This is a genomic window from Paraperlucidibaca baekdonensis (assembly GCF_003387535.1).
Lineage (GTDB): Bacteria > Pseudomonadota > Gammaproteobacteria > Pseudomonadales > Moraxellaceae > Perlucidibaca > Perlucidibaca baekdonensis.
Map to the genome: position 1 here is coordinate 113,832 of NZ_QUNR01000003.1, position 57,671 is coordinate 171,502.

The window sequence follows — 57,671 nt, forward strand, 5'->3', positions numbered from 1 at the left end:
CCGGTCAATGTCGGCATCGTGGGCCTCGGCACCGTCGGTGGTGGCGCCTTGAATTTATTGCGCGCGAATGCCGCTGAGCTGTCACGCCGCACCGGCCGCGATATTGTCGTCTCGCACGTTGGTGTGCGCCGCGAGCACCCCAATCTCAACCTCACCGGCATTACCGTGAGCATGGATATTTTTGCCGTTGTCGACGACCCTGCCGTGGATGTGGTGGTGGAAGTGATCGGCGGCATCACCGCCGCGCGTGAGCTGGTGTTGCGTGCCATTGCCAATGGCAAACACGTAGTCACTGCCAACAAATGGCTGCTCGCTGAGCATGGCAATGAAATCTTCTCGGCCGCTGAAGCCAAGGGCGTTTATGTCGCCTTTGAAGCGGCGGTGGCAGGCGGTGTGCCCATCATCAAGGTGCTGCGCGAAGGCTTGGCTGCCAATAATATTGACTGGCTGGCCGGCATCATCAACGGCACGGGCAACTATATTTTGACCGAAATGCGCGATAAAGGCCGCTCATTTGCCGACGCACTTGATGACGCCACCGCGCTGGGCTATGCCGAACTCGACCCAACCTTCGATGTCGAAGGCATCGATGCCGCGCACAAACTCACCATCATGGCCTCGATTGCCTTTGGCATCCCCTTGCAGTTTTCCAAGGCCTATACCGAGGGCTTATCGAAACTCACGCGCGATGATGTGGTCTATGCCGAAGAGCTGGGCTTTCGCATCAAGCAGCTTGGTGTTGCGCGTCGCACGCGCGAGGGCGTGGAGCTGCGCGTGCACCCCACACTGATTCCCGATGACCGCTTAATTGCCCATGTTAATGGCGTGAAAAATGCCATCTTGGTGCAATCCGATGCCGTGGGTACCACCATGTACTACGGTGCTGGCGCCGGTGCGGGCCCCACCGCCTCGGCCGTGGTGGCAGACATTGTTGACGTGGTGCGTGCGCTCACCGCTGAGTCGGCACCGAATGTGCCGCATTTGGCGTTTATGCCCGGCGCGATCACCAACACGCCTATTTTGCCGATGGAAGACGTGGTGACCTCATACTATTTGCGCTTGCAGGCCTACGATCGCGCGGGCGTGTTGGCCGATGTCACGCGTATTTTGAGCAATCACGACATCAATATCGAAGCCATTTTGCAGAAGCCTATGCAAGAAGGTGGCTCGGTGCCCGTTATTATTTTGACTAAGCCGGTGGTGGAGCGCGAAATGAACCTCGCCATGGCAGAGCTTGAAGCCCTTGACCACATCATCGGCTCGGTGACTCGTATTCGTATGGAGCCTTTGGCATGAACGCAGACAACCGCTACACCGGCTTAATCAATCGCTATCGCAAGCATTTGCCGGTATCGGCCGATACGCGCTTAATTTCCTTGGGCGAGGGCAATACACCGCTGATTCGCCTGAAAAATATCCCCGCGCTGACCGGCAAAAATGTCGATATTTACGTGAAATACGAAGGCCTCAATCCGACCGGCTCATTTAAAGATCGCGGCATGACCATGGCTGTGACAAAAGCCGTAGAAGAGGGCTCGAAGGCCATTATTTGCGCGTCTACTGGCAACACCTCGGCAGCAGCAGCAGCGTACGCCGCGCGCGCTGGCATCAAAGCCTTTGTGCTGATTCCCGAAGGCAAAATTGCCATGGGCAAGCTCGCTCAAGCGATGATGTACGGTGCCATTACCCTGCAGATTCGCGGCAATTTTGACGATGGCATGGAGCTGGTTAAACAAGTGGCTGCACACGCGCCGGTGACCATTGTGAACTCGGTCAATCCATACCGCCTGCAAGGTCAAAAAACCGCGGCCTTTGAAATTGTCGAAGAGCTTGGCCGTGCGCCAGACTATCACTGCTTACCCGTTGGCAATGCCGGTAACATCACCGCGCATTGGATAGGCTATTGCGAATATTCCACGCCGATTGGCGAAAAAGTCACTGACTCGTGCAGCTTCTGCCATGGCGACTGCCAGTTTGCTTGCTCGCCAGTCATTAGCAGCCGTCCGAAAATGGTCGGCTACCAAGCCGCTGGTTCGGCGCCGTTTGTGCGCGGCGGGCCGGTGAAAAATCCCGAAACGGTGGCTACGGCTATTCGCATTGGTAACCCACAAAGCTATGACCAAGCGCAAAAAGTCATGAGCGAGTCGGGCGGTTGGTTTGATGAGCTCAGCGATCAAGAGATTCTCGATACGCAGCGATTGCTGGCCATGAGTGAAGGTATTTTCTGTGAGCCAGCCTCAGCGGCTTCGCTCGGCGGTGCGATTCGGGATGTTAAATCGGGCAAGATTCCGGAAGGCTCGATGATCGTGTGTACGCTCACCGGCAATGGTTTGAAGGACCCCGACACGGCCATTGGTCAGTGTCAAAATGCCGTGCTGAAAACCATCGACGCCACGCTAGATCAGGTCCGCGATAGCATTTTGCACACCATGGGTGAGTAAGCTGCCTGCCGTGCGCTGGCAACGGCGTCCCGTTGGCTCTGCGTCATTGCCATCGGTGCCGCCGCTGCTAGCCAGACTTTATGCCGCGCGCGGCGTATCTACTGAGGCCGAACTGGCAACCACGCTGGCGGCCCTACAGCCAGCGAGTAGCTTGCGCGGACTCGGCGCCGCCATTGAGCTCTTGCAGCACGCCTTAAGCGAGCAATGGCGCATCCTGGTGGTCGGCGATTTTGACGCCGATGGTGCCACCAGTACGGCGCTGTCCCTGCGGGCGTTGCGGGCCATGGGCGCGCAGCATGTCGATTATTTAGTACCCAACCGCTTCACCTACGGCTATGGCCTGACGCCCGGCATCGTCGCCTTGGCGCTGGCCGAGAAGCAGCCGCAGCTGATTATTACCGTCGATAACGGCATCGCCAGCCACGAGGGTGTGGCGGTGGCGCAAGCGGCGGGTGTGCGCGTGCTCATCACCGATCACCATTTGCCCGGCGCCACGCTGCCGGCGGCTGATGCCATCGTCAATCCCAATCAAGCCGACTGCGACTTTCCCAGTAAAGCCTTGGCGGGCGTGGGCGTGGTGTTTTATGTGCTCTCCAGCCTGCGCACACGCTTACGGGCCGATGGCTGGTTTGCCGGGCAAGGTATCGCTGAGCCCAATATGGCGAATTATCTCGACCTCGTGGCACTGGGCACGGTCGCCGATGTGGTTGCCCTCGATGCCAATAATCGTCGCCTCGTACAGCAGGGCTTAGCGCGCATTCGGGCCGGTCGTTGCTGCGCTGGCATCACGGCGCTACTCAAAGTCGCCGAGCGCGATATTGCCAGTCTCGTGGCCAGTGATCTGGGTTTTGTCGTGGCACCACGGCTCAATGCCGCTGGCCGCCTCGATGATATGCGCGAGGGCATTGAATGCTTGCTGTGCGATGATCCTACCGAGGCCAAGCGCATGGCCGAGGAGCTCGACGCGCTCAATCTTGAGCGGCGCGACATCGAAGCCGGCATGCAAAACGAGGCGATGGCGGCGATGCGCGAGCTCACCATCAGCGAGGATAATCTGCCGCCGGGCTTGGTGCTTTATGACCGGCATTGGCATCAGGGCGTCATTGGCCTGCTGGCAGGGCGCATCAAGGAGCGTTTTCATCGGCCCACGGTCGCCTTTGCTCCCGCGCAGGCGCCGGCCTTTGGCGAGCTGCCCGCTGAGCTCAAAGGCTCGGCGCGCTCCATTCCCGGCGTGCATATTCGCGATGTGCTCGATGCCATGGCGACGAAAAACCCCGGGCTCATCACGCGCTTTGGTGGCCATGCCATGGCGGCCGGCTTAAGCCTGCCGAGCACGCAGCTCGCCGCCTTTCGGCTGGCTTTCGAGGAGACCTTGCGCGAATGGGTGCCGCCCGAGGCCTATGACGCCGTGTTACTCACCGATGGCGAGCTCAGCGCCACCGAGCTCAGCGAGCAAACAGCCTACGTCATTCGCGATGCCGGCCCGTGGGGCCAGGCCTTTCCCGAGCCCTTATTTGAGGGCGAGTTTCTCTGTTTAAAGCAGCGCTTATTGAAAGATAAGCACATCAAATTCAGCCTCTGCCATCCGGACACCAATCGCATCATCGACGGCATAGCCTTTGGCGTTGATCGCGCGCGCTGGCCCAATGAGTCGTGCCAGCGTATTCGCATTGCCTATCGGCTCGATATCAATCGCTTTCGCGGCATGGAGTCATTGCAATTGCGTATCGAGGCCATGCAGGCGCTGTAATCGCCCACCACGCAGTGGCAGCATCCGCGCGCATTTTTCGCTACAATGCTGCGCTTTAACACGACGGCATTCTCATGGAAATCAATCCTTACGTCCTTCGCATCAAAGACCTCAGCGAGCGCACCGAGTCGCTCAGGGGGTATCTTTGACTATGACCTCAAGCAAGAACGCTTAGAGGAAGTCACGCGCGAGCTAGAAGATCCCACGCTGTGGGATGACCCCGAAAAGGCGCAGGCCATTGGCAAAGAGCGCAGCACGCTCGAAGGCGTGGTGCTGACCATTGATCAGCTCAGCAGCGGCTTAGAGGATGCCAAAGCGCTGCTCGACTTAGCCGTGGAGGCTGACGACGAAGACACCTTGGTCGACGTGGCTGGCGAGCTCGATGGCCTCACCAAGTTAGTCAGTGATCTGGAGTTTCGCCGCATGTTTGCCGGCGAGATGGATCCCAACAACTGCTTTATCGATATTCAATCCGGCTCCGGCGGCACCGAGGCGCAGGATTGGGCGAGCATGTTGCTGCGTATGTTTTTGCGCTGGGCCGACCGTCATGGCTTTAAAACTGAGGTCATGGAAGTCTCCGATGGCGAGGTCGCCGGCATTAAATCGGCGACCATTCGTGTCGAGGGCGACTATGCCTTTGGCTGGCTGCGCACGGAGACTGGTGTGCATCGTCTGGTGCGCAAATCGCCATTTGACTCCGGCAATCGTCGCCACACGTCATTCTCGGCGGTGTTTATTTCGCCGGAAATCGATGACGACATTGAGATCGACATCAACCCATCTGACGTGCGCACCGATACCTACCGCGCTAGTGGCGCTGGCGGTCAACACATCAACAAAACTGACTCGGCGGTGCGCTTGACCCACGAGCCTACGGGCACGGTGGTGGCTTGCCAAAATGAGCGCTCGCAACACGCCAACCGTGATCGCGCTTGGAAGATGCTGCGAGCGCGCTTGTATGAGCTGGAAGTCATGAAGCGAAATCAGGCCAAGCAGGCGCTCGAAGACACCAAATCTGATATCGGCTGGGGGCATCAGATTCGCTCTTATGTGCTCGATCAATCGCGGGTGAAAGATCTGCGCAGCAATATTGAAAGCTCAAACCCGAACGCCGTACTCGACGGCGATATCGACGAATTCATCGAAGCCTCCTTAAAAATGGGCCTGTAAGCGGACGCCACCATGACAGATCAAGCACACGACAAGCCGGTAGACATCAACAAGCTGATGGCCGAGCGCAAACAAAAACTTGCGGCTTTGCGTGAAGCCGGCCCAGTTTTTCCCAATGATTTCCGCCGCGATGCCATTGCCAGCGATTTGCACGCGCGCTTTGCGGAGGCCACGAAAGAGCAGCTAGAGGCCGACAAGCCGGTGTTTTCGGTGGCGGGTCGCATGATGCTCAAGCGCGTCATGGGCAAGGCCAGCTTCGCCACGCTACAAGACATGGGCGGGCGCATTCAGCTTTATGTGCAGCGCGATAGCATTGGCGCCGATGTCTACGCCGGCTTCAAGCAATCGGATTTGGGCGATATTTTCGGCGCCACCGGCTACTTGTTCAAAACCAATACCGGCGAGCTTTCGCTGCATGTCACCGAGCTGCGCTTGCTGACCAAAGGCCTGCGACCATTGCCCGATAAATTCCACGGCATGGCCGATATGGAAATGAAGTATCGCCAGCGCTATGTCGATTTGATCGTCAGCGAAGACACGCGCCGGACCTTCCGTATTCGCTCGCAAGTGGTCGATGGCATTCGCCGGTTTATGGCCGGCCGCGACTTCATGGAAGTCGAAACACCGATGATGCATGTCATCCCCGGTGGCGCCGCGGCGAAGCCGTTTAACACGCATCACAACGCCCTCGATATGCCGCTGTTTTTGCGTATTGCGCCTGAGCTATACCTCAAGCGTTTGGTGGTCGGTGGTTTTGAGCGTGTCTTTGAAATCAACCGCAACTTTCGCAACGAAGGGGTGTCTACGCGTCACAACCCCGAGTTCACCATGATCGAGTTTTATCAGGCCTACGCCGACTACAACGATCTGATGGATCTTACCGAAGCCATGCTGCGCACCTTGGCCACCGATATTCTCGGCAGCACCGATGTGCCGTATCAGGGCGAAGTCTTTGATTTCGGTGGCAAGTTCGATCGCTTATCAATGGTCGATGCGATCTTGAAATACAACCCGCATTTGACCCGCGAGCAGCTCTGGGACTTCGAGAAAACCGCTGAAGTGGTGCGCTCGCAGCTGAAAATGGACGTGAAGTCGATTTGGGGCATTGGCAAATTACACACGCTGATTTTCGAAGAAACGGTGGAAACGCAGCTGCGTCAGCCCACATTTATTACGGAGTATCCGGCGGAAGTGTCGCCGTTGGCACGCCGCAATAACGACAACGAGTTCATTACCGACCGTTTTGAGTTTTTTATCGGTGGCCGCGAGATTGCCAATGGCTTCTCTGAGCTCAATGACGCCGAAGATCAGGCCGAGCGCTTCTTGCAGCAAGTGCGCGAAAAAGAAGCCGGCGACGACGAAGCCATGCACTACGACGCCGACTTCATTCGTGCGCTCGAATACGGAATGCCGCCAACCGCCGGCGAGGGCATTGGTATCGACCGTTTGGTGATGCTGTTTACCGACTCCCCGAGCATTCGCGATGTGATCTTGTTCCCGCATATGCGGCCTGAGGCTTAACCGCTGCGCATAAAAAAGCCCGCTAAATGCGGGCTTTTTTTATTACTTGCGACTATCCACCAAAGTTACTAGCAAATTCGTCAAAATGCAGTGGCAGGGTTGGTAAAGAAGCCTGTGAACATTTCCGCTAGATCCCCGAAAGCAGCTGCCGGGTCTGTGAACAAGTCCATAAACATCTGCAATGGATCTGCATCGGTATCATCACCGGTGCCACCACCATCATCAGCGGGTATTAATGGGTTGTTCGTCAACAGAGTTGTTAAGCCGGTTGGGTCTTCGAACGGTAGCATGCCACCTGTTTCTTGATTCGTATCAGTATTAGCACTTGCTCGCACCGAGACTGAGTTACAAGTGTCATACACGCGAACCTGTTCGAGTAAATCAACAGAGAGGCCTGCTGTGACCGTTAACTCAATTGTGTCGTAGTCTGCAGTTGAAACTACCCCAACAAGCGCGCGCGGCGTACTACCAATTGGACTCATGCCTAACACATCAATTGCGAAAGCCTCAGCAGGATTTGTAAAGTCCAAGGTTTCACGAGTGTCGGCGTCATTAATCGTATCGCCAAGTTTGGTCACAAACTTGATATTACGAAATAGTGCTAAATCGACAGCCCCACCGGGCACCTCAATGTCCAATGCAGCTACTGAGCCTGCTTTACGAATACTCGGCAGCTTGATACGAACACCAACCTCGCCTGTGAGAAGGTTGCCAGCAAGGCTGTCGGGTAGCACAACGGGGTTGTTGATCGTTGCGAAGCTATCTTTATTGCCATCAGCTGCTGCGGTAGCGTTATTTACACCACATAGGCCTAGTGGATTATTTAGTGCTCCCAATAGTTGGCTGCAAAGCGCTCCTTCAACGATCGGCTCAACCACTGCTACGGTGTAGCTGTCGCATTGCAAGTTACCGATATTAGCGTTTATTGCACATGGGTTCGATGATTGCGTGCCGTCTGGATTCATCGCTGGGTTAGCAATGAATGGGCAGTTATCGGCAGCGGGATCAGCTGGGTCGTCAGGAAAGCCATCACCATCTGTATCGTCTTCGCAAGCATTACCTTTTCCGTCGCCGTCAAGGTCTGCTTGATCATTGTTGGCGACCATTGGGCAGTTATCGTTAGCATCCATTAACATGTCGCCATCGAAATTGTTTGCACAGTCAGTATTGTTATCAGCGTTAGATACCAAGGGGCAATTGTCTTCGGCGTTTTTAAAACCATCGCCATCTATGTCTTCGTCGCAGGCATCGCCTTCACCATCTCTATCAGTATCCTTTTGACCAATATTTTGTTTATCGTCGCAGTTGTCTATGTTGTTATTTACCCCGTCACCATCTGAGTCCAAACAGAAATCTGGGCCGTTGTTAGGGTTTTGAATTGTAGGACATGTATCAGCTTTATTTGGTATGCCATCTCCATCCATGTCTGCATCCGGGGCATCGCTACAAGCGCTGCCAGTAAAGCCAGGTGCTCCATTTCCGCCCTGCGTTGTAGCCTGATCTGGGTTAGGTACTAAAAAGCAGTTGTCTAGTGTATTTCCAAACATATCCACATTTTCGATACCGTCATTGTCGATGTCGTTATCGCACTCATCCCCACCTTTAGATGGATCGAAGCGAGCTGATTTCATCGGATCCCTATTTTCTGGCGCACTCATATCACCGTCTGTATCTACTTGATTTGGGTCATCAATCGTAGGGCAGACATCATCAGCATCTAGAATGCTGTCGTTATCGTTATTATCGCAGGCATCACCTAATCCAGTGGTAAACCCTAAGCTATTGGCACTACCATTTTCGAAGAAGTTATTCTGGTTTGAATTCGGTATAAACCTGCAATTGTCTTCGCTATTGATTACGCCATCGTTATCAAAGTCAGCACCTGGTGCTAAACAGTCCTGTGCATTATTTGTCTCCGATACCGGAGTAAACGGGCAGTTGTCATCTTTGTTTAGTAAGCCGTCACCATCGATATCTCCGTTAGGGTCGTTAATATCTGGTGCGGGTGGGTTAGTAGAGTCTATGCAACCATCTTGATCAGCGTCGTTGGCCAGAGTACTCGCGACGTTTGGACACTTATCGGTTGCGTCAGGTACACCATCTTTATCTGCATCTGGAGTAACTTTGCTGCTTGGGGTCACACCGTTTTTCGCTGAGTCGCCGCCGCAGGCAGATAGCGTCAATGCCATCGCTGCGAGGCCTACTAGCGCCAGTTGTTTGCTTTTGAGCAATATCATGGCTGTCGTCCTTTTTCGTTAGTCTTAGTTTGCTTCTGAAATGCTGAGCAGGAACTCAACACGTCGATTTTTGGCGCGATGCTCTGCGCTGTCGTTTTTGACCAGTGGCATGGTTTCGCCAAGGCCGATGGCTTGGAAGCGTTTCGCATCGAGGCCTTCGGCGATCAAAGCGTTGCGCACCGTGGCGGCACGCGCCATGGACAAGCGTTTGTTATTGTTATCATTACCCACGTCGTCGGTGTGGCCGGCAATGATGGCGCTGAGATTGGTCTGCTTAGCAAAAAATCTCGCGGCTTCGCTAATGCTGGCTTTTGAGGCCTCGGTTAGCGTGGCTTTATTGGTGTCGAACTCAATGTTATTGAGCGTGGCGGCCTGAGCGATGGCACAGCCGGTATTGTCGGTACGCACGCCGGCCAAGGTGTCGGGGCAGAGGTCGCGTGTGTCGGCAATGCCGTCGTTGTCGGCATCGGCCGGTGCAACAATCACTTCTTTAACAACAGGCTCTGCCACTGGCGCTGCCACCTCACGGATCACTTCAACTTCGCGAATGGTTTCCACGCGCTCGACTTTGCCAAGCGGCACTTCAATGCCGGCGCTAACGGTGGTGTCGAAAATATCTTGGCTGTTGAAATCGTCGTAGACGCCTTGGACTTCAAGGCGACCGCGTACGGTTTTGCCAATCAGCTTGGTCAGACCGAGGCCGAGGTGCGCGGTCACGCCATCGTCATCTAAGAAGTTGGTGTCATTGTGCACATAACCGCCGCCCACCAAGACATACGGGGTAAGCTCGTCGCGATCGCCAAATGAATACATCAGCGACCCAGTGAAGGATTGGCGGAAATAGTTGGTGTCTTGCGCACTATTAGTTTTCAGCGTGGCGCTATTGGCGGCCAGCTCAACGTGCCAGTTGCTGCCCCAGCTGGTAATGGGCAAGCCAAAGCTGCCGGTGACCCCGTAGCCGTTGTCAACATTTTGGCGCTCGTTGTCGGTGCCGTTGAAGAGGGCACCTATATAGAAGTGGTAGACGTTGTCGGTTTCAGACTTGGTATCGGCCTGTGCGTTAGCCGAGCATGCGAGCATCAGGCTGGCTGCTAGAAGAGAGAGACGCATGAAGAGAACACTCACTGTTATAATTGTTAGAGTATGAATTTATCACAGCAATGTAAGTAAATAGTGCGGTTCTGAGGCTTTTTCGTAATTTTGTGTAAACGCATTTTTGGCATTTTCTCTGCTTCCCCTCGACAAAAGTCGTAGCGAATAGCTTACAATCCGCCGGTTGCTTCCTGCGGTAATCTGCCGCTTTTACCGAGCCGCCTGCGTTTTCACGTATGATGCGCGGCTCAAACGCAAGATGAGGACGAACCATGCAGATTGGTATCCCCACGGAAACTCAGGCCGGCGAGACGCGTGTCGCCGCAACACCTGAGACCGTAAAGAAATTTGTCGCCATGGGCTGCAAAGTCGTGGTGCAAGCAGGTGCTGGTGTGGCATCTAGCTGCATCGATAGCGCTTATGAAGCCGCCGGTGCCAGCATCGCGGCTACCGCTGCTGATGCACTCGGCAATGCCGATATGGTGCTAAAAGTTGTTGCGCCAACCGCCGATGAAACCGCACTGATCAAACAGGGCGCCACGGTATTGGCCGCTTTTGCGCCGCATCAAAACCCACATTTCGATGCTTACGCCGCGAAAGGGCTGACCTGTGTGGCGATGGAGCTGATTCCGCGCATCACCCGTGCGCAAAGCTCAGACATTCTCTCCTCGCAAGCCAACGTGGCCGGCTATAAAGCTGTGCTAATGGCCGCCAATGAATACGCTGGCTTATTCCCGATGATGATGACCGCCGCAGGTACTATTAAGCCCGCGCGCACCGTGGTCTTGGGCGTTGGTGTGGCTGGCCTGCAAGCCATCGCCACGGCTAAACGTTTAGGTGCGGTGGTGGAAGCATCGGATTTGCGTCCGGCCGCGCGCGAGCAAGTAGAATCGCTCGGTGGCCGTTGGTTAGACGTACCGATGAGCGAAGAAGAGGCCGCCAAAGCCTTGAGCACCGGTGGTTACGCTTGGCAGCCATCGCCTGAATACATTCGTGACCAAGCGGCTGTCGTCGATAAAGCCGTGTCGAACGCCAATATCGTCATCACTACTGCCCAGATTCCTGGTCGCAAAGCGCCAACGTTGGTGAAAGCCGAGACGGTCGCGAAAATGAAGCCCGGTTCGATCATCGTCGATATGGCCGTAAGCACCGGCGGTAACGTTGAAGGCTCGCAGCTCGACCAAACCGTGGTCACCGACAACGGCGTGCGCATTGTTGGTATCGGCAATATTCCCGCGTTGGTGGCGACCGAAGCGTCGGCGTTATATGCCCGCAACATGCTGAATTTCTTGGCCCCCATGCATAACAAAGACACCAGCGAGATTGTTCTCAATCGCGAAGATGACATGGTGAAACCCACGCTGATTGTTGATGCCGGCACGGTCAACTACCAAAAACCGAATTGATCGGGAGCTTCAAGAATGATTGATATGAATCAAGTGAATCAGCTGGCCGATCACGCCACCAGCGTGCCATTTGTCACCACCTTTACTATTTTTGTGCTGGCTATTTATGTCGGCTATTACGTGGTTTGGGGCGTGACGCCAGCATTGCACACGCCGTTGATGGCGGTGACCAATGCCTTGTCCGGCATCATCATTGTCGGTGCCATGCTGCAAACCGTGGCGACCGGCGCTGATGCTGAGTCATTACAAACCATTACCCCGACCAGCCTGTTGGGCGCTTTCGCTGTTTTCTTGGCCAGTATCAACATCTTCGGCGGCTTTGCTGTCACCGAACGCATGTTGGATATGTTCAAGAAAAAGAAGAAGTAAGGAGCGACTCAAATGAGTGATTTTGCACAATACGCAGACTGGTTTTATTTAGTCGGTTCTGTTTTGTTTATCCTGACCCTGCGTGGCTTGTCAGGCCCCAAAACCGCCATCATGGGCAATCGCTACGGCATGATCGGCATGACCTTGGCCATTCTGACCACGTTCTTTGTCGCGCCTAACCCGGTGCTTGGCATGATCATTGCCGCCATGGTCGCTGGTGCTGTGGTGGGCTTGGCGCGTGCGCGCACCGTGCCAATGACGCAGATGCCTGAAACCGTCGCCATGATGCACTCCTTAGTGGGCTTGTCGGCTGTTTGTATCGCCATTGCCGCAGTCTTGCACGAAGGTGTTCACCACGATGCATTGCACCGTTTTGAGCTCTTTGTGGGTTGCTTTATTGGTGCTATCACCTTCACGGCGTCGGTGTTTGCCTACGGCAAATTAGCCGCGAAAAAATGGGCAAAATCGGTCAGCGGCGTGTGGGTGAAGCCACTGCAGGCGATTTTGTTCTTGGGTATGATCGGTTTCGGTATCGTGTATTTCCGCACTGAAGATCTCAACGCCTTCTACGCAATGACTGCATTGGCATTAGCCTTCGGCTTCATCTGGATTGCTCCTATCGGCGGTGGTGATATGCCGGTGGTGGTGTCCTTGCTGAACTCGTTCTCGGGTTGGGCGGCAGCGGGTATCGGCTTCACGCTCAATAACCCTATGCTCATCATTGCCGGTTCGCTGGTTGGCTCTTCGGGTGCGATTTTGTCGTATGTGATGTGCAACGCCATGAACCGTTCATTGCTCAATGTCTTGTTTGGCGGCTTCGGCACAGCAACTGCCGCAGCTGGCGGCGGCGATGGCGCTGAGAAAACTCACAAGGCCGGTTCGGCTGAAGATGCCTCCTTCATGATGGCCAATGCCGACTCGGTGGTGATTGTGCCCGGTTATGGTTTGGCGCAAGCACGTGCGCAAAATGCCGTGAAAGAGCTGGCCACCGTGCTCAAAGAGCAAGGCGTGAAAGTACGCTATGCCATTCACCCGGTCGCGGGTCGTATGCCTGGTCACATGAACGTGTTGCTTGCTGAGGCCGATGTGCCGTACGAAGACGTTTGTGAAATGGAAGAGATCAACAGCGACTTTGCCTCCACCGACGTGGTGCTGGTGATTGGCGCCAATGACGTGGTCAACCCGGCCGCTAAAGATGATCCAGCCTCGCCCATCTACGGCATGCCGATTTTGGAAGCCAGCCGTGCGCGTACGGTCATGGTGATTAAGCGCTCGATGGCTACCGGCTACGCCGGCCTCGACAACGACCTGTTTTATCTAGACAAAACCATGATGGTCTTTGGCGATGCCAAAAAAGTCTTGGAAGATATGGTCAAAGGCGTCACCGGCGGCGGCCACTAATTCAACTGAATTAGCCCTCTGCTAAAAAAAGCCATGGTAGCGATACCATGGCTTTTTTTATGGCCGCTCGATTGGCTTGCATCACACCCCCCTAAACAGGGGGTTGTTGCGTATCGGTTGCAAACCTATGTTGGCGTTGAGCTAAACACAGGTATAACAACATGAAAAAACTACTGTTGGCGGCATCAGTCGCCGTTTGCTTTTATGCGCCCGTAGCGGTGGCCGGTTGGGGTGATCTGCTTAATGCTGCTGCGAATATTGCCAACCAAAGTGCTGGTAACGCCGCTAGTAGTGATCAAACAGCCGCGGTTATTGCCGCGGCCAATGCACAAGGCCAAGCCGCCGCGCTCACGGTACAGCAACAGCAGCTCTTGATTCAGCAGGGCATGACGCCCGAGCAAGTTGCCGCGTATGCTCAGCTGCAAGGCATCAGCCCTCAGCAGGTGCAAGCCTTGGCGCAGGCACAAATTAACGCGTTAACACCTGCGCAACGCCAGCAGTACCAAGCTGCTCAGGCGCAGGCTTTAGCGCAAGCACAGCAGCAAATTCAGGCGCAGCAAGTGGCGGCTGGCCCATGTCAGCCCGCCGCTGCGTCAAAAACCGGTGGCTTGGGCGGCATGTTCGGCAAAATGGCCGGCGGCATGTTGAAGTCAGGCTTGGTGCCCGGCATGTCGGCTGAGGCCGCCGCCACGGCCGCATCGGTGGCTGAGAGCGCTGGTGCGATGGCCGATTGCGTGCCGCAGTAGTCGGGTTATGTGCAGCTGTTACGCTCTTTACGGCGCAACAGCTGTGCTAAAGCCGTGCTGACCGCGAGCAGACCCATGCTAGCAGTCACGGTCACTAGCGAGCCGTAGCCGCTGCAGTTGAGCGAAGCGCTGCCACATAATTCGGGCGGCACGGTAATGGGTTCGTCAGAATAAATGCAGCTAATGCCAAAGGCTTTGCCGATCTCGACCGGATAGCCATGATGCTTACGCAGGCGTTTGCGTAGGCGCGCCAGTAATGGGTCTTGCTCGGTTAGCGCCAAGTCGGCCATGTGCAGGCGGGTGGGGTCGAGCTTGCCGCCGGCTGCGCCGCAGACCACCAACACATTGCGATGGCGGCGAGCATGCAGCGCCAGCGTGAGCTTGGCTTTGGCATCATCGCAGCAGTCCAAAATAATGTCGGGCTGTGGTGCCAGGATGTCATTGGCATTGTCGCGCGTGAGGAAATCATCGATTACGCGCACGCGGCAACGCGGATTGATATCACGCACACGCTCCGCCAGTACGTCGGCTTTGCCGCGGCCAAAAGTGGAACTCAGAGCCGGTAGCTGGCGGTTCACATTGGAGGCCACGAGTACGTCTAGGTCTATCAGCGTGAGCGCGCCTACGCCATTGCGCGCGAGGGCTTCGACTGCCCATGAGCCAACGCCGCCAAGGCCAACAACCACGGCATGGCTGCGTTGAAAGCGCGCCAAGGCGGCATCGCCATAGACGCGCGCAACGCCGGCAAAGCGACGGCTGTGATCATCATCTGTGTCACTGAGAGGGGGTGTTTGCGGTGTGGTCATTGGGCTGGGCGGGAGTCCATCGCGTTGGGTTCACTTATCAGGCTGGCCGGGAGTGGGCAGCTGAGCAAATATGGGTCGAATAATTGCCCGGCATAGAGCCGACCATTGAAGGTTTGTACGCTGCTAATAGCGCTGATGTGTTCACCGCTGTCGCTAAAAATGATGCGGCTTTGCGCCGATACCGGGTTGATGGCATAGACCGTGGTTGGCGACTGTGATGCCGGGCGCTGCCAATGCAGGCCTAAGCCAATGAGCGAGGGGTAAGCGCTGCTCAGCAAGTCACCATTGCTGGCGACACTGAGGCCGTCGAGCAATGACAGACTGGTCATCTGGGTGCGTTCGCTGAGTTGGCCGCTTGGGCCGCGCCGAAAGCGCACCATGCCCTCGCCAATGGTCTGTGTGACCCACAAATGTTCACCGAGCACGGCGACGCCATTGGCAATGGCAAATTGGCCGGCGGCCACGCGCCAGCCAGAATCAGGCCGATACACCACGACCGTGGCTTTGCGCTGCAAAAACAGCCACTCCACAATGCTCGCGCCATCGGCTCGTTCATTGGTGACATAGACGCTGCCATCGGGACTAATGGCAACGTCGTTAGGCGCGCTCAGCAATGGCGATAGCAACTGCTCGCGAAAACGCAGCTGATCATCAAGGACTTCATAGACCATGAGGCTGTGCTGATCGCTGACCAGGTCGCGGTCATGGCTGATGACATAGAGCAACCAGCGCTCATCGCGCTGCGTCAGCGCCATGCCGTGTGGGCGAAAGCGAAACCCTTCAGGCTCGCCTACACGCGGCAAAATGACCATAGCCTTCGTGCTAGGTGTGTAGGCGTAAATATCGCCGGTCCGCGAAAAGTGGCGGCGATCGTGACTGGAGATTAATAAACGTGGCGTTGGCGTTGCCTGCACGATGACTTTATCGGGCCCCGGGCCGGTGCCGATCAATTCGCATTGCGCGATGGTCATCTCCGCCGGAGTCGTGGGCTCGGCATGACTGAGCGGCGTGAAAAACAAACTGACCCACATTAGAGTATGGGTCAGTTTGCACAGAGGGTAGGGCATAGCAGGACCTTGTTGTGCTGACACGGGTGCTTTACTGAAGCCCCAACTTACTCAGCGCTAGGTTTTTCTGCTAGCTCTTGCAGACGAGCGGTTTTTAGATCAATGAGCTGTTGCGCATCATCGGCCTGCTGCTCAAGATCGGCAATCCGCGAGGCGAGCTCGTCATTCTCACTTTTCAAGGCATCAACAGATTCTTGTGTCAGCGCCAGCGCTTCAGAATCAGTCGCTTGCTCAGGAATAGCCAGGGTATCCACGGCTGGCTCGGGTGCATCAGTCGTTTGGCTGGCTTGCCACCAACGAAAACCAGCAAACGCCACCAAAATTACTAATGCAACACTAATCAGCCGTTTCATAGGTCATTACCAAGCAAGGGCACCACCGGTTTGATACTCGGTGACACGGGTTTCGAAGAAGTTCTTTTCCTTGCGTAAGTCCATGATTTCAGACATCCATGGGAAGGGATTTTTTACGCCCGGGAACTGTTCGGGTAAGCCTAGCTGCACAAGGCGGCGGTTGGCAATATAGTGCAGATACTCTTCCATCATGGCGGCGTTCATGCCGAGCACGCCGCGTGGCATGGTGTCTCGGGCGTATTCGACTTCGAGCTGCGTGCCTTCCAAGATCATTTGCGTGGCTTCTTGTTGGAACGCCTTTGTCCACAGCTGTGGATTTTCGTTTTTGATCTGGTTGATGACATCGATGCCGAAATTCACGTGCATGGATTCATCGCGCAGGATGTATTGGAACTGTTCGGCAACGCCGGTCATTTTATTGCGGCGACCCATCGACAAAATTTGCGTGAAGCCACAATAGAAGAAGGTGCCTTCGAGCACGCAATAAAAGGCGATGAGGTTGCGCAGCAGGCGCTGATCGTTTTCAACGGTGCCGGTTTTAAATGTCGGGTCGCTCAACGATTGCGTGTACTTCAGGCCCCAGGCGGCTTTACGCGCCACGCTCGGCACTTCGCGGTACATATTGAAGACTTCGCCCTCATCGATGCCCAGCGACTGAATGCAGTACTGATAGGCATGGGTGTGGATGGCTTCTTCAAAGGCTTGGCGCAGCAAGTACTGGCGGCACTCGGGGTTGGTGATGTGGCGATAGAGAGCCAGCACCAAGTTGTTCGCCACCAGTGAATCGGCAGTGGAGAAAAAGCCCAATGAACGCATGACGATCAGGCGTTCGTCTTCGGTGAGCTGGCCATCACCTGATTTCCACATGGAGACGTCTTTCGACATATTCACTTCTTGTGGCATCCAGTGGTTGGCGCAGCCATCGAGGTACTTCTGCCAAGCCCATTCGTATTTGAACGGCACGAGCTGGTTAAGATCGGCGCGGCAGTTGATCATGCGCTTGTCATCCACGCGGATGCGCTCAGCGCCCATCTCCAAGTCTTCTAAGCCGGGTGCCGGGTCGAGTTCAGCCAATGCTTGCGCGGCGCGCTCGTGCGCCGAGCCTTCTACGGCATCACGGGCGCCATGATTTACGCGCGCGATGGCCTCAGTGACGATGGCAGCAGGGGCCTCAAGTCCACGAGGGGCAGATCCGGCTGCAGGTGGCGCAGCAGAAACCACTGCTGCTGGCGCCTCAGTTGCTGTGTCCTGAGCTGGCGGCGCAGTTCTTGTCGGCGTAACCGGTGCTTGCGCAGTGGGCTTCTCGTCTGCATTAAAATCATCCCAACTAATCATATGCGTATCTCCTAGAGCTTAGACCTTATTGGCAGGCTTCGCAGTCTGGGTTATCGATAGAGCAGGCCAGTGGCACAGGTGCTGCTACTACCATGTCTTCAATTTGGGCTTTCACCGCATTTAGCGCGCCGTCTGAAACAGTAGACTTCTCAGCGGCCGTGGCGCCAATGGCACGGAGGTAGTACGTGGTTTTTAAACCGCGATACCAAGCCATGCGATAGGTGATATCGAGCTTCTTGCCCGAGGCTTCTGCCAAGTACAAGTTCAGCGATTGCGCCTGATCAATCCATTTCTGACGACGTGAGCCAGCATCGACTAACCAGCGTGGCTCAATCTCAAACGCGGTGGCGTAAATGGCTTTCATATCGGCCGGGATGCGCTCGAGTTTTTGCACCGAACCCTCGTAATACTTTAGGTCATTGACCATGACCGGATCCCACAGACCGCGGGCTTTTAGCTCATGCACGAGGTAGGGATTGACCACCGTGAACTCACCGGAGAGGTTGGATTTCACGTAGAGGTTTTGGTAGGTCGGCTCAATCGACTGCGAGACACCGCAGATATTTGAGATGGTCGCGGTTGGCGCAATCGCCATGACGTTGGAGTTGCGCATGCCGACGGTTTTGACTTGCTCGCGCAGGGTTGCCCAATCTAGCGTTTGGCTGAAATCGACTTCCACGTATTCGGCGCCACGATGCTCCGCAAGCGCCCATAGCGAGTCGATGGGCAGCACACCGCGGCTCCACAGTGAGCCATCGAATGTCGAGTAGCGGCCACGCTCACCGGCTAACTCGCTTGAGGCCTCAATGGCGTAATAGCTAATCGCTTCCATGGAGCGATCGGCAAAGGTTACGGCGTCATCGCTAGCATAGGCGAGCTTTTGCTTATAGAGCGCATCTTGGAAGCCCATGATGCCCATGCCTACCGGGCGATGGCGCATATTGGAGGTACGAGCCGCTTCCACCGCGTAATAGTTAATGTCGATAACGTTATCGAGCATACGCACCGCGGTACGCACGGTGCGACGCAGCTTGGCTTGATCCAGACCTGTCTCGGAGACGTGATTGACCAGGTTCACCGAGCCCAAGTTACACACTGCGATTTCATCTTTGCTGGTGTTCAGGGTGATCTCGGTACACAGGTTCGATGAGTGCACCACGCCAACGTGCTGCTGCGGCGAGCGTAGGTTGCAAACGTCTTTGAAGGTGATCCATGGATGGCCTGTTTCAAACAGCATGGAGAGCATTTTGCGCCACAAGTCTTTTGCTTGAATACGCTTAAATAAACGCATTTGGCCGTTGTCGCATTGGCGCTCGTATTCGGTGTAACGCTGCTCGAAGGCTTTGCCGTAGAGGTCATGCAGATCGGGTACATCGGAGGGTGAGAACAATGTCCATTCGCCGCCATCGAAGACGCGCTTCATGAATAAGTCAGGCACCCAATTGGCGGTATTCATGTCGTGCGTGCGGCGACGGTCATCGCCGGTGTTTTTGCGCAGCTCAACAAATTCTTCGATGTCTAAGTGCCAAGTTTCCAAGTAGGCGCAGACCGCACCTTTGCGCTTGCCGCCTTGGTTGACGGCAACAGCGGTGTCATTGGCGACTTTTAGGAAGGGCACGACGCCTTGCGATTTACCGTTAGTGCCTTTGATGTAGGCGCCGAGGGCACGCACGGGAGTCCAGTCATTGCCGAGGCCGCCGGCCCATTTCGACAGCATGGCGTTGTCTTGGATAGAGCCATAAATGCCGTGTAGGTCATCGGGGATGGTGGTCAGGTAGCAGCTGGAGAGCTGCGGCCGCAGCGTGCCGGCGTTAAATAGCGTGGGCGTGGAGGCCATGTAGTCGAAGCTCGACATCAGGTCATAGAACTCGATGACGCGCGCTTCGCGATCGCCGGTTTCCTGCATGGCCAAACCCATGGCGACGCGCATGAAGAAAATTTGTGGCAACTCGAAACGGATGTCATTGCTGTGTAAGAAATAACGATCATAGAGCGTTTGCAAGCCGAGGTAGGTGAACTGGAAGTCACGCTCGGGCTTTAAGGCCGCGCCGAGGCGTGCCATGTCATAGCTGGCCAGCGCAGGATCGAGCAGCTCTAATTCGATGCCACGGGTGATGTAGACCGGCAATGCTTGCGGGTAGTACTGGCTCATCTCGGCTTGCGAGGCGAGCTCCGCAATACCCATAAACGACAAGCCTTCACTGCGCAGATGGTCGAGCAGTAAGCGTGCAGTTACGTAGGTGTAATTGGGCTCTTGCTCAATCATCACGCGGGCGCACATGACCAAGACATTGTTGATGTCGGCCTCTGCGGCGCCATCATAAAGGTTGCGCAGAGTGTCTTCGACAATGGCTTGTGGTTCAACGCCGCTCAAGCCTTCGCAGGCGTTGCTGACTAAGGCCTCTAGGCGACCAAGGTCGAGCAGGTGGCGGCTGCCATCGGCTTTTAGCACGTGCAGAGTGGGGTGATGCTTGGTGGCGCTGGGCATGTCGACATCGCGGGCGCGGGCACGCTCATCGCGGTAAAGCACGTAGGCGCGAGCAATTTTCTGTTCGCCAGAGCGCATCAAGGCCAGTTCAACTTGGTCTTGAATCTCTTCAATGTGCACCATGCCGCCACTGGGCATGCGGCGCTTAAAGGTCGCCGACACCAACGTGGTGAGCTGCGCCACGGTCTCATGGATACGGCTGGAATTGGCCGCTGCCGAGCCTTCAATGGCTAAAAAGGCCTTGCTGATGGCTAGCGCAATTTTGTTGTCGTCATAGCCGACCACGGTGCCATTGCGCTTGATGACGCGCAGTTGGCCGGGCGCGGCGGGGGCGCTGGGTTGGGTTGTTGCTGGGGGGGCTTCCGCGAAAATGTCTGTTTGCATAAGTTCCTCGACGCCAGGGCACAGGGGGTGCGGCCTGAAAATGACAGTAAACGCACTGTCGATCACTAGATCTTGTGGTTATGTGGTGTAGCTATTGGCTAGTCAGCGTGTTCGCTGAAGATCACATGGCCGCAAGCAACTGGTGTGTATAAGAACGCTTGAGGGCGGTGTCTGTCCAGTGTTTTTACAAAAAATACGCTATATATTGTGTTTTGAAATGCATTTGGCACACTAGATGGTGTGTTTTGCTTGGCTTGACGCGCAACAAATCTGTGGATAAGTTGTGTATAGCTTGCGGGTATCCCTAGGGATAACTGAAGTTTTGTTGAAATATGAGTGACTTAGGCCAAAACACTAGATATTGTGTTTTTGATGTCAGGTGCCGTGGCTCGGATGCTTGTTCATTCGTCGCCCAAATGCCACGTTTGTCAGTATGTGATTGTTTACAAAACGGTATAAACTCCACCCACAATACGTTTGATCGTACTAAGGTAATTGCACTGCGCGTGCTTTAGTTAACACAAAATAAAAAGGGGAGCACAGGCATGGCATCTCACGAAGCGCCGCCGAAAATTTTGATTGTAGAAGACGATCAGCGCTTAGCCGAATTGACCCAGGAATACCTGATTCGTAACGGTTTAGAGGTGAGCATTGAGGGTGATGGCCAGCGTGCTATTCGCCGCATTATTGATGAGCAACCCGACTTAGTTGTACTCGACGTGATGCTGCCCGGCGCTGATGGCCTAACGGTGTGCCGCGAAGTGCGGGGCCAGTTCAATAAGCCGATTATCATGCTGACCGCCCGTACAGATGATATGGATCAAGTCTTAGGCCTTGAAATGGGCGCCGATGACTACGTGCCCAAACCTGTACAGCCACGCGTATTGCTGGCTCGTATTCGCGCGCAACTGCGGCGTGGTGAGAGCTCGGAGTCCACCGCTCAGCGCATCAGTTTTGGTGAGCTGGTGATCGACAACGGCGCACGCTCCGTAACCTTGGCGGGTGATTTGGTCGACTTTACCAGTGCCGAATACGACTTGCTGTGGCTGCTGGCCTCAAGCGCTGGCAAAACACTCTCGCGTGAAGATATTTTCTCGAAATTGCGTGGCATTGAATACGACGGTCAAGACCGCTCTATTGATGTGCGTATTTCCCGTATTCGCCCCAAAATTGGCGATGATCCTGATAGTCCGCGCATTATTAAAACGGTGCGCAGCAAAGGCTATTTATTTGTTAAGGATGGCGGCACCGCTTAATGCTGCGTGTCTTTCGCCCGAAAAGTATCTTTGTCGGGATTTATGGCGGCATTCTTGTCGTTGTGGTGGCCGTTAGCCTTATTGCTTATCTTACGATGCACTGGGCTAACAAACAGCGCGCGCAAGAATACACGGAGCAAATGTCCACGGCCGTGTTTCACATCACGGCGATTGCTGTTGCCAGACAGCAGGTAGACCAGCGTGCTTTATGGCTGCAGGACGCATCTTTACTGCTTGATGCGCCCATGCGCTTGCTCTCGGCTTTACCTATCGAGCTCAGTAATCACGAGCAAACTCGTCTCGCGCAGGGCTACACCGTGGTGCGCTCTAGCGGTAAAGGCAGCGATGTCTATATCCGTGTGCCCTTGCCCGGTAAACCATCGTACTTGGCGACGCGCATCGCCGGCATTGGCGAGCAGCAGGCGCGCGCGGCGGCAAATTTTTATCTCGAAGATTTAGCGAACTACCCAGATCAAGAAGCGTTGCGGCTTAAAACCCTTGCGCCATTTGTCGGTTTTCCCATGGCATTGGTGCCGCTTAAGCAAGTGCGCCTTGACCGTGACCAGCGCTTGCGCCTCGAGCAAGATGAAATTGTTGTGAGTTTTGGCGAGCTCTCTTCGAGCGGTGAGCGCTCGGCAATGAGCGTCTTTGCACCGAGTCAAAGTAGCCCAGGGCAAGTGCTTGTGCTCGGCCCATTCTCGCTATTTGATCCACTACCGTTTCAAGGTCTAGTGCTGGCGATTGTCTTGGCGCTGCTATTTATTACCCTCGGTTCGTATTGGGTAATTCATAACTTTGAGGTGAAGTTGTTGGCGCTGAGCAGTACCGTGCAGCGCTTGCGCGAGGGCGATCTCATGGCACGTGCCACCGTCGACAGTGTCGACGAGATTGGTCGGCTAGCCGAAACGCTTAATCACATGACCTCACACATCAAGCGCCTGCTGGATTCTCAGCGCGAGTTAACACAAGCCGTCTCGCATGAGCTGCGCACCCCATTGGCTCGGCTGCGCTTTGGCATGGAAATGATGGCGGGTTCGCCAGATGAAGAAGATCGTTTTCGACAACTCGATTTGCTCGATGAAGATATTGATCAGCTCAATCAGTTAATTGATGAGATTCTGACTTACGCCAATCTTCAGCAAAGTCGGCCACAGCTTGATTTCGAAGCGCTTGATATGAACGCGCTGCTTGAGCGTATTGCGCGTGAAACGCAAGCCTTAGGCAAGCCAGCCAAGCTCACCGTAGTGATCGATGACGGCTTGGTGATCCAGAGTGTTGAGCGCTACGCTCATCGCGTGATTCAAAACTTGGTCGGCAATGCGCTGCGCTATGCAGATCATGATGTGCGCGTGACGCTTCGGCGTGATGGCGACAGTGTTGAGCTATGGGTTGAGGATGATGGCCCGGGTATTCCAGAAGCACAGCGTGAGCGAGTTTTTGAGCCATTTACGCGTTTAGATGACAGCCGCACGCGCAGCACGGGTGGCTATGGACTTGGCCTATCGATTGTCAGCCGCATTGTGCACTGGTTTGAAGGTACGATACGTGTTGAAGCTAGCAGGCAGCTGGGCGGCGCACGTTTTGTCATGCGTTGGCCGGTGAAGCCGAGCGGTCGTCATAATGCATTAACATAACGCTACAAAAACCAACACATCTCGTCTCGTAGGCGACAGTTTTTTGACTGATTATACTGTCAACCGCAACGATGACTTGGCGTTTAATCTCACAGGATGACGACAACGGTGTGCTGTAACAATGATCGTTTTTTCAGGGCTCACATGATGTGAGCCTTTTTTTTGTAAGCATTAGCCTACTTGGCGTGTAGTTTATTTCACTTTATTTGCTTATTATTTCTCAGTGTTACGCGCCCGTTTTTTTATGTTATTGAATGTTAAGTCTATTTTTTATATCCACCATAGGTTGGATTACCTGACCTATTGTGTCAGTTATTTAAGTCACTAATATCCAAGCTTGTCAGGACGCCACCTGATGGATTAGGTGAGCACACGGAGTGTGCATAGGAAGAATGCAGGATGTAATTTTCCAAGGAATTAAACACGGACGCGGTCGAACATGGATGATGCGACCATAAAAAAGGAGCCTTAAGGCTCCTTTTTTGTTTCTTCTCTACAGCGGTTTAGCGCTCAAGCAAAGCCAGCTTGTTGGGCTTGCCATCCCACTCTTTGCCATCGGCTGGGCGCTCACCAATTTCGGTGATGTTAGGCCAGACTTGTGCCAAATCCGCATTGATCTTAATGAACTCTTTTTGATCGGCCGGTAACTCATCTTCCGAGAAGATGGCGTTGGCGGGGCACTCAGGCTCACATAGCGCGCAATCGATGCATTCGTCCGGGTGAATTACTAAAAAGTTCGGGCCTTCATAAAAGCAATCCACTGGGCAAACTTCCACGCAGTCTTGGTATTTGCACTTGATGCAGTTTTCGGTAACGACAAATGTCATGGCTAAGCAGTCCCAGAGGCTAATCAATCAGCGCGTAGTTTACTGATGCCGCTTGTGTGTGGCAATTGAGTCGAGCTGAGCAATTGAATCAACAACGCTGATACATCGCGCATCTAGAGCTGCTTTTTCAGCGCGTAGACGAGCGCTAGCGCCTCACGCGGGCTAAGGTTGTCGGGATCGATATCGCGCAATGACAGCTCCACCGCGCTCGGTTGATTGGTGGCAAACAAATCCGGCTGCGGCGAGCGACTGCGGTGGGGTTGCACCGGCACGGCATTTGGCGAAGCGCTCGCTGGGGCCTCGATGGGGCTGGCGGCGCTCTGGCGAAGGCTCACGCTCTGTGATTCCAGTACGCTCAAGCGTTCACGCGCCCGGCTGATGACCTCAGCCGGCACACCGGCGAGTTGCGCGACTTGCAGGCCATAGCTTTGGCTGGCCGGGCCGGGTTTCACGGCATGTAAAAACACCACATGGCCATCGTGCTCAGCAGCGGCCAAATGCACATTGGCAACGCCGTCAAGCAAGTCGGGCAGAGCGGTGAGCTCGAAATAGTGCGTGGCAAATAAGCTCAATGAGCGACACTGCATGGCCAGATACTCAGCGGCGGCCCAGGCCAGCGACAGACCATCGAAGGTGCTGGTGCCCCGACCAATTTCATCCATGATGACTAAGCTGTTGGGCGTGGCGTTATGCAAAATCGTGGCGGCTTCGGTCATCTCGACCATAAAGGTGGAGCGACCAGAGGCGAGATCATCCGATGAGCCAATACGCGTGAAGATGCGGTCGACCGGGCCGATGTGTGCGGCGCTGGCGGGCACATAGCTGCCCATGTGTGCGAGCAGGACAATCAGCGCGGTTTGCCGCATATAGGTGGATTTACCGCCCATGTTGGGGCCAGTGACCACCAGCATGCGCTGATCGTCGTCTAGGCGCAGGTCATTGGCTGTGAAGGGTTCGCTGAGCAGGCGCTCGACCACGGGGTGGCGGCCCGCTTCAATCATCAGGCCAGGGGTTTCTAACAGCGTTGGGCATACCCAGTTGAGGGTGTCGGCGCGCTCGGCCAAGCACACCAGCGCATCAAGCTCCGCCAAGGCCTCGCAGAGGGCTTGCAGCGGCGTGAGCTTGGCCGTGATGGCATCGAGCAGGTCTTCGAACAGCTGCTTTTCGCGCGCCAAGGCGCGTGCCGAGGCCGACAATGCCTTATCTTCAAACGCCTTGAGCTCCGACGTGATGTAGCGCTCGACATTTTTCAGTGTTTGTCGGCGAATAAAATGCGCCGGCGCTTGCTCGGCTTGTAAGCGCGAAAGCTCAAAGTAGTAGCCACTGACTCGGTTATAGCCAATTTTCAGCGTTGCAATGCCTGAGTTTTCGCGCTCTTTGGCCTCCAGCGCGAGTAAGTAATCGCCGGCGTTGCTGCTCAAGCCGCGGAGCTCATCGAGATCGGCATCGAAGCCATCGGCAATGACACCGCCATCACGCAAGACCGCCGGCGGCGCCTCAACCACGGCACGTTGCAAAAGCTCGGCGAGCGCCGGTTGCGGGGCAATATGCGTGGCTAAGGTTTGAAGGCGCGTGGCGTGGCGCATGCTGAGCCAGGCCGAAAACTCGGGGATGAGTGCGAGTAAGTCGCGCAGGCGGGCCAGATCGCGCGGGCGTGCACTGCGCAATGCCACGCGCGAGAGCACGCGTTCGCCATCGCCCATATCGGCTAAAGGCTGGGTAAGTGCATCCCAGGCATGGTCACTGATGAGCTCATCGATGGCCTGCTGACGCCAGAGCAGCACCTCGCGCCGGCGAATGGGCTGGTGCAACCAACGCCGCAACAGGCGGCTGCCCATGGCCGAGCGCGTTTGATCGAGAATGCCAGCCAAGGTGCTGCGCGTGTCGCCGGCGAGGGTGTGGGTGAGTTCGAGATTGCGGCGTGTGGCGGCATCGAGCGCGAGCATATCGTGGGCGTTATCGACTTGGATGCCACGTAAATGCGGCAGCGCATTGCGCTGGGTCTCGCGGGCGTAAACCAGCAGCGCGCCAGCGGCGGCAATAGCGCTGGGCATCGTCTCGCAGCCAAAGCCTTGTAAATCATGCACAGCAAATTGCTGGCAGAGCTGGCGATGGCCGCTGTCGCGATCAAAGTGCCAGGGCAGGCGAGCGCGCAGACCGCGTTGGCCTTCAAGCTGATCGCGCCACGCCACATCTTCAGGGTAGAGCAGTTCAGCGGGCTGGATGCGCGCAAGCTCACCGAGCACGGCCTCTAGGTCGGCGAGCTCCTGCACATTAAAGCGACCGCTGGCCATGTCCAAATAAGCCAAGCCCCAGCGTGAATTGAGACACACTAGCGCCGCTAGTAGTGTGTCGCGGCGCTCATCGAGAAAGGCGTCATCGCTGACGGTGCCGGGCGTGACCACGCGCGCGACTTGGCGCTCCATTGGGCCTTTTTGCGCGCCGGGTTCGCCGACCTGCTCGCAGACCACCACTGACTCCCCGTGGCGGATGAGGCGAGCAATATAGTTCTCCGCGGCATGATACGGAATGCCGGCCATGGCAATCGGCGCGCCCGCGGACTTGCCGCGCGCGGTCAGCGTGATGTCGAGCAGGCGCGCAGCTTTTTTGGCGTCATCGAAAAACAGCTCGTAAAAATCGCCCATGCGATAGAACACCAGCTCATTGGGGTGCTCGGCTTTGATGCGAAGGTACTGCTGCATCATGGGGGTGTGTTGGGCGTTGTCGCTGCTCATGAATGCGTTAGGCCTGCGGATTGCGGGCCGACGCTATGGGCGAGCGGCCAATGACAAAGATGTGCAGGATAGCAAACCCCGGCAGCGGCGACTAACGTAAACGTTGGCGGTGCTCAGTGCGGAAATTGCGTCGCGTAACAGACCGGCGAGTTTGCGTCCTGCTGCTTATCGAGCGCCTCTTCGAGGAAGTCTGCGAGCACGCGCGCGTGTGATGTGGCTGGGTTGCGGGCGGCAAAAATTAGCGTGATGGGGCCATCTTGCGCGAAACCGAGGATGGGCATCCAATGCCCCGGCTCGGCATTGAGCTCTTGGCGATAGCGCTGGCTAAACGCCTCAAAGCGTTCTTCGCGATGGCCATACCAGGTGCGCAGCGCGGGGCTGGGTGCGGCATCTTTGCACCAGTCATCGAAGATTAGGTCGTGTTTGCTCACGCCGCGCGGCCATAGGCGGTCGACAAAAATGCGGCGGCCATCGGAGGGGCTGGCGGGCTCGTATACGCGCTTGATGTTCACCATGGCCGCCTCCTTATTGCGATGAGTCTGCGTTAGCGCTCGTTCATGCCGCCGAGACATAAATACTGCGTCTCTAAATACTCATCGAGGCCGTATTTCGAGCCTTCGCGGCCCAACCCGGACTCTTTGACGCCGCCAAAGGGCGCCATTTCGTTAGAAATAATGCCCTCGTTGATGCCGACCATGCCGTATTCGAGGCGCTCAGCCACCGACCAGATTTGTTTTAAATCGCGGCCATACAGGTAGGCGGCGAGGCCGGCTTGCGTGGCGTTGGCCAGTGCCACGGCGTGGTCCGCATCGCGCACGCGAATAAGCGGGGCGACCGGGCCGAAGCTCTCTTGCTGAGCGATCGGCATAGCGTTATCGACCTCGAGGAGCACCGTGGGTTGGTAGAAATTGCCGCCACGCGCATGACGCGCACCGCCCATGGCCAGTGTGGCGCCGGCGGCAATGCTGTCATTGACCAGACGCTCAACTTTGTCGACCGCCGCGGCATTAATTAATGGGCCAATGGTCGTGTGCTCGTCGGTGCCGTCGCCGACGACAAATTTGGCCACGGCGGCCTGCAGCTTTGCGGCAAAGGCATCGTAGATGCTGTCATGCACTAAAAAGCGGTTGGCGCAGACGCAGGTTTGCCCGGCGTTGCGGTATTTTGAGGCCAATGCGCCTTGCACGGCGGCATCAAGATCGGCGTCTTCGAGGACAATAAACGGCGCATTGCCGCCAAGTTCCAGCGACACGCGTTTGACGGTGTCGGCACAGGCAGCCATGAGCTTTTTGCCGACTGCCGTGGAGCCGGTAAACGATAATTTGCGCACCACCGGGCTTTGCGTGAGCACATCGCCGACGCTGGCGGCATGCGCGGTGGTGATGACATTGAACACGCCATCGGGCAGGCCGGCTTGTTGGGCCAGATAAGCCAAGGCCAGCGCGCACAGCGGCGTGGCTTCGGCCGGTTTGACCACCGAGGTACAGCCGACCGCCAAGGCGGGCGCGACTTTGCGCGTAATCATGGCGATGGGAAAGTTCCACGGCGTGATGGCGGCGGTCACGCCAATCGGCTGCTTGAGCGCGATTAAGCGGCGATCGGGCGTGGGACCGGGAATCACATCGCCATAGGCACGCTTACCCTCTTCGGCAAACCATTCGATAAATGACGCGCCGTAGGCGACTTCGCCGCGCGACTCGGCCAAGGGCTTGCCTTGCTCGGCGGTCATCAGCTGGGCGAGATCTTCTTGATGGCTGATGATCAGATCGAACCAGCGCTTGAGAATCTGACTGCGCGATTTCGCCGGCAGCGCCCGCCATGCTGGCAGCGCGCGTTCGGCCGCCGCGATGGCCTGCGCGGTCTCGCTGGCGCCCATATCGGGTACCTGCGCGATGATCTCGCCGGTGGCCGGGTTGTCGATGGCGTGCGTGGCGCCGGAGTCAGCAGACAGCCATTGGCCGTTGATAAAGGCCTGTTGGCGCAGCAAAGGGTTGGTAAATGCCATGGGAATCTCCGGGATTTTAAGATGGCCGCTAAACCGAGCTCAGCTCACCAGCAGCGGCAGCAGCGCCGCGCGCGTGGCCTCAGGAATAGCCACTGACTGGCTGCTGGCGCGGTCGACATAGACATGGACGAAATGCCCCACGGCGGCCGGCGTGTCGGCGTCATTGCGAAATAAACCGATTTCATAGCGCACACTGCGGGTGCCCAAATGCGCCACGCGCACGCCGGCGGTGATGCTGTCGGGGAAGGCAATCGGCGCTAAATAATTGCACTGCGTCTCCACCACAAAAGCGATTTCGCGACCGTGATGAATGTCGAGCACGCCGGCATCGATGAGGTAGCGATTTACTGCGGTGTCGAAAAAGCTGTAGTAGTTGACGTTGTTGACGTGGCCATAAATATCGTTGTCCATCCAACGCGTGGGCATGGTCAGCAGATGCTTGTAGCTGGCGCGGGTGTTGGGATTGCTCATGCGTACACCGACTCATAGATTGCCAGGGCATCGGCGAGCGTGACCTCGCGCGGGTTATTGATGAGCAAGCGCTGCACGGCCATGGCATCTTGCGCTAACAGCGGCAGATCGGCTTCGCGCACGCCATTGCCGCTTAAGGTGTGTGAAAACGGCATCTCGGCGACCAAGGCGCACATGCGCTCAATAAACGCAATGGAGGCTGGCTCGTCATCGCGGCTGGCGCTGGGGTCGAGTGCGCGCTCGAGCTCGGCATAATGGCGCGCGGCGGCGGGCCGATTAAAGCGCAGCACCGGGCTCAGCACGAGGGCATTGGTGAGGCCATGCGGCAAGTGGTAGCGGCCACCGAGCGGATAGGCGAGGGCATGAACGGCGGCCACCGGCGCATTGGCAAAGGCCATGCCAGCAAACAGCGAGCCCATCAGCATGGCTTCGCGGGCATCGGCATTGGTGGGTTCGGCGAGCACCGTGCGGATGTTATCGTGCAGGGCTTTTAAGGCCTGCAGCGCGAGGGCATCGGAGAGTGGATTTTTCTTGTGACGGCTGGTGTAGGCCTCAATGGCGTGGACCATGGCATCGATGCCGGTCGCGGCGGTAATGGCGGCGGGTAGGCCGAGCGTCAGCGTGCTGTCGAGCACGGCGATATCCGGGTAGAGGCAGCTGGAGACTACGCCCTTTTTCTCGTCGGTGGGCGTGGTGAGAATGCTGATGGGCGTGACTTCAGAGCCGGTGCCGGCGGTGGTTGGCACTTGAATGAGTGGCAGGCGTGGGCCGCGCGCCACATCCACGCCATAAATGCTGGGAATGTCTTGCGGCGTGCGCACGAGCAATGCCACGAGCTTAGCGGTGTCCATGGCGCTGCCGCCACCAAAACCAATGACGGCATCAGCGCCACTGCCGGCGGCGTGGGCCACCGCGGCTTGCACGCTGGCCTCGGGCGGATCGGCGAGCACGTCGGTATATAAGGTGTATTTGAGGCCCGCCTCATTGAGGCCTTTTAGCAAGCCGCTGGTTAAGCCGCTGCTGTGCAAAAACGCATCGGTGACAATAAACACATGCGTGGCGTTGAGGCCTTGAGCGAGCGCACCGATGCGGCCTGCACTGCCTTGCTCGCAGACGATGCGCGGGCTGGTCTCGAAGTTAAAGCTGGCCATTAAAGCGCGGCCTCTAGGACCTGGCGGCTGACTTCGGGCGTGATGGTTTGGCGCTCGCCGAGTTTGACCATGCCGTGGGCTTGCAATTGCTCAATGAGCGCGTCGATGTGTTGTACGCCTAGGTCGTAGGCACTCAAGGTGGTGGCGACACCGAGGCGCTCGAAGAATTCGCGGGTGCGCTCAATGGCGGCGCTGATGCGTTCATCGGGTGTACCAACATTGATGCCCCAAACGCGCTCGGCGTATTGCAGCAGTTTCGCCTGCTTCGCCTCGCGCTGCGTGTGCAGCATGGCTGGCAGCACCACGGCGAGGGTTTGCGCGTGGTCGAGGCCGTGCAGCGCGGTGAGCTCGTGGCCAATCATGTGTGTGGACCAATCTTGCGGCACGCCGGCACCAATGAGGCCATTGAGCGCTTGGCTGGCGGCCCACATCAGGTTGGCGCGGACATCGACATTGTCGGGTTCGCTAAAAGCGCGCGGGCCATCCTCAATGAGCGTCAGCAAAATGCCCTCGGCGAAACGGTCTTGAATTTTGCCATCGACCGGATAGGTCAGGTATTGCTCGACCACGTGTACGAAGGCATCGACCACGCCATTGCCTACTTGGCGCTTGGGCAGAGTCAGGGTTTTGGCTGGGTCCATCACAGCAAATTGCGGATAGAGTAGCGGGTTGCTGAAGGCCATTTTGCTGTGTGTGGCGCGAATGGTCACGACCGCGCCGCTATTGGTCTCGGAGCCGGTGGCCGCGAGCGTGACCACCACGCCTAGGGGTAGTGCCTGTGTGACGGCGCGTCCACGGGTTTTGAGGATGTCCATGGGCTCGCCATCGTGATGAATGGCGGCGGCGATGAATTTGCTGCCGTCCATCACTGAGCCGCCACCAACGGCGACAATATAGTCGGCGTTTTCGCGGCGACCGAGCTTGACGGCCTGCATGAGTGTCTCGAAGCTGGGGTTGGGCTCGATGCCGCCAAATTCAATAATATGACGCTCGCCGAGCGCGGCTTTGACTTCATCGAGCGTGCCGGTGGTTTTCACGCTGCCGCCGCCGTAGGTCACCAGCACGCGTGCGTTGGCGGGCACTTCCTTGCTCATTTGCGCGATCATGCCGGCGCCAAACAGTACTTTAACAGGGTTGCGGTAGCTGAAATTAAGCATATAAAAAACCTCGGTTGGGCGTCGCGATGAGCCGTTTTGGCGTCTACACTGATGCGGTGTGATGAGAAAAACTTGGTCTTGAGCATACTGTTTTGGAGCGTAAATGTCTTATCTGCTCAGCCCATGCGCGGCAATAGATGCAGGCGATAACACCTTAATCATTGCCGCTGCGCGCGTCTTGGGGTCAACGCTATTGGCGCATGGCTTGCGCGTGAGTGCGGCGGAATCGTGCACGGGTGGTGGCATTGCGCAGGCCATCACCGAGGTGGCGGGTAGCTCGGCGTGGTTTGATATGAGTTGGGTGACCTATAGCAATGCCGCGAAAACGCAGCTCGTCGGAGTGCCGGCGGTGGTCATTGCCGAGCATGGTGCGGTCAGTGAGGCGGTGGTGCGCGCCATGGCCGAGGGCGCGCGCGTTGCCTCGGGTGCTGATTGGGCGGTAGCGGTCAGTGGCGTGGCAGGGCCCAGTGGCGGCACGCCGGAAAAGCCAGTGGGCTTGGTGTGGATGGCGTGGGCTGGCCCGCAGGGAACAGTTGTGGAGTCGAATTACTGGCCAGGCGAGCGTGTCATGGTGCGTTGTCAAACCGTTTATCGGGCCCTGAGTCAATTAAATACCTTGGTGTTATCTAGCGCCGCCCATACCCGTGTGCCATAATACTGTACGAAAGGACAGCATTGGCGTATCGTCAGTGCTTCACTCATTTTGCAATGCGCTCTGAGCGCGAGGATTAAGCCTTATGAACGACAATAAACAAAAAGCCTTGAGTGCCGCGCTCGCGCAAATTGAAAAGCAATTTGGTAAAGGTTCCGTCATGCGTTTGGGCGACCAGCCAGCTACCGGCGCTATTCCAGCGATTTCCACCGGCTCATTAGGGCTTGATGTCGCGTTGGGTATTGGTGGTTTGCCGAAAGGGCGTATTGTCGAAATCTATGGCCCAGAGTCCTCTGGTAAAACCACGCTAACCTTGCAAGTGATTGCCGCATGCCAGCGCGCCGGTGGTACCGCCGCGTTTGTTGATGCTGAGCACGCCCTCGATCCGCAATACGCGGGCAAGCTCGGTGTAGATGTGGAGAATTTGCTGGTATCGCAGCCCGATACAGGTGAGCAAGCGCTTGAGATTGCCGATATGTTGGTGCGCTCCAACTCAGTGGATATCATTGTGGTCGACTCGGTGGCTGCACTCACGCCGCGTGCCGAAATTGAAGGCGAAATGGGCGACACCCACGTTGGTTTGCAAGCCCGCCTGATGTCGCAAGCGCTGCGTAAAATCACTGGCAACATTAAGCGCTCAAACTGTTTGGTGATTTTCATTAACCAAATTCGTATGAAGATTGGTGTCATGTTTGGCAGCCCTGAGACCACCACCGGTGGTAATGCGCTGAAGTTCTACGCCTCGGTGCGTATGGATATTCGTCGTATTGGTGCGGTCAAAGAGGGTGAAGAAATCGTGGGTTCTGAGACCCGTGTAAAAGTGGTGAAAAACAAAGTCGCCCCACCCTTTAAGCAGGCAGAGTTCCAGATTTTGTATGGCCAAGGCATTAACCGTCAGGGTGAGATTGTCGACTTAGGTGTGAAGCTCGGCCTGGTTGATAAAGCCGGTGCTTGGTATGCCTATCAAGGCAATAAAATTGGTCAGGGTAAAAGTAACGCCTGTAACTTTTTGAATGAAAATCCGGCCATCGCGAAAGAGATCGAAGATCAGATTCGCGATCAATTGATTGGACCAATCAGCGCATTGCCTGAAGATGCGGATGAGATTGATTCTGTAGAGGCAGCGGGTCTTTAAGCCTTTATGGCGGGTTTCGGTTTTAAGCGTGGCGGCGCGTCAGACGAGCCGCTCACGCCTGAACAGGTGTGGAATAAACTGCTGACCTGGCAAACTCGTCGTGAACATACGCAACATGAGTTGCGCGCAAAGCTTGCGATGTATGCGGTAGACGAGTCGTTGATTGCTCAGTCTTTAGCAAAGCTATGCAACTACGGTTTGCAGGATGATCAACGTTGCGCTGCTGGCATTGTCCGAAGCCAGTTATTACGTGGGCGGGGACAGCGTGCTATTTCGCAGCGTTTGCAGCAAAAAGGTTTGGCTGCTGATCATCCGGCCCTCGCAGAGCAAACAGAGCATGTCGACTGGGTTGCTGAGGCGACGGCACTCCTGCATCGACGCTTTGGTAGTGCACCGGCAGATGGTCCTAAAGCGCAGGCAAAGCGCGTGCGCTTTTTACAATATCGAGGCTTTAGCTTGTCGCAGGCGATTGAAGCGATGAAAGCGCCTGTAAGCGATTAAGTTGGTGCTTGCGAGCGCTTCAAACGTCGGATTTACTGCGAAAATCAGTCAACTAACGCTATAATCACCGGCTATTTACAGTCGCCAGTATGCCGATCGCGCATGCATGGCAGGTCTAATTGGTTCGGAGCGGTAGATGAAAAGCGCTGATATTCGCGAAGCTTTTTTGCAGTTTTTTGAGCAGAAAGGTCACACCCGTGTGGCATCAAGCTCACTGGTGCCAACCGACGATCCCACGTTGCTGTTTACTAACGCCGGCATGAATCAGTTCAAGGAGTGTTTTCTTGGCCTCGATAAGCGCAGCTATACACGTGCGGTGTCATCGCAAAAGTGCGTGCGAGCTGGCGGCAAACATAACGACTTAGAAAATGTTGGCTATACCGCGCGGCATCACACGTTTTTTGAAATGCTCGGTAACTTCAGTTTTGGCGATTATTTCAAGCAAGACGCCATTGACTTTGCTTGGGAGTTTTTAACCAGCGCCGAGTGGCTCAATATTCCCAAAGATAAGCTAACCGTGACGGTGTATGCCAGCGACGACGAAGCCTACGATATTTGGCAAACGCGTATTGGCGTTCCGGCTGAGCGCATTATCCGCATTGGTGATAACAAAGGTGGCGCATACGCCTCTGACAACTTCTGGGCGATGGGCGATACCGGCCCTTGTGGACCCTGCAGTGAAATTTTCTATGATCACGGCGCCGATATACCCGGTGGCCCGCCAGGCTCACCCGATGAAGATGGCGACCGCTTCATTGAAATTTGGAATAACGTCTTCATGCAGTTTAATCGCACCGCCGATGGCGTGATGCACCCGCTACCGGCTCCGAGTGTGGATACCGGCATGGGCTTGGAGCGGATTTCAGCAGTCATGCAGCATGTGCATGCAAATTATGAAATCGATCTGTTTCAGTCGTTATTGGCTGCCTCAGCGCAAGCCATTGGCTGTGAAAACAACAGCCAAGCATCACTGAAGGTGGTTGCTGACCACATACGTTCATGCGCCTTTTTGATTGCCGATGGTGTTCTTCCTTCAAATGAAGGGCGTGGCTATGTCTTGCGTCGCATTATTCGCCGAGCCTGCCGACACGGCAATAAATTGGGTGCAAACGGCCCATTCTTCTCTCGCATTATTGATGCACTAGCCGCTGAAATGGGTGATGCCTATCCGCAGTTACGTGAGCAAGCTGCCGACATTGCGCAGGCGCTATTGGCCGAAGAAGAGCAGTTTGCTCGCACGCTAACGCAAGGCCTGCGGATTTTAGATGCCGACTTGGCTGAATTGGTAGGGACGATTATTCCGGGGCCCACAGTTTTCCGTCTTTATGACACCTACGGTTTTCCAGTGGATTTAACCGCAGATATTGCCCGCGAGCGTGACTTAAGCCTCGACATGGCGGGTTTTGAGGCAGAAATGCACGCTCAGCGCGAGCGTGCACGGGCCAGCTCACGCTTTGACATTGACTACAATGCCTTGATCACACTCGACGGCGATACCGTGTTTGTTGGTCATGAACACACCGCAAGCATGGCCACTGTGCGGGCGATATACCGTGATGGTCAGCGAGTGGGTGAGGCTAACGTCGGCGAAAATGTAGCGATTGTCTTAGATAAAACGGCATTTTACGCCGAATCGGGCGGTCAAATCGGTGATGCCGGAGTGATCAGTGCGCAAGGCTTGCGTGTTGATGTCCGCGATACCAAAAAAAGTGGTCTGCACCATGTTCATCATGCGCTCGTCACTGAGGGTGTGTTGCGCGAGGGCTCAGCCGTTGAGGCGGAAGTGGATAATGCCACTCGTCGTGCGACAGCACGAAATCATTCGGCCACGCACTTATTGCACGCGGCATTGCGTGAGATTCTCGGCAAGCATGTTCAGCAAAAAGGCTCACTGGTGACCTCCGACTACTTGCGCTTCGACTTTTCTCATCCTGAAGCGATAGCGCCGGAGCAACTACGCGCTGTGGAAGCCCGCGTTAATGAGCACATATTGGGTAATACCGCAGTACAAACCGAGTTGACTGATATCGAGACAGCCCGTACGCGCGGCGCCATGGCGCTGTTTGGCGAGAAATACGGCGATGTGGTGCGTGTGTTGAGTATGGGTGAGGCGAATTTTTCGGTGGAATTATGCGGCGGCACACATGTGGCGCGCACTGGCGATATTGGCCTGCTGCGCATCACCAGTGAGTCTGGCGTTGCCGCCGGCGTTCGGCGTATTGAGGCGCGCAGCGGTTTAGCAGCAATGGCTTGGCTGAACCAAGGTGAGCAAACCTTAGCTGAGGTCGCCGCCTTGGTGAAAACCAATCGTGACAGCGTTACCGGCAAGGTGCAGCAGTTGCTTGAGCGTCAGCGAGAATTAGAGAAGTCCGTTGATCAACTCAAAGCGAAAGCCGCGGCGACAGCTGGTGCAAACTTGACCGCTCAAACTGTTACGGTTGCTGGTGTGCCAGTTTTAGCTGCCCGTCTTGATGGCGTAGATGCTAAAGTACTCCGCGAAAATGCCGACCAATTACGCAATCAGCTGGGCGATGCGGTGGTGCTATTGGCCAGTGTCATTGATGCCAAAGTCAGTCTTGTTGCCATGGTGAGCAAGGCGCTGACGGCTACGATTAAAGCCGGAGATTTAGTTAGCTTTGTTGCGCAGCAAGTCGGCGGTAAAGGCGGTGGTCGCCCTGATATGGCCATGGCGGGTGGCACGGAGCCAGAAAATCTAGAGCAGGCACTGGCTTCGGTTGAGGCTTATGTCGCATCGAAAATGGCAGCACCAGAGCGCTAGGCTTTGGCATACATGACAAGCGCAGCCACGCTGACGCTGTGCAGTGAATTGTTGAGAGAAATGATATGGCGTTGATTGTACAGAAATACGGTGGCACATCGGTGGGTACCCCCGAGCGCATTCAAGCCGTGGCTGAGCGTGTGAAGCGCTGGCATGACCAAGGCGACCAGATTGTTGTGGTGGTATCGGCCATGAGTGGCGAGACCAACCGCTTGATAGGCCTCGCGAAAGCTATTAGTGAAGAGCCTGCGGCGCGCGAGATGGACGTGATGCTGTCGACCGGTGAGCAAGTTACTATTGCGCTGCTGTCGATGGCGCTCATGGAACTTGGTGTTGATGCGCGCTCGTATACCGGCCCGCAGGTGGCTATCCGCACCGATAGCTCACACATGAAGGCGCGCATTGAGTCGATTGATGATGCGCGCATTCGTGCCGACCTCGACGCCAATCGCGTGGTCGTGGTGGCTGGTTTCCAAGGCGCAGATGCGCTTGGCAACATTACCACTTTGGGCCGCGGCGGCTCAGACACCACCGGCGTGGCGCTAGCTGCCGCTTTGGGCGCTGCCGAGTGTCAAATTTATACCGATGTCGACGGTGTCTACACCACTGACCCGCGCGTGGTGCCGCAAGCGCGTCGCCTCACAACCATCACCTTTGAGGAAATGTTGGAGATGGCCTCGCAAGGCTCGAAAGTCTTGCAAATTCGTTCGGTAGAGTTTGCCGGCAAATACAATGTGCCTCTTCGTGTGTTGTCGAGCTTTGGCGAAGGCGAGGGTACTTTAATCACTGTTGATCATGCAGAGGACGATATGGAAAAGCCCGTTATTTCCGGGATTGCCTTTAACCGCGATGAGGCCAAACTGACCGTGCGCGGCGTGCCCGATACTCCAGGCATTGCTTCGCGCATCCTAAGCCCCATTGGTGAGGCCAATATTGAAGTCGATATGATTGTTCAAAACGTCTCGGCGGATAGCACGACTGACTTTACCTTCACCGTGGCGCGTGGCGACATGAAAAAGGCCATTGGCGTGCTAGAAAAAGTCGCCAAAGACGTGTCGGCACGTGAAATTGTCGCCGACAGCGACATTGCCAAAGTGTCGATGGTGGGCGTCGGCATGCGCTCACATGCCGGTGTGGCGAGCAAAATGTTTGAGGTGTTGGCGAAAGAAAACATCAATATTCAAATGATTTCGACGTCAGAAATTAAAATTGCGGTAGTTATTGCTGAAAAATATTTAGAGCTGGCTGTCCGGTCGTTGCATTCGGCCTTTGATTTAGACGCGCCGGCATCATAAGCTGCGTTTCTGAAAATCGGTATGCGAGTTGTGTCACTGGGCGAAGGAGTGTCCCCAAGGTGTCATTATTGAGGCGTTACTCCTCGCGACCAAATACTAATGATCTTTGCCTTTGCGTCAGGTCAACATTTTGGAGTGGTGAACATGTTAATTTTAACCAGACGGGTGGGTGAAACCCTCATGGTCGGTGACGAGGTCACCGTAACCGTGCTCGGTGTTAAGGGCAATCAAGTTCGTATCGGTGTCAATGCGCCGAAGCATATTGCCGTGCATCGCGAAGAGATTTATCAACGCATTCAGCAAGAAAGACCAGCCGATGATGCCGAGAGCAGCACCGACTAGGTCGTTAAGCGAGTTATCGGCGGGATGCGTTGCTGAGTATCTCGCTAATTTTTTGGTCTTTTTCGGACCAAAGCGCCGCAATCCATTGGTGATAGCGGCTTCTGAAGGCTGAGTCCGACTCATAATCCCCCGCGAAAAACTCGCTGGGGATAGTGATTTCACGCACATCAACGACGACGCGCCGCACATCCCCGCAAAGAAACTCCCAAAATCCCACCGAGCCATCGGGATAAACAATCGTAATATCGAGCAGGGCATTGAGTCGCTCGCCAAATGCGGTTGTGGCAAAGGCGAAGCCACCCGACTTAGGTTTGAGCAGGTGCTGATACGGCGAGTTTTGGCTGGCTTGTTTCTCAGGCGTTAGGCGTGTGCCTTCCAAAAAGTTCAATACCATTACTGGTAAGTCTTTGAACTTCTCGCAGGCTTTACGTGTGGTCTCCATGTCTTTGCCTTTGAGCGATGGGTTCTTCAACACTTGAGCTCGTGTAAAGCGCTTCATAAATGGGTAGTCCAAGCCCCACCACGCCAGGCCCAGCAGCGGCACCCAAATTAACTCCTGCTTCAAAAAGAACTTAAAAAATGGCGCTTTGTAGCCAAATGCGCGCATCAGGACAAAAATATCATTCCATGATTGATGGTTCGCGCAGGCTAAGTACTGGCCGCGCCGGTTGAGATTGGCCGGCAAGCGAATATCCCAGTCAATACGCATTAGGTGGTTGGCATAAAAGCTATTGCATGCCGCCCACGATTGCGCCAATAAAGACATCAGGTCTGACAGCGCATGACGCACGGGCTTAATGGGTAGCAGGAGCTTGAGAATGACCAACGCATACAGCGGTAATACCCAAAAAATCGTATTTGCAAGCAACAAAATGGCCATCAATAGACCGTGGAGCGGCCGCGGTAAGAAAGAAATCATAAACGTACTCAGTCCATATTGAGCGTAAAGTGTGACAGCCTCTGGGCGCTTGGCAAGTATTATGCGTTGACAGCTGCGTCTCGATACATGTTTACCCTGCCGTTGCGACTAAAGTCATGCTAGTTTGCGTATCGGCAAAATGAGCCCGCGCGCTCACGTCTGCTCCAATCAAGTATTCGCTATTAAAGAGAGTCGTTCATGACCCAGTCATTTTCGCAGGCGCTGATGCGCAATTTCCTTGGTCATTCACCGCTATGGTTTAAATGGACAATTTTGGCATTCCTCGCCATAAACCCCGTGCTGATGTGGCTGCTGGGTAGCTACATCACTGGCTGGATCATTGTCGGTGAGTTTATTTTTACCTTGGCCATGGCCTTGAAATGCTATCCCTTGCAGCCGGGTGGGTTGTTGGCCATCGAGTCGGTACTGATTGGCATGACCAGCCCCGAGACGGTCTACACCGAGGTCTCGCATAACCTACCGGTATTACTGCTGCTGATGTTTATGGTGGCCGGTATTTATTTTATGCGTGATGTCTTGTTGGTGATGTTTACGCGCTTACTAGTGACCGTGCGCTCGAAAGTGCTGCTATCGCTGCTATTTAGTTTGGTGGCGGCGATTTTGTCGGCGTTTTTAGACGCGCTCACGGTAACGGCGGTCATCATCAGTGTGGCGGTGGGCTTTTACGGTGTCTATCACCGTGTGGCATCGGGCAAAACGGTGCATCACGACAATGAGCACCATGACGCTAGCGATGATGGCAATGTTGAGCTGCATCGCAGCGATTTAGAGCGCTTTCGCGGCTTTCTACGCAGCTTGTTAATGCATGCCGCCGTGGGCACCGCGCTCGGTGGTGTCTGCACCTTAGTCGGTGAGCCGCAAAACCTTCTGATTGCAAAAGTGGTGGGTTGGGACTTTGTGGGCTTCTTTATGGCGATGGCACCGATCAGCTTGCCGGTGCTTGTTGCTGGCCTGATGACCTGTGTGCTGCTGGAGAAAACACGTTGGTTTGGTTATGGCGAAAGGCTGCCAAGCGCCGTGCGTATTGTGCTGACTGACTTTGCCCAACGCGAGCAAGAACGACGCACCATGCAGCAGCAGGCAGCGCTCATTGTGCAATCAGTTGCGGCGATTATTTTGGTTCTGGGCCTGGCATTTCACGTTGCTGAGGTGGGTCTGATTGGACTGCTGATTATTATTCTGACGACCTCGCTCAATGGTGTCACCGAAGAGCATCAAATCGGTAAGGCCTTTGAAGAAGCGCTGCCATTTACGTCATTGCTGGTGGTGTTTTTTGCCATTGTTGGGGTGATCCATGATCAGCATTTATTTACGCCGATCATCAATGCGGTGCTGGCCATGCCGTTGGATATTCAGCCCACCATGTTTTTCATCGCCAATGGTGTGCTTTCGGCAATCAGCGACAACGTCTTTGTGGCCACGGTCTATATCAGCGAGGTGAAAGCAGCGTTTGATAGCGGCAGTATCTCGCGTGAGCATTTTGAGCACTTAGCCATTGCCATTAATACCGGTACCAACTTGCCCAGCGTGGCCACACCCAATGGTCAAGCAGCATTTTTGTTTTTGTTGACCTCGGCGATCGCGCCCTTGGTGCGTTTGTCTTACGGCCGCATGGTGATTATGGCGCTGCCATATACCATCGTCATGAGTGCTGTTGGGTTGCTGGCCATGATGGCGTTTACCGGTAGCGTATAAAGCATGGCGGTGCGCAGCAGTTTAGCCAGCATCAACGAAGTCACGGCCGACGAATGGGATGCGCTGTTTGCGGAGAGCCAGCCATTTTTAACGCATGCGTTTTTAAGCAGTCTCGAAGATAGCGGCTCAGTGAGCGCTGCCACTGGCTGGCAGCCGGCGCATCAGGTGTTGCGCGCTGATGATGGCGGTTTGCTGGCCGCTGCGCCGAGCTATATCAAAAGTCATTCGTGTGGTGAGTACGTCTTTGATTCGGGATGGGCCGATGCGTGCTACCGCGCGGGCATTGCCTATTATCCGAAATTGCTCACCGGCATCCCCTTTTCGCCGGTGACCGGCGCGCGCTTTGGCGGGGCTGTGGCTGATCAGCAAGCCTTGCAGGTCGCCGTGAGTGAGTGGTTAGGTGCCGAGCCATTATCGAGCTGGCACATCAACTTCACATCGACAGAGCAGTCACCTTGGTTGGCGCAAGCGCCGACGTTATTAGCGCGCGAGGGCGTGCAGTTTCATTGGCACAATCCGGGCTGGCGTGATCTGCAAGACTACCTTGATGCCTTGCGCGCATCGAAGCGTAAGAAGTTCCGCCGCGAAATGGAGGTGGTGCAGCGCGCGGGCATTGGCTATGACTGCTTAGCGGGCCATGAGCTCAGCGAGGCGCAATGGGATTTTGTCTACACCTGCTACAGCAATACTTATCATGAGCGCGGCCAGCTGCCGTACTTAACGCGGGCATTTTTCAGTCTGCTGGCTGAGCGCTTGCCTCATGCTATTCGCGTGTTGATTGCCTCGCGCGGCCATACGCCGGTAGCCATGGCATTTTACTTGGTTGACGCCGAGCGTCTCTTTGGGCGGTATTGGGGTGCGGTTGAGCGCATCGACTCGTTGCATTTCGACGCCTGCTTTTATCAAGGCATGCAGCTTGCGATGCGTGAGGGCGTGATGCATTTCGATGCCGGTGCGCAGGGTGAGCACAAGCTCTTGCGAGGCTTTCGGCCAGTCATCACGCATTCCTGGCATCAGCTCAAGCACCCAGGGCTGCGCCAAGCTGTGGCTGATTTTGTGGGCAATGAAGCGCACCAGGTTCGCGCCTATGCACACGATGCCGAGGCGCATTTACCCTATCGCCAAGATAGCGAGGCTTAGCGCAGCAGTAGCAGCGGGCTTTGGCAGTGGCGAAGCAGCGCGGTGGTGGTGCTGCCAACAAAAAACTGCCGCAGCCGCGAATGACCATAGGCACCCATCACCACCGCGTCGAGGCCATGATCCGCTTGATAGGCCAAGATGCCGCGGCTGACATCCCCTGGGCGAATCGCCACGCTGGTATCGATGCCTGCTTTCAATAGCTGGGTTTGTGCCCATTGCAGCTGAGCCTGCGCGTCTAGGGTGTCGGCGCCGATCATCAGCAAATGCACGGGGAGGCCGGCAAACAGTGGGTTATGCATGAGAAATTGCACGGCTTGGCGACTGCTGGCACTGCCGTCGTAGGCGAGTAACACGCCAGTTTTTGGCGGCGCGAAGTCATCGGGAGCAATGAGAATGGGGCGATGCAGCGCGCGAATGACATTTTCCACATGGCTGCCAATGTGGCGATGCTGATGCGCGCTAAGGTCGCCATGACGGCCCATAATCAGCAGCGACATGGTCTCGCTGAGCTCGAGTATGCATTCGAGGAGGTCGCCGTGGCGCTGGCGCGCGGTGGCATTGATGCCGCGCGCTTGTAGCCGCGTTTTGGCATCGGCGAGCAATGCTTCACCTTGCTCAAGCGCGAGCTTGCTGCGCTGTTCATCGAGTTCGGCTAGCGCCACCAGCAAGTGCTCGCGGCTCCCAAGACCAATGCTGCCGCTGAAATCGCTGACCACCGGGTAGTGCGTATGATCAAGCACGTGCAGCAGCGTCACGGCCGGCTCTGGCTGACTTGCCACTGCCCAGGCGGCGGCATCACAGACCGCGGCGGTGGCCGGCGAGCCATCAATACAGGCAATAAACTCGGGCATCATACACTCCTGCGCGATTGAATTTCGGCTCGCAATCGCGGCCATTAATGCGCCTTAAATGGGTCAGCCGCCTCCGGTTTATCGTGCAAACCAAAGCGGTCGACAATAGTGGCGCTGGCCTCATTAAGGCCTAAAACATCCACCGTAGTCCCATCGCGGCGTAGCTTCAAGACCACTTTGTCGAGTGCGGCCACTGACGTGACATCCCAAAAATGCGCGCGCGTGAGGTCGATCACCACGTGACTGATGGCTTCTTTAAAGTCGAAGGCGGCAATAAAGCGATCGGCTGAAGGAAAAAATACTTGGCCGGTGACGCGATACGTGCGGGTTTTGCCATCGTCGCTGAGAAGCGACTCGATATACAAAAACTGTGCGATTTTATGCGCAAAAAATAGCGCCGCCAGTAGTACCCCGACCAACACGCCATAGGCAAGGTTGTGGGTGGCAACCACTACCGCCACGGTGCTGACCATGACGATATTGGTCGACAGTGGGTTTTTCTTCATGCTGCGCAATGAGTCCCAGCTGAACGTACCAATCGAGACCATAATCATCACCGCGACCAAGGCGGCCATGGGGATGCGCGAGACCCATTCGCTAAGAAACACCACCATTAACAGCAGCACAAAGCCGGCAGTGAACGTCGATAGGCGCGTGCGGCCACCCGATTTCACATTGATGACGGACTGGCCAATCATGGCGCAGCCGGCCATGCCGCCAAACATGCCGGCGGCTAAATTCGCCACGCCCTGGCCTTTGCATTCGCGATTTTTATCACTCGGGGTGTCGGTGAGGTCATCCACAATGGTCGCGGTCATCATCGATTCGAGTAGGCCAACCACGGCCAGAGCCGCCGAGTAGGGCAGGATGATCCAGAAGGTCTCGAGGTTTAGCGGAACCTCGGGCCAGAGGAAAATCGGCAGGGTATCGGGCAGCTCACCCATGTCACCCACGGTGCGGATATCGATGCCCAGCGCCAGTGCCACGCCGGTGAGCGTGAGAATGCAGACCAGCGGTGAGGGAATCACGCGGCCAATTTTTGGCACATAGGGAAATAGGTAAATAATGCCCAAGCCCGCGGCAGTCATGGCATAGACCGGCCAACGCACATCGGTGAGTTCTGGCAGCTGCGCCATGAAAATCAAAATCGCTAGCGCATTCACAAAGCCGGTAACCACCGAGCGCGAAACAAAGCGCATCAGGCTGCCGAGTTGCAGATAGCCCGCAATAATTTGCAGCACGCCGCAGAGCAGCGTGGCGGCGAGCAAGTATTGCAAGCCATGCGTTTTAACCAGCGTCACCATGAGTAGGGCCATGGCGCCGGTGGCGGCGCTGATCATGCCTGGGCGACCGCCAACAAAGGAGATGACCACGGCAATACAAAATGAGGCGTAAAGCCCAACTTTCGGGTCCACGCCGGCGATCAAGGAAAAGGCAATGGCTTCGGGAATCAAGGCGAGTGCGACCACGAGGCCAGCGAGAAAATCAGCGCGCGGGTTAGACAGCCATTGCTGCTTGAGGGTTTGGGTCATGGAGCATCCTACACAGGGGCGTCGGTTCAGCGGGGCGCGTAGGATACCGGATTCTGAATCGGTTGACATTTTACGGTGAATTTAAGCAAATAAGAATTGATCGCATTAGCATTTCGTGTAAGATTCTCGCCATCTACTGAGGAGTGCTTTGTATGTTTCTGAAATCACCGTTGGCTCAAGCAGTTGCCCTAGCGCTGTCGGCCTCACCCGTATTGGCCGCTGAAGCCCCCAAAACTTTGCCTGCGGTATCAATTACTGCCGCCGCCGAGCTACCCACCGATGGCTATCAAGGCGTAGGCAGCAGCTCCTCGCTGAAAACCAATACGGCGCTGAAAGACACGCCGCAGTCGATTAGCGTGATTAGCCGCACTCAGCTTGATGACCAGTCGGCGCAAAGCCTGGCCGATGCCGTGAAATACACACCGGGCGTAAGTTTTGCGCAAGGTGAAGGTAATCGTGATGCGGCAATTATTCGTGGCAACACCACGACTGGCGACTTTTATGTCGATGGCCTGCGCGATGACGTGCAATACTACCGCGACCTCTACAATATTGATCGCGTTGAAGTTTTGCGCGGCGCTAACGGCTTGGCATTTGGTCGCGGTGGCAATGGCGGTGTCATTAATCGGGTGCAAAAAGAAGCAGGCTGGTCGCCGGTGCGAGAACTGACTCTCTCAGGTGGCAGCTTTGGTCATGCGCGCGGTGCATTAGATATTGGTGGCGGCTTGAGCGAGCGCGTTGCGGGCCGTGTCAATGTGGTCACGGAGCAGTCCGACAGCTTCCGCGATGGTGTCGATTTACGCCGCAATGGCCTCAGCCCAACGTTGACCATCCAAGCCACGGATGCCACAAAAATCGTGCTCGGCGCTGAGTATTTCAACGATAAGCGTGTTACCGATCGCGGCATTCCCTCGCAAAATGGCAAGCCATTTGCCACCGATGAGTCCACGTTTTTCGGTAATGCCGCGCAAAGCCCGACTGAGACTACGGTGACGGCTTTAAATGCCAGCATTGAACACCGTTTTGATAACGGCGTGGTGGTGAGCAACAAGACCCGATTTGCCGATTACGATAAGTATTATCAGAATGTTTACGCCAATAGTGCTGTGACTGCTGGCAACTTAAATCTGGCCGCTTACCGTGAAGATACGCAGCGCCAAAACCTGTTTAACCAAACCGATGCGATTTTTAATTTCACGACTGGAAAGGTTAAGCATCAGCTAGTCACTGGCATAGAGTTAGCGCGTCAGGACTCTGAAAACTTCCGCATCAATGGTGTATTTCCAGCTAACGCCAATACCACAAGCATCTCGGTATCGGCAGCAAATCCTATTGCCACAGCCGATTTCTCAGGTCCCCGTGCTCGCGATCGCGACACCGTCGTCAGCACCGTCTCGATTTATGCGCAAGATCAAATCGCGATCAATGAGCAGTGGGACGTGATTGTGGGTGTACGTCGTGACCGCTTTAAAACTGACTTCGATGACGTGCGCAACAACTTCCAAGCCACGGTCACCGACACCGAGTTATCGCCTCGCGCGGCGCTGATTTATAAACCACGCCAAGACGTGTCGCTCTATGCCAGTTACAGCCAAGCATTTCAGCCACAAGCAGGTGATCAGCTCACCGGCCTCGATGCGCGAACCAGCAATTTCGTGCCCGAAGAAAGTGTCAACCACGAGCTCGGCGCTAAATGGGACGTTAATGAGCGCTTGAGTGTTAATGCAGCGCTGTATCGCACCGTGCGTGACAATATCGCGGCCACTGATCCTTTGGATAACCAACGTAGAATCCTCATCGATAACACGGTGGTCAAGGGCGTGGAGCTTGGCGTACAAGGGCGCATCACGTCGAAGTGGCAAGTGGTCGGTGGCTACGCTTACGCCGACAGTGCTATTAAAGAGGGGCAGCGCGGCATTGCCGCGGGTAATGAAACATCACAAACGCCACGTCACAGTTTTTCGCTGTGGAATCGCTATGACCTCAATGAGACATATGGTGCCGCTTTAGGCGTGGTGAGTCGCAGCGAGATGTTTGCTCTCGACAACAACAGTGTGGTGCTGCCGGGCTACGCGCGTGTCGATGCGGCATTTTATATGCAGGCAAGCAAAGACTTGCGATTGCAACTCAATGTGGAAAACCTCTTGAATAGCGACTATGTGTTGAGTGCTCACAACAACAACAACATCAGCCCAGGCTCGCCCACCAATGCGCGCGTAACGGCGGTGTATTCGTTCTAAGCGTTGCAAACTAAAAAAGCCCTGATTCGTCAGGGCTTTTTTATGAGAAAACCTCTCCGACTTAAGTCTAGTGCTGAATATTTCTGGTCGTGACTGATCAGTCGTATTATCGTGCCGCCTGAGTTTTTACGGAGACGCGCGATGAAGTATTCGAAAATTGCCGGCACTGGCAGTTATTTGCCTGAGCGCATTGTCACCAATAGCGAGCTGCAAACTACCATTGAGACCAGTGACGAATGGATTGTCTCGCGCACCGGCATTGAGGCGCGCCACATTGCTGCCGAGGGTGAAAAAACCACCGACTTGGCTGAGCATGCCGCGCGCGCCGCTATGCAGTCGGCGGGCGTGTGTGCTGATGATATCGATTTGATCGTGGTGGCCACGACCACGCCCGACAAGGTGTTTCCGAGCACGGCGTGCTTGCTGCAGGCGCGTTTGGGCGTGAAACAGGGCGCGGCCTTTGATGTGCAGGCGGTATGCACCGGCTTTGTTTACGCGCTATCGGTAGCCGATAAATTCATCGCCTCCGGTCAGCACCGCTGCGCCTTGGTGGTCGGCGCGGAGATATTTTCGCGCTTACTCGACTGGAATGATCGGCGTACTTGTGTGCTTTTCGGCGATGGCGCCGGCGCGGTGGTACTAAAAGCCTCAGAAACACCCGGCATTTTATCGAGCCATTTACACGCTGATGGTAGCCAAGGCCATATTTTACAGGTCGATGGCGGTGTATCAGCTGGCCGTTTGGCCGACAACCCCTATTTGCAAATGGATGGCAGCGCGGTGTTTCGTCTGGCCACGCGCGTGCTGCATGAGTGCGCCACCGAGGCGTTAGCGCACAACGGCTATGGTGTGGCCGACTTGGATTGGCTGGTGCCGCATCAGGCCAATATGCGCATCATCAATAGCACCACCGATAAGCTCGGCTTAGCCCGTGAGCGGGTCATTACCACCGTGGCTAAGCATGGCAATACCTCAGCGGCCTCGGTGCCTCTGGCGCTCGATACCGCTGTGCGCGATGGTCGCATTCAGCCTGGGCAGTTGGTGCTTGTTGAGGGTGTGGGTGGTGGCATGACCTGGGGCTCGGTGTTGTTTCGGTTTTAAAAAGCACGACCTCTGTCCTCAGCTTTTCGGCAGCGTCAGCATCACGGACAAGCCATGCGGCTTGATGTTATCCGCCGTGAGTGAGCCACCGTGGGCCTTTACAGCGTGTTGCGCGATGGCCAAGCCAAGCCCGTAGCCACTGCGCTGACGAGACTTATCGGTGCTCTCGCCGCGATAAAATGGCTCAAATATGCGCGACAGATCGGCCTCGGCAAGGCCAGGCCCGCCATCGCGAACACTGAGCTGTATGGCATCAGCATTTTCGCTGAGATAAACGCTGATCATGCTGCCATCTGCGCCGAACTTGACGGCATTGCGAATGATATTCTCAATGGCGCGGCCGATCAGTGTTTCATCAAGCATGATCGTGAGCGCTGACGGGCCGGCGAAGGTTATGCGCGTGCCGGTCGTACCCAGCTCATAGCGTGCATCATCGACAATACTGGCGACTAGCTCGCTGAGATCGGTCGATTGGCGATGGAGTACCGCCGCCGGATTCTCTAGTCGAGACAGTGTCAGCAGCTCGCCAATCAGCGTGTCGAGGCGCTCCGATTCGGTTCCAATGCGCCTGAGGCTGGCTTGTAGTGCCTCAGGCGATTGCTGAGCAATGCCAATGGCCATTTGCAAGCGCGCAAGCGGCGAGCGCAACTCATGCGAGACATCGTGCAATAGGCGTTTTTGCGCCTGAATTTGCTGCTGCAACTGCGTTGCCATTTGGTCAAATGCTACGCCTAAGTCGGCGAGTTCATCGCGGCGGCCATCCATCTCGGCAGCCACGCGAGTGTCGAGATCGCCGTGCGCAATTTGATGTAAGGCGTGGCGTAAATGGCGGATGGGTTTTGCCAAATACCAAGCAATCACCGCGCTAAACGCCAGACTGGCGAGCAGCCCGATGAGACCGAGCCAGTAAGGTTGGCGACCAGGTGGCTGGGGTGGTTTAAGGCCGGCTTGCAAGCGCAGTTCGCGCCGCATCTGCCGCCATTGCCGGCGCTCATCAGGGCTAATGACGCCGTCGTTAAACAGCTCAGGATTGGCCGCCAGCAAGGCTTGTGTGGCCTCGGCGCGCGCGCGGTCGCGTTCATGATTAACCGCCACCCCGACAATGACACTCGCGCTGATCAAGGCCAGCCAAAAGCCCAGCAAGAGCTTCCAAAATAAACGGCCCATCAGTCGGCTCGCAGTTGGTAGCCTTGGCCACGCACAGTCACGATTAACCCGCCGGGCTCGCCAAGGGCGCTGAGTTTTTGGCGAATGCTGCTGATGTGCACGTCAATGCTGCGGTCATAGCGCATGAGCTTGCGGCCTAGAGCTAGCTCAGAGAGTTGGGCTTTGCTGACGATGCGCCCGGCGTGGCTGATCAGTGCTTCGAGCAGGCTAAATTCGGTGCTGGTGAGCTCGAGCGAGTGGTCATGCCAATGCGCGCGGCGTTGCATTGGTGCTAGCGTTAAGCCGCCGCTGCTCAGTGGTGTATCGGGGTTGCTGTTGTCGCCGCGGCGCAAAATGGCACGAATGCGCGCGAGAATTTCCCGCGGTGAGCAAGGCTTCGGCACGTAATCATCGGCGCCCAGTTCAAGGCCAATAATACGATCGATGTCGTCGCCTTTCGCGGTCAGCATGAGCACCGCAATCGCGCTGTGTTGGCGGATTTTCCGCAAGGTCTCGATGCCGCTGATGCCGGGCATCATGACGTCGAGAATGACCATCTGAAAGCGCCCGCTAAGCGCTAAGGCCGCGCCCGACTCACCATCATGCGCGGTTTCAGTACTGATGCCCTCGGCAGATAAATACGTCGCGAGCAGTTCGGTGAGTTCGCGATCATCATCGACAAGTAAAATCGGTTGCATAGCGAGACTCGGCGCGTGTGTGTGGGCTAATGATACGGCCTTGGTGCCGGCGTATCGGCACCTTTACTTAGCTTTACAGTGCCCTTAACGCAAGTTTACGCGGCGCGTTGGCACACTGCGGTCACGGATCACCACTGATCTTATTAACTCTGAGGATATAACGATGTTGAAGAAAACACTGACTGCGCTCATGGCGGTATCGGCACTATCGATGGCTCTGCCCGCAACGGCACAAGCTGGATGGTTTAGCTCAGATAAGGCGGCGCATGATCGTCATCACGAGAAAGGCCCGCGCGAGGGCATGCGCGAGCTGAAATTAACCGATGCACAAAAACAGCAAATGCGCGACATACATCGCGAGCAACGCCAAGCGTTTCGGGAAAAAATGCACACTATTTTAACACCAGAGCAGCGCGAGATTGCCGCGAAGCATGAGGCGAAGCGCAAAGCGCATCGTGACGAAAAAGCTAGAGATTGAGTCCGGCGGTGCCCTGAGTGGTACCCCGCAGACTGTAGAAAGACAAAAGGGTTAACTGTTTCCAGTTAACCCTTTGTTTTATATGGTGCGCCCAGAGAGATTCGAACTCCCGACCCCCAAGTTCGTAGCCTGGTGCTCTATCCAGCTGAGCTATGGGCGCATCGTTGTGGCCGCGCATTATGCGTATCGGCCTATTCATCGTCAAGCGTATTTGGTTGAAAAAACAACGGTCAAACACACGATGAAAAATGGCGGAGAGTAAGGGATTCGAACCCTTGAGGGGCTTTTGACCCCTACTCCCTTAGCAGGGGAGCACCTTCGGCCTCTCGGTCAACTCTCCGTCAAGGTGGGCGATGATACAGAGGCCGGCACGGATTGAAAAGCCTTAGCGGACAATTTGCTGCGTGAAAACTGGTCAATGCCATCGCAGCCGAAATGATTGCTTAAATTAACGGCTAATTTTGTGCAACTAGGTCGTGGCGCAAGCGCGTCAACTTGAGACTGACTGAGACGTCCGTATAATGGACGTTTTCGTTATAAGGGATTTTTATGCTGGATTTATCGCAGAAATGGTTAGGTAACACCCTCGAAGAGTGGGCGTATGCACTCGCGCTGGCACTCAGCATCAACGTGATTTTAGGCTTAATCAAATGGGTCATTATTACTCGTGGCGCCAAGCTCGCCGCGCGCACTAGCAGCAATGTCGACGATGCACTGATTGAAATCGCCAAGCGTACCAAGCAGTTTTTGATCCTTGGTGTGACTTTGATGATCGGTACGCGCTACCTAGAGCTCTCCGATCAAATCGACAAAACACTGATTACCGTGGCCACCGTGTCTGGCTTCTTGCAGCTTGGCCTTTGGCTCAATGGCGGTCTGAGCTTCTGGATCGAGACCTATCGCAGCAAAAATAGCGAAGGGGCGGCGGCCACGAGCTTGGGCGCTGTCTACTTCATCGGTAAAATTTTGCTGTGGGCGATTGTCTCCATGCTCATGCTCGACAACCTCGGCGTTGATGTGACCGCCTTGGTCGCCGGTCTCGGTGTCGGTGGTATCGCGGTGGCTTTGGCGCTGCAAAACATCCTTGGTGACTTGTTCGCCAGTTTGTCGATTGTCATCGATAAACCGTTTGTCATTGGCGATACCATCTTGGTCGATACCTACTTTGGCACAGTCGAGCATGTGGGCTTGAAAACCACCCGCCTGCGCAGTGTTACTGGTGAGCAAATCATTGTTTCTAATAGCGATTTGCTGAAAACGCGGATTCGTAACTATAAGCGTATGGAAGAGCGTCGCATGCTGTTTACATTTGGCGTGACGTATCAAACGCCAGCGGAGCAGCTGCGTAAGATTCCAGCGATGGTGCAAGAGATGGTTGAGTCGGTGCCCAGTGCGCGCTTTAACCGTGCGCATTTCCGCGGCTTTGGCGACTCCTCGCTAGACTTCGAGGTGGTGTACTGGATGACCGAGCCTGACTACGCTGTGGGCCTGGGTGTGCAGCAGGACATCAACTTGGCGCTGTTTACGCGCTTTGAAGAAGAGGGCATTGAGTTTGCATACCCCACACAAACGCTGTTTGTGCAGCCGCAAAGCAGCGAGCCATTGCACGTGAAAATGGCCGCCGCAAAAGGTGATGCCGCGTAATTGATGTGGATATAAAAAACGGGCCATTTGGCCCGTTTTTTTATGTGTGGAGGTTTAGCGTTGTTATGGTGCGACGGTGGGGTTGGCGCCAGTGACTAAGCTAAGTCCAGTGTATTGTTCTTGCGTGCCTTGAACAGATGGAAGTACAGGGAGCGACGTCAAAAAGGTTGCTGCGCTAGTGGTTGCATTTAAGGTGCTATCAACTGCATAAACCGATGGTGTAGACGCAATGGTAAAGACAGCAACGCCCTGCTCATTGGAAGGGTTAATGTCATAGCCATTCACTCTGGTAACACCCGAGACACCCAATGCACGCACTGTGGTGACGGTGCCTGCATTTGCGTTGAGTGCATAGGTATTGCGAGTATCCATGCCGAATAAGCGCGTTGGCGGCGTCATAGAGCGTTCATCCGTGTATGCAGCGCCAGTTAAGACGAGAGGCTCTGTGCAGCCCGTAGCAGCCGGGGTGCCACAGTTTAAGCTATCGTCTTGCAAAGTAGCTGCAATGGTTGGTGTTGCTGCTGTTACTGAGCTGTTGGCATCGATGGTGACACGCAGGTTTGTACCGTCACTGCCTAAAATGCGCAGTTTATCGACTGCTGGGTTGAAGTCGATGGTGTAGTTTGTGTTTGGATTCAGCACGATATTTTGATCGGTTGTTGGCGGCATCGCGCTTGCGTCGCCAACAATCACGAGTCTGCCACGGCGAAAAACTGTGCCATTAATGGGATCAATTAGGATAATTCGACCCTCGCTGCCGACACGCGTTAGGCCGTACAGCAAGCCTTCAGCGTTACGATAGTCAATATCGAGGATCTCTTCGCCAACATCGAGTGCGTTGACACTACTCGTTGTACTCGTGTTTTGTGCAATCGCCGCTACCGTGCGCGCAAACTCGGTGTCATCTAAATCCACGCCAATGATGCGGTTGTTGCTGGTCAGCAAATAGGCATTGGCGGGGCTGACTTGGATGCGTGGGCCATCATTATTTGACCCGCCGCCACAGGCGCCGAGCAGGCCAGCACCGGCCATGAGAGCGAGGCCGTAGGCCAGTGGTTTGACTGGAAATTGCATAGGTAATCCTGTGGTTAGCGCAGCAGTTGCGCGTGATGGTGTAGGTGGTCAGCAATAAAGCTGCTGATAAAATAATAGCCGTGATCATACCCGCTCTGACGGCGCAGCGTTAGCGGCTGGCCAGCGGCCAAACACGCCGCTTCAAAGCGGGCCGGGTGTAGCTGATTGATGAGAAACTGATCATCTAAGCCCTGATCAACGAGCAGTGCGGTGGTGCGTTGACCATCTTCGACTAAGGCGGTGGCGTCATAGGCGCGCCAGCTGCTGCGGTCATCGCCCAAATAGTGGCTGAAGGCTTTTTCGCCCCAGGGGCAGTCGCTGGGCGCTGCAATTGGTGCAAAGGCCGACACCGACTGAAACAGCGCCGGGTTTTTTAGGCCAATGGTCAGCGCGCCGTGGCCGCCCATGGAGTGACCCATGATGCCCACGTGCTCAGCCTGTGCGGAAAAGTGCTTGAGAACTAGCTCGCGCAGCTCCAGCACATAGCTGCCCATGCGGTAGTGTTTAGCCCAGGGTTGCTCAGTGGCATCGAGGTAAAAGCCGGCACCGACGCCGAAATCCCAGTAATCACGATCGCCGGGCAGTTCGATATCGCGCGGACTGGTGTCACAGGCCACCAGCATCAAACCGAGCTCAGCGGCGATTCGCTGCGCACCGGCTTTGACCATAAAGGTCTCATCCGTGCAAGTCAGGCCGGCCAGAAAAAACACCACCGGCACGGAGCCATGAGCGGCTTGCGGTGGTTGATAGACCGAGAAGCGCATGGGCAGGCCAATGGCGCTGGAGTCATGCATGTAAAAGCCTTGCACGCCACCAAAACAGGCATGTTGGCTGCGCGTTGTGAACGCTTCGCTGGTGCTTAAAAAAGCCACATTAAAACTCCACGACCGAGCGGATCGACTCGCCGGCCTTCATCAGCTCAAAGCCTTTATTGATGTCGTCGAGCTTGAGTTTATGCGTGATCAGCGAGTCGATATTGATTTTGCCTTCCATATACCAGTCGACGATTTTCGGCACATCGGTGCGGCCGCGCGCGCCACCGAAGGCCGAGCCTTCCCATTTGCGCCCGGTCACTAGCTGAAATGGCCGTGTGCTGATTTCCGCGCCAGCTTCAGCCACGCCAATGATGATGCTGCGGCCCCAGCCTTTGTGTGTGCATTCGAGGGCATCGCGCATGACTTTGGTGTTGCCGATGCATTCGAAGCTGTAGTCGGCACCGCCATCGGTCAGTTGCACAATGGCGTCGACCACGTTTTCCACATCGTTCGGGTTAATAAAATGCGTCATGCCAAACTCGCGCGCCATTTTTTCGCGCTCGGGGTTTAAATCGACACCGATGATTTTGCCCGCGCCGACCATTTTCGCGCCCTGAATGACATTGAGGCCGATACCGCCGAGACCGAACACCACCACGTTGGCGCCGGCTTCCACGTTTGCCGTAAACAACACTGCGCCAATACCCGTGGTGACGCCGCAGCCGATGTAGCAGACCTTATCGAAGGGCGCGTCTTCGCGGATTTTTGCCAAGGCGATCTCCGGCACCACGATGTAATTTGAGAAAGTCGACGTGCCCATGTAGTGAAATAAATCTTGGCCATTGAGCGAAAAACGTGAGGTGGCGTCGGGCATAAGACCGCGACCTTGCGTGCTGCGGATGGCTTGGCAGAGATTGGTCTTTTGCGATAGGCAAAATTTACATTCGCGGCACTCAGGGGTGTAGAGCGGAATCACGTGATCGCCCTTGCGCAATGACTTCACGCCAGGGCCCACATCAACCACTACGCCGGCGCCTTCGTGGCCCAAAATCGACGGGAAAATGCCCTCAGGATCGGCACCGCTGAGCGTGTAGTAGTCGGTATGGCAAATGCCCGTGGCTTTAATTTCCACCAACACTTCACCGGCTTTCGGGCCCGCTAAATCGACGGTTTCAATGGTCAGGGGTTGGCCGGCTTTCCAGGCCACAGCAGCGCGCGTTTTCATAAAAGTACTCATTTTGAAGATGGCCTAAACCATAGCAAGTGCAGGCGTAAGCGTCACCCATGCAAGCGCTTAAAGACTGAGCGATTGCCGTGGGCAAAAAAAAGCGAGAGCAACGGTTAAGCTACTCTCGCTGAAGTCAGCAGGCGCTGGCGCCTGCGACAGATCACCGTTTACGGCAAGGTGGGTGCAGCAGGCACGCCTAAGTCAGGCAGACCAGTGGGTAGGCCCGCGCCACCACCGGAGAGCAGCGCTTGGATGTTGCTAGCCAAGGTTTGCAGGTCGGCGGCGCTCGGCAGCGTGGGCGGAATGCTCAGGCTGGGCGGCGTGCCGGCCACGGGGTAGTCGAGCGCGATCAGGCTATTGCCGTTGGCGCGTTCTTCACCGAGCAGATATTCGCCGGCGGGCACATCGTAGTAGAACGTGGCAGGTGCCGACTTCAACAGCGAGGCAGCGCTTGGCGCATCGGCTGGTAAGCCAGGCAAGCCGGGCACTTGGTCCAGACCGGGAATGTTCTCCGCGCCAGGAATGGCCGATGTCAGGCTGCCGAGCTGTGCACCGAGCAGTTTGCCGCCCACGTCATCGATGGCGCGGCCCAGTGTTTCGGTGCCGAGGTTATGCCAACGTACAGCCATGATGTTGATGGTGCCGGTTTTCACGGTATTGACCGCGTAGCCAGCCGTCATGCCCAGTCGTGAGTCGAGCTGCAATAAGCTGCCGAAGTCTTGGCCATTGAGCGAGCCGGCGGCTTGGAAGGGCAGTGGCAAAGGCAGCGGATTGCCGTTGTTACCCACCACAGGCTCCACGCGACGGATATTCAGCGGGCCAATAGGCAGTGCATTGAGCACGGGCGCTAAGAGCTGGCTGGCCGCTGAGTCTACTGCGCCACCCCGGGTGACTTGCACGCCGTAGGAGTTTACCGCAGGGGCTTGTGTGGAAAGGTCAGCTAAACCGGTGTCGAGCGGTAAGGGCAATTGACCGGTCAAACCGGATAGGCCAGGAATGCTCGCCAAGGGGCTAGCCGCCGTGGCTTCGCGGGGCTTCTGGTCGTTTAAGTTGCCGAGTGCGTCATAGGCGACTTGGAAAATATCCATGGCCGTGGCGCGGGTCGGGAACTGGCCGGCATTGAGCGGATAGGCAAAGGTGTAGCTGGCGTTGGTGGCCAGCGTTTTGCCTTGCACATTCTCCGTGGTGGTCACGAGATTTACATTGGTGCAACGACCAAAGAATGTCGATAAGCAGGTGCCGGTGATTTTCACTTCAATCGACAACGGTGCCTGAATGACGATGGTGTCATTCACCGTGTGCTGATCGAGTGCCGTGGCGATCACCGCATCGACATCAGTGGTGTTGGTGATGGTGAACGATTGCCCGCGACTGACACCGGCGGTGATGAACGGAATAATCACCGTGCCTTCGGTGACGGTGTTGTTGGTGGTTTTCACGTAGTTATTCAGGCTGCGGACATTGTGCGGCAGGATCCAAGGGCCGAGATCGGGCACGGCATAGGTGGCCACCAAATAACCTACGGTGGTGGCTAGACCATAGGCATTGAAGAGGTCATCAAGCGAGGGTTGACCACCGCTGGCAAAGGGAATGCCGCCGCCGGGCAGACTGCCAGCACCGGGTAGGCTATCGAGGCCAGGGATGCCATCTAAGCCGGGAATACCATTGGGTAAGCCATTTGGCAGGCTGGGTGCGGCACCGGCGCTGGTCAGTGAGCCCATCAGGAAGCTGATGAGGTCTTGCGACATGTCTGCCATTTCGGGGCTTTGTTCACCGCCGGGGGTGAGCGTGCCGAAATCGCTTAAAAACTTGGTCAGCTCCAATGACAGTGGCGCGGGCAAGTCACGCCCCATGGTCAGTGCAGTAAGTGCCGCCGCGGCCTGAGTGGGGTCAAGTAACGAGCCGCCAGCTAAGGGGTTGTTATCGCCTAATGCCGCCAATGGGCTATCGGCAGGTGCCGCAGGCAGGTTCTCGCTGATGGGGGTGGTAATCGCTCCCAAGGGGCTTTGTGCGAGCGCGCCTTGTAGCGAGCTGAGTGCGCTATCGAGCGGGCTGGTGAGCTGCGCCGGTAATGGAATCGGTAATGACGACAGGCTGAAAGCAGCCCATGAGGCGCTGGCGGTTAATGCCAGGGCAACCACTAAACTTTTTTTCTTCTTGGTATGAGTCTCATGACTTGGGGGTGCGACATCCTTGACGACAAGATGAACCCATCTGGGCAAGTAGGAATTTACCCGTGTATAGTTAAAAAGACCACTTTTGTTGGTTATTTGTTATACAAATGTAAAGATTTTCGTCGGCAGACGAGTGGTGATGGGTTTTAGTCGAACGGACATCTGTTTGATTTAAAAGGCGCTGAGTTCGCCCATGAGCCAGTGTTTTTGCCTGTGCGCAGCTTCAATGAGGTGATGCGCCACCTCGGTGACGCGCTTTAAGCGCCGCAAGTCCTCGCTATACGACAGCCAAAAGTGCCGCGTAATGCGCACGGTATCGGCCAAGACAGCGACTAAGCGCGGATCTTGCTCGGCGACAAAGCACGGCAATATAGCCAACGCACGGCCTTGCAGCGCGGCGTGGTATTGCGCCAAGGTGCTGGTGCAGCGCAGGCGGCTGCGGGCATTGGCGACAATGTCATTGAGGTAG

The 57,671-nt window shown here is 55.8% G+C and carries 47 protein-coding genes and 2 tRNA genes (2 of these 49 cut by a window edge); 23 read left to right on the forward strand and 26 right to left on the reverse strand.

Translation table 11 applies throughout. The features are described from left to right. From DFR26_RS07115 to lysS, 5 genes are all read left to right on the forward strand, one after another. Window positions 1-1,296 carry the 3' portion of a homoserine dehydrogenase gene (locus DFR26_RS07115; RefSeq protein ID WP_116208570.1) on the forward strand. The gene continues 30 nt to the left of window position 1, outside the view, so only the last 1,296 of its 1,326 coding nucleotides appear in the window; the start codon falls outside the window, past its left edge; it ends in the stop codon at window positions 1,294-1,296. Continuing rightward, window positions 1,293-2,441 (forward strand): threonine synthase, encoded by a 1,149-nt coding sequence (gene thrC / locus DFR26_RS07120; protein ID WP_116208278.1) that lies wholly within the window; start codon window positions 1,293-1,295, stop codon window positions 2,439-2,441. The genes DFR26_RS07115 and thrC overlap by 4 nt, the downstream gene beginning before the upstream one ends. A 1-nt stretch (window position 2,442) precedes the next feature. Continuing rightward, the gene (gene recJ / locus DFR26_RS07125; RefSeq protein ID WP_245953048.1) at window positions 2,443-4,191 is read left to right on the forward strand and encodes a single-stranded-DNA-specific exonuclease RecJ; all 1,749 of its coding nucleotides are present in this window, start codon (window positions 2,443-2,445) and stop codon (window positions 4,189-4,191) included. A gap of 74 nt (window positions 4,192-4,265) precedes the next feature. Continuing rightward, window positions 4,266-5,361 (forward strand): peptide chain release factor 2 gene (gene prfB, locus DFR26_RS07130; protein WP_116208279.1). Its coding sequence is split into 2 segments (ribosomal slippage): window positions 4,266-4,337 and window positions 4,339-5,361, totalling 1,095 coding nucleotides; the frame shifts between segments, so codons are not numbered across the junction. A gap of 12 nt (window positions 5,362-5,373) precedes the next feature. Next, window positions 5,374-6,882 carry a lysine--tRNA ligase gene (gene lysS / locus DFR26_RS07135; protein ID WP_116208280.1) on the forward strand — a complete coding sequence of 503 codons (1,509 nt, stop codon included), beginning with the start codon at window positions 5,374-5,376 and terminating at the stop codon, window positions 6,880-6,882. 80 nt (window positions 6,883-6,962) lie between these two features. On the opposite strand, the gene DFR26_RS07140 is transcribed toward lysS, so the two are convergent. Both DFR26_RS07140 and DFR26_RS07145 read right to left on the reverse strand, forming a co-directional pair. Beyond that, window positions 6,963-9,119, reverse strand: a complete 2,157-nt coding sequence (locus DFR26_RS07140) for a thrombospondin type 3 repeat-containing protein (protein WP_116208281.1) — start codon at window positions 9,117-9,119, stop codon at window positions 6,963-6,965. Window positions 9,120-9,143: 24 nt separating this feature from the next. Next, complete coding sequence (locus tag DFR26_RS07145) at window positions 9,144-10,229, reverse strand: OmpA family protein (RefSeq protein WP_116208282.1); 1,086 nt, start codon at window positions 10,227-10,229, stop codon at window positions 9,144-9,146. 254 nt (window positions 10,230-10,483) lie between these two features. Here DFR26_RS07145 and DFR26_RS07150 point away from each other — a divergent pair, with 254 nt between their 5' ends. The 4 genes from DFR26_RS07150 to DFR26_RS07165 all read left to right on the forward strand — a co-directional run bounded on the left by DFR26_RS07150 (window position 10,484) and on the right by DFR26_RS07165 (window position 14,133). Further along, entirely contained in the window at window positions 10,484-11,617 is a 1,134-nt protein-coding gene (locus tag DFR26_RS07150; RefSeq protein WP_116208283.1) for a Re/Si-specific NAD(P)(+) transhydrogenase subunit alpha, read from the forward strand. A gap of 24 nt (window positions 11,618-11,641) precedes the next feature. Continuing rightward, a complete protein-coding gene (locus tag DFR26_RS07155) occupies window positions 11,642-11,986 on the forward strand; it encodes a proton-translocating transhydrogenase family protein (protein ID WP_220375752.1) in 345 nt (114 codons plus the stop codon). Between the two features lie 12 nt (window positions 11,987-11,998). Then, window positions 11,999-13,387, forward strand: a complete 1,389-nt coding sequence (locus DFR26_RS07160) for an NAD(P)(+) transhydrogenase (Re/Si-specific) subunit beta (protein WP_116208285.1) — start codon at window positions 11,999-12,001, stop codon at window positions 13,385-13,387. A gap of 161 nt (window positions 13,388-13,548) precedes the next feature. Beyond that, window positions 13,549-14,133, forward strand: coding sequence for a hypothetical protein (locus DFR26_RS07165; protein WP_116208286.1), 585 nt, complete (start codon window positions 13,549-13,551; stop codon window positions 14,131-14,133). 5 nt (window positions 14,134-14,138) lie between these two features. Here DFR26_RS07165 and DFR26_RS07170 read toward each other — a convergent pair whose 3' ends face one another. The 5 genes from DFR26_RS07170 to DFR26_RS07190 all read right to left on the reverse strand — a co-directional run bounded on the left by DFR26_RS07170 (window position 14,139) and on the right by DFR26_RS07190 (window position 20,566). Beyond that, a complete protein-coding gene (locus tag DFR26_RS07170; RefSeq protein ID WP_116208287.1) occupies window positions 14,139-14,939 on the reverse strand; it encodes a tRNA threonylcarbamoyladenosine dehydratase in 801 nt (266 codons plus the stop codon). Further along, complete coding sequence (locus DFR26_RS07175; protein ID WP_116208288.1) at window positions 14,936-15,970, reverse strand: SMP-30/gluconolactonase/LRE family protein; 1,035 nt, start codon at window positions 15,968-15,970, stop codon at window positions 14,936-14,938. The genes DFR26_RS07170 and DFR26_RS07175 overlap by 4 nt, the downstream gene beginning before the upstream one ends. An 83-nt stretch (window positions 15,971-16,053) precedes the next feature. Next, complete coding sequence (locus DFR26_RS07180; protein ID WP_116208289.1) at window positions 16,054-16,359, reverse strand: hypothetical protein; 306 nt, start codon at window positions 16,357-16,359, stop codon at window positions 16,054-16,056. 6 nt (window positions 16,360-16,365) lie between these two features. Then, window positions 16,366-17,694: a ribonucleotide-diphosphate reductase subunit beta gene (locus DFR26_RS07185; protein ID WP_116208290.1), complete on the reverse strand. Its 1,329-nt coding sequence runs from the start codon at window positions 17,692-17,694 to the stop codon at window positions 16,366-16,368. A gap of 25 nt (window positions 17,695-17,719) precedes the next feature. Further along, entirely contained in the window at window positions 17,720-20,566 is a 2,847-nt protein-coding gene (locus DFR26_RS07190; protein ID WP_116208291.1) for a ribonucleoside-diphosphate reductase subunit alpha, read from the reverse strand. 545 nt (window positions 20,567-21,111) lie between these two features. Here DFR26_RS07190 and DFR26_RS07195 point away from each other — a divergent pair. Both DFR26_RS07195 and DFR26_RS07200 read left to right on the forward strand, forming a co-directional pair. After that, entirely contained in the window at window positions 21,112-21,822 is a 711-nt protein-coding gene (locus tag DFR26_RS07195) for a response regulator (protein WP_116208292.1), read from the forward strand. Continuing rightward, a complete protein-coding gene (locus DFR26_RS07200; RefSeq protein ID WP_116208293.1) occupies window positions 21,822-23,456 on the forward strand; it encodes an ATP-binding protein in 1,635 nt (544 codons plus the stop codon). Before DFR26_RS07195 ends, DFR26_RS07200 begins: the two co-directional genes overlap by 1 nt. A gap of 503 nt (window positions 23,457-23,959) precedes the next feature. Here the strand turns inward: DFR26_RS07200 and fdxA are convergent. The 7 genes from fdxA to DFR26_RS07235 form a co-directional block, all read right to left on the reverse strand. Next, window positions 23,960-24,283, reverse strand: coding sequence for a ferredoxin FdxA (gene fdxA, locus DFR26_RS07205; protein ID WP_116208294.1), 324 nt, complete (start codon window positions 24,281-24,283; stop codon window positions 23,960-23,962). A gap of 113 nt (window positions 24,284-24,396) precedes the next feature. After that, window positions 24,397-27,018 (reverse strand): DNA mismatch repair protein MutS, encoded by a 2,622-nt coding sequence (gene mutS / locus DFR26_RS07210; protein WP_116208295.1) that lies wholly within the window; start codon window positions 27,016-27,018, stop codon window positions 24,397-24,399. A 113-nt stretch (window positions 27,019-27,131) separates the two neighbouring features. After that, the gene (locus tag DFR26_RS07215; RefSeq protein ID WP_116208296.1) at window positions 27,132-27,533 is read right to left on the reverse strand and encodes a DUF488 domain-containing protein; all 402 of its coding nucleotides are present in this window, start codon (window positions 27,531-27,533) and stop codon (window positions 27,132-27,134) included. A gap of 29 nt (window positions 27,534-27,562) precedes the next feature. Further along, entirely contained in the window at window positions 27,563-29,023 is a 1,461-nt protein-coding gene (locus tag DFR26_RS07220; RefSeq protein WP_116208297.1) for an NAD-dependent succinate-semialdehyde dehydrogenase, read from the reverse strand. A gap of 39 nt (window positions 29,024-29,062) precedes the next feature. After that, window positions 29,063-29,494 (reverse strand): acyl-CoA thioesterase, encoded by a 432-nt coding sequence (locus tag DFR26_RS07225; RefSeq protein WP_116208298.1) that lies wholly within the window; start codon window positions 29,492-29,494, stop codon window positions 29,063-29,065. Next, on the reverse strand, window positions 29,491-30,645 hold the full coding sequence (locus tag DFR26_RS07230; RefSeq protein WP_116208299.1) for an iron-containing alcohol dehydrogenase: 1,155 nt from the start codon (window positions 30,643-30,645) through the stop codon (window positions 29,491-29,493). Before DFR26_RS07230 ends, DFR26_RS07225 begins: the two co-directional genes overlap by 4 nt. After that, entirely contained in the window at window positions 30,645-31,802 is a 1,158-nt protein-coding gene (locus DFR26_RS07235; protein ID WP_116208300.1) for an iron-containing alcohol dehydrogenase, read from the reverse strand. Before DFR26_RS07235 ends, DFR26_RS07230 begins: the two co-directional genes overlap by 1 nt. Before the next feature lie 103 nt (window positions 31,803-31,905). Between DFR26_RS07235 and DFR26_RS07240 the strand changes: the two genes are divergently transcribed. From DFR26_RS07240 to csrA, 6 genes are all read left to right on the forward strand, one after another. Then, a complete protein-coding gene (locus tag DFR26_RS07240; protein WP_116208301.1) occupies window positions 31,906-32,457 on the forward strand; it encodes a CinA family protein in 552 nt (183 codons plus the stop codon). An 82-nt stretch (window positions 32,458-32,539) separates the two neighbouring features. After that, window positions 32,540-33,589, forward strand: coding sequence for a recombinase RecA (recA, locus tag DFR26_RS07245; RefSeq protein WP_116208302.1), 1,050 nt, complete (start codon window positions 32,540-32,542; stop codon window positions 33,587-33,589). A gap of 6 nt (window positions 33,590-33,595) precedes the next feature. Beyond that, entirely contained in the window at window positions 33,596-34,090 is a 495-nt protein-coding gene (locus DFR26_RS07250; RefSeq protein WP_116208303.1) for a regulatory protein RecX, read from the forward strand. 136 nt (window positions 34,091-34,226) lie between these two features. Continuing rightward, window positions 34,227-36,869 carry an alanine--tRNA ligase gene (alaS, locus tag DFR26_RS07255; RefSeq protein WP_116208304.1) on the forward strand — a complete coding sequence of 881 codons (2,643 nt, stop codon included), beginning with the start codon at window positions 34,227-34,229 and terminating at the stop codon, window positions 36,867-36,869. Window positions 36,870-36,934: 65 nt separating this feature from the next. Next, window positions 36,935-38,164, forward strand: coding sequence for an aspartate kinase (locus tag DFR26_RS07260; RefSeq protein WP_116208305.1), 1,230 nt, complete (start codon window positions 36,935-36,937; stop codon window positions 38,162-38,164). 144 nt (window positions 38,165-38,308) lie between these two features. Beyond that, on the forward strand, window positions 38,309-38,506 hold the full coding sequence (gene csrA / locus DFR26_RS07265) for a carbon storage regulator CsrA (protein WP_116208572.1): 198 nt from the start codon (window positions 38,309-38,311) through the stop codon (window positions 38,504-38,506). A 13-nt stretch (window positions 38,507-38,519) separates the two neighbouring features. On the opposite strand, the gene DFR26_RS07270 is transcribed toward csrA, so the two are convergent. Beyond that, window positions 38,520-39,425 (reverse strand): acyltransferase, encoded by a 906-nt coding sequence (locus tag DFR26_RS07270; protein ID WP_116208306.1) that lies wholly within the window; start codon window positions 39,423-39,425, stop codon window positions 38,520-38,522. Between the two features lie 198 nt (window positions 39,426-39,623). Here DFR26_RS07270 and nhaB point away from each other — a divergent pair, with 198 nt between their 5' ends. Beyond that, window positions 39,624-41,141: a sodium/proton antiporter NhaB gene (gene nhaB, locus DFR26_RS07275; RefSeq protein WP_116208307.1), complete on the forward strand. Its 1,518-nt coding sequence runs from the start codon at window positions 39,624-39,626 to the stop codon at window positions 41,139-41,141. Between the two features lie 3 nt (window positions 41,142-41,144). Beyond that, window positions 41,145-42,281, forward strand: coding sequence for a GNAT family N-acetyltransferase (locus DFR26_RS07280; protein ID WP_116208308.1), 1,137 nt, complete (start codon window positions 41,145-41,147; stop codon window positions 42,279-42,281). On the opposite strand, the gene DFR26_RS07285 is transcribed toward DFR26_RS07280, so the two are convergent. Both DFR26_RS07285 and DFR26_RS07290 read right to left on the reverse strand, forming a co-directional pair. Next, entirely contained in the window at window positions 42,278-43,132 is an 855-nt protein-coding gene (locus DFR26_RS07285; protein ID WP_116208573.1) for a universal stress protein, read from the reverse strand. The two genes, DFR26_RS07280 and DFR26_RS07285, sit on opposite strands and share 4 nt — an antisense overlap. A gap of 44 nt (window positions 43,133-43,176) precedes the next feature. Beyond that, window positions 43,177-44,664, reverse strand: coding sequence for a SulP family inorganic anion transporter (locus tag DFR26_RS07290; protein WP_116208309.1), 1,488 nt, complete (start codon window positions 44,662-44,664; stop codon window positions 43,177-43,179). Window positions 44,665-44,816: 152 nt separating this feature from the next. On the opposite strand from DFR26_RS07290, the gene DFR26_RS07295 reads away from it, so the two are divergent. Then, entirely contained in the window at window positions 44,817-46,904 is a 2,088-nt protein-coding gene (locus DFR26_RS07295; protein ID WP_116208310.1) for a TonB-dependent receptor, read from the forward strand. Between the two features lie 141 nt (window positions 46,905-47,045). Then, window positions 47,046-48,005 (forward strand): beta-ketoacyl-ACP synthase III, encoded by a 960-nt coding sequence (locus DFR26_RS07300; RefSeq protein ID WP_116208311.1) that lies wholly within the window; start codon window positions 47,046-47,048, stop codon window positions 48,003-48,005. Between the two features lie 18 nt (window positions 48,006-48,023). On the opposite strand, the gene DFR26_RS07305 is transcribed toward DFR26_RS07300, so the two are convergent. Beyond that, window positions 48,024-49,172 (reverse strand): sensor histidine kinase, encoded by a 1,149-nt coding sequence (locus tag DFR26_RS07305; RefSeq protein ID WP_116208312.1) that lies wholly within the window; start codon window positions 49,170-49,172, stop codon window positions 48,024-48,026. Beyond that, the gene (locus tag DFR26_RS07310) at window positions 49,172-49,849 is read right to left on the reverse strand and encodes a response regulator transcription factor (protein ID WP_116208313.1); all 678 of its coding nucleotides are present in this window, start codon (window positions 49,847-49,849) and stop codon (window positions 49,172-49,174) included. Before DFR26_RS07310 ends, DFR26_RS07305 begins: the two co-directional genes overlap by 1 nt. 163 nt (window positions 49,850-50,012) lie before the next feature. Here DFR26_RS07310 and DFR26_RS07315 point away from each other — a divergent pair, with 163 nt between their 5' ends. Then, window positions 50,013-50,327, forward strand: a complete 315-nt coding sequence (locus DFR26_RS07315) for a hypothetical protein (protein WP_116208314.1) — start codon at window positions 50,013-50,015, stop codon at window positions 50,325-50,327. A gap of 83 nt (window positions 50,328-50,410) precedes the next feature. On the opposite strand, the gene DFR26_RS07320 is transcribed toward DFR26_RS07315, so the two are convergent. Both DFR26_RS07320 and DFR26_RS07325 read right to left on the reverse strand, forming a co-directional pair. Beyond that, a tRNA-Arg gene (locus DFR26_RS07320) sits at window positions 50,411-50,487 on the reverse strand. 89 nt (window positions 50,488-50,576) lie between these two features. After that, window positions 50,577-50,667: transfer RNA gene (locus DFR26_RS07325), tRNA-Ser, on the reverse strand. Between the two features lie 209 nt (window positions 50,668-50,876). Between DFR26_RS07325 and DFR26_RS07330 the strand changes: the two genes are divergently transcribed. Continuing rightward, entirely contained in the window at window positions 50,877-51,971 is a 1,095-nt protein-coding gene (locus tag DFR26_RS07330) for a mechanosensitive ion channel family protein (protein ID WP_116208315.1), read from the forward strand. 63 nt (window positions 51,972-52,034) lie between these two features. Here the strand turns inward: DFR26_RS07330 and DFR26_RS07335 are convergent, their stop codons facing one another. The 5 genes from DFR26_RS07335 to DFR26_RS07355 form a co-directional block, all read right to left on the reverse strand. Further along, on the reverse strand, window positions 52,035-53,045 hold the full coding sequence (locus DFR26_RS07335) for a DUF4394 domain-containing protein (RefSeq protein ID WP_116208316.1): 1,011 nt from the start codon (window positions 53,043-53,045) through the stop codon (window positions 52,035-52,037). Between the two features lie 14 nt (window positions 53,046-53,059). Then, window positions 53,060-53,917, reverse strand: coding sequence for an S-formylglutathione hydrolase (fghA, locus tag DFR26_RS07340; protein ID WP_281269886.1), 858 nt, complete (start codon window positions 53,915-53,917; stop codon window positions 53,060-53,062). Between the two features lies 1 nt (window position 53,918). Next, window positions 53,919-55,025, reverse strand: coding sequence for an S-(hydroxymethyl)glutathione dehydrogenase/class III alcohol dehydrogenase (locus DFR26_RS07345; protein WP_116208317.1), 1,107 nt, complete (start codon window positions 55,023-55,025; stop codon window positions 53,919-53,921). Between the two features lie 170 nt (window positions 55,026-55,195). Beyond that, window positions 55,196-57,169 carry a hypothetical protein gene (locus tag DFR26_RS07350; RefSeq protein WP_116208318.1) on the reverse strand — a complete coding sequence of 658 codons (1,974 nt, stop codon included), beginning with the start codon at window positions 57,167-57,169 and terminating at the stop codon, window positions 55,196-55,198. A gap of 204 nt (window positions 57,170-57,373) precedes the next feature. Then, a protein-coding gene (locus DFR26_RS07355; protein ID WP_116208319.1) for a LysR family transcriptional regulator crosses the window boundary here: on the reverse strand, window positions 57,374-57,671 show its 3' portion. It continues 620 nt past the right edge of the window; only the last 298 of its 918 coding nucleotides appear in the window; its start codon lies off the right edge, out of view; it ends in the stop codon at window positions 57,374-57,376.

What these genes read in the sequence shown, in the direction of transcription:
- thrC (WP_116208278.1), top strand. Translation starts at nt 1,293, where the DNA reads ATGAACGCAGACAACCGCTACACCGGCTTAATCAATCGCTATCGCAAG.
- lysS (WP_116208280.1), top strand. Translation starts at nt 5,374, where the DNA reads ATGACAGATCAAGCACACGACAAGCCGGTAGACATCAACAAGCTGATG.
- DFR26_RS07140 (WP_116208281.1), bottom strand. Translation starts at nt 9,119, where the DNA reads ATGATATTGCTCAAAAGCAAACAACTGGCGCTAGTAGGCCTCGCAGCG.
- DFR26_RS07145 (WP_116208282.1), bottom strand. Translation starts at nt 10,229, where the DNA reads ATGCGTCTCTCTCTTCTAGCAGCCAGCCTGATGCTCGCATGCTCGGCT.
- DFR26_RS07150 (WP_116208283.1), top strand. Translation starts at nt 10,484, where the DNA reads ATGCAGATTGGTATCCCCACGGAAACTCAGGCCGGCGAGACGCGTGTC.
- DFR26_RS07155 (WP_220375752.1), top strand. Translation starts at nt 11,642, where the DNA reads ATGAATCAAGTGAATCAGCTGGCCGATCACGCCACCAGCGTGCCATTT.
- DFR26_RS07160 (WP_116208285.1), top strand. Translation starts at nt 11,999, where the DNA reads ATGAGTGATTTTGCACAATACGCAGACTGGTTTTATTTAGTCGGTTCT.
- DFR26_RS07165 (WP_116208286.1), top strand. Translation starts at nt 13,549, where the DNA reads ATGAAAAAACTACTGTTGGCGGCATCAGTCGCCGTTTGCTTTTATGCG.
- DFR26_RS07170 (WP_116208287.1), bottom strand. Translation starts at nt 14,939, where the DNA reads ATGACCACACCGCAAACACCCCCTCTCAGTGACACAGATGATGATCAC.
- DFR26_RS07175 (WP_116208288.1), bottom strand. Translation starts at nt 15,970, where the DNA reads ATGTGGGTCAGTTTGTTTTTCACGCCGCTCAGTCATGCCGAGCCCACG.
- DFR26_RS07180 (WP_116208289.1), bottom strand. Translation starts at nt 16,359, where the DNA reads ATGAAACGGCTGATTAGTGTTGCATTAGTAATTTTGGTGGCGTTTGCT.
- DFR26_RS07185 (WP_116208290.1), bottom strand. Translation starts at nt 17,694, where the DNA reads ATGATTAGTTGGGATGATTTTAATGCAGACGAGAAGCCCACTGCGCAA.
- DFR26_RS07190 (WP_116208291.1), bottom strand. Translation starts at nt 20,566, where the DNA reads ATGCAAACAGACATTTTCGCGGAAGCCCCCCCAGCAACAACCCAACCC.
- DFR26_RS07195 (WP_116208292.1), top strand. Translation starts at nt 21,112, where the DNA reads ATGGCATCTCACGAAGCGCCGCCGAAAATTTTGATTGTAGAAGACGAT.
- DFR26_RS07200 (WP_116208293.1), top strand. Translation starts at nt 21,822, where the DNA reads ATGCTGCGTGTCTTTCGCCCGAAAAGTATCTTTGTCGGGATTTATGGC.
- fdxA (WP_116208294.1), bottom strand. Translation starts at nt 24,283, where the DNA reads ATGACATTTGTCGTTACCGAAAACTGCATCAAGTGCAAATACCAAGAC.
- mutS (WP_116208295.1), bottom strand. Translation starts at nt 27,018, where the DNA reads ATGAGCAGCGACAACGCCCAACACACCCCCATGATGCAGCAGTACCTT.
- DFR26_RS07215 (WP_116208296.1), bottom strand. Translation starts at nt 27,533, where the DNA reads ATGGTGAACATCAAGCGCGTATACGAGCCCGCCAGCCCCTCCGATGGC.
- DFR26_RS07220 (WP_116208297.1), bottom strand. Translation starts at nt 29,023, where the DNA reads ATGGCATTTACCAACCCTTTGCTGCGCCAACAGGCCTTTATCAACGGC.
- DFR26_RS07225 (WP_116208298.1), bottom strand. Translation starts at nt 29,494, where the DNA reads ATGAGCAATCCCAACACCCGCGCCAGCTACAAGCATCTGCTGACCATG.
- DFR26_RS07230 (WP_116208299.1), bottom strand. Translation starts at nt 30,645, where the DNA reads ATGGCCAGCTTTAACTTCGAGACCAGCCCGCGCATCGTCTGCGAGCAA.
- DFR26_RS07235 (WP_116208300.1), bottom strand. Translation starts at nt 31,802, where the DNA reads ATGCTTAATTTCAGCTACCGCAACCCTGTTAAAGTACTGTTTGGCGCC.
- DFR26_RS07240 (WP_116208301.1), top strand. Translation starts at nt 31,906, where the DNA reads ATGTCTTATCTGCTCAGCCCATGCGCGGCAATAGATGCAGGCGATAAC.
- recA (WP_116208302.1), top strand. Translation starts at nt 32,540, where the DNA reads ATGAACGACAATAAACAAAAAGCCTTGAGTGCCGCGCTCGCGCAAATT.
- DFR26_RS07250 (WP_116208303.1), top strand. Translation starts at nt 33,596, where the DNA reads ATGGCGGGTTTCGGTTTTAAGCGTGGCGGCGCGTCAGACGAGCCGCTC.
- alaS (WP_116208304.1), top strand. Translation starts at nt 34,227, where the DNA reads ATGAAAAGCGCTGATATTCGCGAAGCTTTTTTGCAGTTTTTTGAGCAG.
- DFR26_RS07260 (WP_116208305.1), top strand. Translation starts at nt 36,935, where the DNA reads ATGGCGTTGATTGTACAGAAATACGGTGGCACATCGGTGGGTACCCCC.
- csrA (WP_116208572.1), top strand. Translation starts at nt 38,309, where the DNA reads ATGTTAATTTTAACCAGACGGGTGGGTGAAACCCTCATGGTCGGTGAC.
- DFR26_RS07270 (WP_116208306.1), bottom strand. Translation starts at nt 39,425, where the DNA reads ATGATTTCTTTCTTACCGCGGCCGCTCCACGGTCTATTGATGGCCATT.
- nhaB (WP_116208307.1), top strand. Translation starts at nt 39,624, where the DNA reads ATGACCCAGTCATTTTCGCAGGCGCTGATGCGCAATTTCCTTGGTCAT.
- DFR26_RS07280 (WP_116208308.1), top strand. Translation starts at nt 41,145, where the DNA reads ATGGCGGTGCGCAGCAGTTTAGCCAGCATCAACGAAGTCACGGCCGAC.
- DFR26_RS07285 (WP_116208573.1), bottom strand. Translation starts at nt 43,132, where the DNA reads ATGCCCGAGTTTATTGCCTGTATTGATGGCTCGCCGGCCACCGCCGCG.
- DFR26_RS07290 (WP_116208309.1), bottom strand. Translation starts at nt 44,664, where the DNA reads ATGACCCAAACCCTCAAGCAGCAATGGCTGTCTAACCCGCGCGCTGAT.
- DFR26_RS07295 (WP_116208310.1), top strand. Translation starts at nt 44,817, where the DNA reads ATGTTTCTGAAATCACCGTTGGCTCAAGCAGTTGCCCTAGCGCTGTCG.
- DFR26_RS07300 (WP_116208311.1), top strand. Translation starts at nt 47,046, where the DNA reads ATGAAGTATTCGAAAATTGCCGGCACTGGCAGTTATTTGCCTGAGCGC.
- DFR26_RS07305 (WP_116208312.1), bottom strand. Translation starts at nt 49,172, where the DNA reads ATGGGCCGTTTATTTTGGAAGCTCTTGCTGGGCTTTTGGCTGGCCTTG.
- DFR26_RS07310 (WP_116208313.1), bottom strand. Translation starts at nt 49,849, where the DNA reads ATGCAACCGATTTTACTTGTCGATGATGATCGCGAACTCACCGAACTG.
- DFR26_RS07315 (WP_116208314.1), top strand. Translation starts at nt 50,013, where the DNA reads ATGTTGAAGAAAACACTGACTGCGCTCATGGCGGTATCGGCACTATCG.
- DFR26_RS07330 (WP_116208315.1), top strand. Translation starts at nt 50,877, where the DNA reads ATGCTGGATTTATCGCAGAAATGGTTAGGTAACACCCTCGAAGAGTGG.
- DFR26_RS07335 (WP_116208316.1), bottom strand. Translation starts at nt 53,045, where the DNA reads ATGCAATTTCCAGTCAAACCACTGGCCTACGGCCTCGCTCTCATGGCC.
- DFR26_RS07345 (WP_116208317.1), bottom strand. Translation starts at nt 55,025, where the DNA reads ATGAAAACGCGCGCTGCTGTGGCCTGGAAAGCCGGCCAACCCCTGACC.